62 protein-coding genes, 1 riboswitch and 1 other annotated feature (2 of these 64 only partly in view) are annotated in these 57,671 nt (G+C 31.4%); of the genes, 53 read left to right on the plus strand and 9 right to left on the minus strand.

What is annotated here, in order from left to right:
* Nucleotides 1–2,466, minus strand: partial view of an EAL domain-containing protein gene (locus tag ABDZ69_RS04900; protein WP_343767238.1) — the 5' portion only. Its footprint begins 438 nt before the window's first position; the window shows 2,466 of its 2,904 coding nt (coding positions 1–2,466); it begins with the start codon at nt 2,464–2,466; its stop codon lies off the left edge, out of view.
* A 224-nt stretch (nt 2,467–2,690) separates the two neighbouring features.
* A riboswitch (cobalamin riboswitch) is annotated at nt 2,691–2,878 on the plus strand.
* Nucleotides 2,879–3,084: 206 nt separating this feature from the next.
* Between ABDZ69_RS04900 and ABDZ69_RS04905 the strand changes: the two genes are divergently transcribed.
* From ABDZ69_RS04905 to ABDZ69_RS04965, 13 genes are all read left to right on the plus strand, one after another.
* On the plus strand, nt 3,085–4,131 hold the full coding sequence (locus tag ABDZ69_RS04905; protein ID WP_343767240.1) for an ABC transporter substrate-binding protein: 1,047 nt from the start codon (nt 3,085–3,087) through the stop codon (nt 4,129–4,131).
* Nucleotides 4,121–5,116 carry a FecCD family ABC transporter permease gene (locus ABDZ69_RS04910; protein ID WP_343767241.1) on the plus strand — a complete coding sequence of 332 codons (996 nt, stop codon included), beginning with the start codon at nt 4,121–4,123 and terminating at the stop codon, nt 5,114–5,116. Before ABDZ69_RS04905 ends, ABDZ69_RS04910 begins: the two co-directional genes overlap by 11 nt.
* A 9-nt stretch (nt 5,117–5,125) precedes the next feature.
* Nucleotides 5,126–5,917, plus strand: coding sequence for an ABC transporter ATP-binding protein (locus ABDZ69_RS04915; RefSeq protein ID WP_343767244.1), 792 nt, complete (start codon nt 5,126–5,128; stop codon nt 5,915–5,917).
* Between the two features lie 21 nt (nt 5,918–5,938).
* A complete protein-coding gene (locus ABDZ69_RS04920; RefSeq protein WP_343767246.1) occupies nt 5,939–9,586 on the plus strand; it encodes a cobaltochelatase subunit CobN in 3,648 nt (1,215 codons plus the stop codon).
* Nucleotides 9,587–9,608: 22 nt separating this feature from the next.
* Nucleotides 9,609–10,157, plus strand: coding sequence for a hypothetical protein (locus ABDZ69_RS04925; RefSeq protein WP_343767249.1), 549 nt, complete (start codon nt 9,609–9,611; stop codon nt 10,155–10,157).
* Nucleotides 10,158–10,170: 13 nt separating this feature from the next.
* Nucleotides 10,171–11,337, plus strand: a complete 1,167-nt coding sequence (locus tag ABDZ69_RS04930) for an ABC transporter substrate-binding protein (RefSeq protein WP_343767251.1) — start codon at nt 10,171–10,173, stop codon at nt 11,335–11,337.
* 54 nt (nt 11,338–11,391) lie between these two features.
* Entirely contained in the window at nt 11,392–12,420 is a 1,029-nt protein-coding gene (locus tag ABDZ69_RS04935; protein WP_343767253.1) for a FecCD family ABC transporter permease, read from the plus strand.
* Nucleotides 12,417–13,661: an ABC transporter ATP-binding protein gene (locus ABDZ69_RS04940; protein WP_343767254.1), complete on the plus strand. Its 1,245-nt coding sequence runs from the start codon at nt 12,417–12,419 to the stop codon at nt 13,659–13,661. Before ABDZ69_RS04935 ends, ABDZ69_RS04940 begins: the two co-directional genes overlap by 4 nt.
* Nucleotides 13,655–14,494, plus strand: a complete 840-nt coding sequence (locus tag ABDZ69_RS04945; RefSeq protein WP_343767255.1) for an ABC transporter ATP-binding protein — start codon at nt 13,655–13,657, stop codon at nt 14,492–14,494. The genes ABDZ69_RS04940 and ABDZ69_RS04945 overlap by 7 nt, the downstream gene beginning before the upstream one ends.
* Nucleotides 14,494–15,228, plus strand: coding sequence for an ABC transporter permease (locus ABDZ69_RS04950; RefSeq protein WP_343767257.1), 735 nt, complete (start codon nt 14,494–14,496; stop codon nt 15,226–15,228). Before ABDZ69_RS04945 ends, ABDZ69_RS04950 begins: the two co-directional genes overlap by 1 nt.
* Nucleotides 15,229–15,273: 45 nt before the next feature.
* The gene (locus ABDZ69_RS04955; protein ID WP_343767259.1) at nt 15,274–16,320 is read left to right on the plus strand and encodes a magnesium chelatase ATPase subunit I; all 1,047 of its coding nucleotides are present in this window, start codon (nt 15,274–15,276) and stop codon (nt 16,318–16,320) included.
* Nucleotides 16,321–16,338: 18 nt separating this feature from the next.
* Nucleotides 16,339–18,228 (plus strand): magnesium chelatase subunit D family protein, encoded by a 1,890-nt coding sequence (locus ABDZ69_RS04960; RefSeq protein WP_343767261.1) that lies wholly within the window; start codon nt 16,339–16,341, stop codon nt 18,226–18,228.
* Between the two features lie 80 nt (nt 18,229–18,308).
* Nucleotides 18,309–18,686 carry a YbaN family protein gene (locus ABDZ69_RS04965; protein WP_343767263.1) on the plus strand — a complete coding sequence of 126 codons (378 nt, stop codon included), beginning with the start codon at nt 18,309–18,311 and terminating at the stop codon, nt 18,684–18,686.
* Between the two features lie 155 nt (nt 18,687–18,841).
* Here the strand turns inward: ABDZ69_RS04965 and ABDZ69_RS04970 are convergent, their stop codons facing one another.
* Nucleotides 18,842–19,129: a DUF4491 family protein gene (locus ABDZ69_RS04970; RefSeq protein ID WP_343767265.1), complete on the minus strand. Its 288-nt coding sequence runs from the start codon at nt 19,127–19,129 to the stop codon at nt 18,842–18,844.
* Nucleotides 19,130–19,321: 192 nt separating this feature from the next.
* Between ABDZ69_RS04970 and ABDZ69_RS04975 the strand changes: the two genes are divergently transcribed.
* From ABDZ69_RS04975 to ABDZ69_RS04995, 5 genes are all read left to right on the plus strand, one after another.
* On the plus strand, nt 19,322–20,158 hold the full coding sequence (locus ABDZ69_RS04975; protein ID WP_343767267.1) for a glycosyltransferase family 8 protein: 837 nt from the start codon (nt 19,322–19,324) through the stop codon (nt 20,156–20,158).
* A gap of 114 nt (nt 20,159–20,272) precedes the next feature.
* Complete coding sequence (locus tag ABDZ69_RS04980; protein WP_343767269.1) at nt 20,273–20,554, plus strand: GNAT family N-acetyltransferase; 282 nt, start codon at nt 20,273–20,275, stop codon at nt 20,552–20,554.
* A 13-nt stretch (nt 20,555–20,567) separates the two neighbouring features.
* Entirely contained in the window at nt 20,568–21,764 is a 1,197-nt protein-coding gene (locus ABDZ69_RS04985) for a phosphoenolpyruvate hydrolase family protein (protein WP_343767272.1), read from the plus strand.
* Between the two features lie 106 nt (nt 21,765–21,870).
* Nucleotides 21,871–23,082 (plus strand): Tm-1-like ATP-binding domain-containing protein, encoded by a 1,212-nt coding sequence (locus tag ABDZ69_RS04990; RefSeq protein ID WP_343767275.1) that lies wholly within the window; start codon nt 21,871–21,873, stop codon nt 23,080–23,082.
* Between the two features lie 16 nt (nt 23,083–23,098).
* On the plus strand, nt 23,099–23,926 hold the full coding sequence (locus ABDZ69_RS04995; RefSeq protein WP_343767277.1) for a phosphoenolpyruvate hydrolase family protein: 828 nt from the start codon (nt 23,099–23,101) through the stop codon (nt 23,924–23,926).
* A 59-nt stretch (nt 23,927–23,985) separates the two neighbouring features.
* Here ABDZ69_RS04995 and ABDZ69_RS05000 read toward each other — a convergent pair whose 3' ends face one another.
* From ABDZ69_RS05000 to ABDZ69_RS05010, 3 genes are read right to left on the minus strand one after another with little or no spacing between them, the layout of a single operon-like run.
* Complete coding sequence (locus ABDZ69_RS05000; RefSeq protein ID WP_343767278.1) at nt 23,986–25,116, minus strand: DHHW family protein; 1,131 nt, start codon at nt 25,114–25,116, stop codon at nt 23,986–23,988.
* A gap of 19 nt (nt 25,117–25,135) precedes the next feature.
* Nucleotides 25,136–26,539: an MBOAT family O-acyltransferase gene (locus ABDZ69_RS05005; RefSeq protein ID WP_343767281.1), complete on the minus strand. Its 1,404-nt coding sequence runs from the start codon at nt 26,537–26,539 to the stop codon at nt 25,136–25,138.
* Nucleotides 26,540–26,562: 23 nt separating this feature from the next.
* Nucleotides 26,563–27,309, minus strand: a complete 747-nt coding sequence (locus tag ABDZ69_RS05010) for a DUF4358 domain-containing protein (RefSeq protein WP_343767283.1) — start codon at nt 27,307–27,309, stop codon at nt 26,563–26,565.
* Between the two features lie 226 nt (nt 27,310–27,535).
* Between ABDZ69_RS05010 and ABDZ69_RS05015 the strand changes: the two genes are divergently transcribed.
* The 4 genes from ABDZ69_RS05015 to ABDZ69_RS05030 are packed head-to-tail and all read left to right on the plus strand — an operon-like array spanning nt 27,536 to nt 30,826.
* Nucleotides 27,536–28,477 (plus strand): CobW family GTP-binding protein, encoded by a 942-nt coding sequence (locus ABDZ69_RS05015; RefSeq protein ID WP_343767286.1) that lies wholly within the window; start codon nt 27,536–27,538, stop codon nt 28,475–28,477.
* A 12-nt stretch (nt 28,478–28,489) separates the two neighbouring features.
* Entirely contained in the window at nt 28,490–29,125 is a 636-nt protein-coding gene (locus ABDZ69_RS05020) for a GTP-binding protein (RefSeq protein ID WP_343767288.1), read from the plus strand.
* Nucleotides 29,126–29,146: 21 nt separating this feature from the next.
* Nucleotides 29,147–30,088 carry a permease gene (locus ABDZ69_RS05025; RefSeq protein WP_343767290.1) on the plus strand — a complete coding sequence of 314 codons (942 nt, stop codon included), beginning with the start codon at nt 29,147–29,149 and terminating at the stop codon, nt 30,086–30,088.
* Nucleotides 30,089–30,826 carry a TIGR03943 family putative permease subunit gene (locus tag ABDZ69_RS05030; protein WP_343767292.1) on the plus strand — a complete coding sequence of 246 codons (738 nt, stop codon included), beginning with the start codon at nt 30,089–30,091 and terminating at the stop codon, nt 30,824–30,826. It abuts the gene before it with no gap.
* A gap of 39 nt (nt 30,827–30,865) precedes the next feature.
* Here ABDZ69_RS05030 and tyrS read toward each other — a convergent pair whose 3' ends face one another.
* Nucleotides 30,866–32,101, minus strand: a complete 1,236-nt coding sequence (tyrS, locus tag ABDZ69_RS05035) for a tyrosine--tRNA ligase (RefSeq protein WP_343767294.1) — start codon at nt 32,099–32,101, stop codon at nt 30,866–30,868.
* A 61-nt stretch (nt 32,102–32,162) separates the two neighbouring features.
* Nucleotides 32,163–32,424: a binding site (T-box leader), on the minus strand.
* 152 nt (nt 32,425–32,576) lie between these two features.
* Here tyrS and ABDZ69_RS05040 point away from each other — a divergent pair.
* The 12 genes from ABDZ69_RS05040 (at nt 32,577) to ABDZ69_RS05095 (ending at nt 42,593) form a co-directional block, all read left to right on the plus strand.
* The gene (locus ABDZ69_RS05040) at nt 32,577–33,044 is read left to right on the plus strand and encodes a cytochrome b5 domain-containing protein (RefSeq protein WP_343767296.1); all 468 of its coding nucleotides are present in this window, start codon (nt 32,577–32,579) and stop codon (nt 33,042–33,044) included.
* Nucleotides 33,034–33,918 carry a hydrogenase small subunit gene (locus ABDZ69_RS05045; RefSeq protein ID WP_343767298.1) on the plus strand — a complete coding sequence of 295 codons (885 nt, stop codon included), beginning with the start codon at nt 33,034–33,036 and terminating at the stop codon, nt 33,916–33,918. Before ABDZ69_RS05040 ends, ABDZ69_RS05045 begins: the two co-directional genes overlap by 11 nt.
* Before the next feature lie 15 nt (nt 33,919–33,933).
* Nucleotides 33,934–35,340 (plus strand): nickel-dependent hydrogenase large subunit, encoded by a 1,407-nt coding sequence (locus ABDZ69_RS05050; protein WP_343767300.1) that lies wholly within the window; start codon nt 33,934–33,936, stop codon nt 35,338–35,340.
* Nucleotides 35,341–35,342: 2 nt separating this feature from the next.
* The gene (locus tag ABDZ69_RS05055) at nt 35,343–35,807 is read left to right on the plus strand and encodes a hydrogenase maturation protease (RefSeq protein WP_343767302.1); all 465 of its coding nucleotides are present in this window, start codon (nt 35,343–35,345) and stop codon (nt 35,805–35,807) included.
* A gap of 3 nt (nt 35,808–35,810) precedes the next feature.
* Nucleotides 35,811–36,065, plus strand: coding sequence for a hypothetical protein (locus tag ABDZ69_RS05060; RefSeq protein WP_343767304.1), 255 nt, complete (start codon nt 35,811–35,813; stop codon nt 36,063–36,065).
* A gap of 11 nt (nt 36,066–36,076) precedes the next feature.
* On the plus strand, nt 36,077–38,365 hold the full coding sequence (gene hypF / locus ABDZ69_RS05065; protein WP_343767307.1) for a carbamoyltransferase HypF: 2,289 nt from the start codon (nt 36,077–36,079) through the stop codon (nt 38,363–38,365).
* Nucleotides 38,349–38,594: a HypC/HybG/HupF family hydrogenase formation chaperone gene (locus ABDZ69_RS05070; protein ID WP_343767309.1), complete on the plus strand. Its 246-nt coding sequence runs from the start codon at nt 38,349–38,351 to the stop codon at nt 38,592–38,594. The genes hypF and ABDZ69_RS05070 overlap by 17 nt, the downstream gene beginning before the upstream one ends.
* Nucleotides 38,581–39,714, plus strand: a complete 1,134-nt coding sequence (gene hypD / locus ABDZ69_RS05075; RefSeq protein ID WP_343767310.1) for a hydrogenase formation protein HypD — start codon at nt 38,581–38,583, stop codon at nt 39,712–39,714. Before ABDZ69_RS05070 ends, hypD begins: the two co-directional genes overlap by 14 nt.
* Complete coding sequence (hypE, locus tag ABDZ69_RS05080; protein ID WP_343767312.1) at nt 39,711–40,706, plus strand: hydrogenase expression/formation protein HypE; 996 nt, start codon at nt 39,711–39,713, stop codon at nt 40,704–40,706. Before hypD ends, hypE begins: the two co-directional genes overlap by 4 nt.
* A 99-nt stretch (nt 40,707–40,805) precedes the next feature.
* Nucleotides 40,806–41,036 (plus strand): hypothetical protein, encoded by a 231-nt coding sequence (locus ABDZ69_RS05085; RefSeq protein ID WP_343767313.1) that lies wholly within the window; start codon nt 40,806–40,808, stop codon nt 41,034–41,036.
* A gap of 129 nt (nt 41,037–41,165) precedes the next feature.
* Nucleotides 41,166–41,450 (plus strand): hypothetical protein, encoded by a 285-nt coding sequence (locus ABDZ69_RS05090; RefSeq protein ID WP_343767315.1) that lies wholly within the window; start codon nt 41,166–41,168, stop codon nt 41,448–41,450.
* A gap of 36 nt (nt 41,451–41,486) precedes the next feature.
* Complete coding sequence (locus ABDZ69_RS05095) at nt 41,487–42,593, plus strand: DEAD/DEAH box helicase (RefSeq protein WP_343767316.1); 1,107 nt, start codon at nt 41,487–41,489, stop codon at nt 42,591–42,593.
* A 68-nt stretch (nt 42,594–42,661) separates the two neighbouring features.
* Here the strand turns inward: ABDZ69_RS05095 and ABDZ69_RS05100 are convergent, their stop codons facing one another.
* Entirely contained in the window at nt 42,662–43,384 is a 723-nt protein-coding gene (locus tag ABDZ69_RS05100) for an MBL fold metallo-hydrolase (RefSeq protein WP_343767317.1), read from the minus strand.
* Between the two features lie 176 nt (nt 43,385–43,560).
* On the opposite strand from ABDZ69_RS05100, the gene ABDZ69_RS05105 reads away from it, so the two are divergent.
* The 13 genes from ABDZ69_RS05105 (at nt 43,561) to ABDZ69_RS05165 (ending at nt 51,316) form a co-directional block, all read left to right on the plus strand.
* On the plus strand, nt 43,561–44,178 hold the full coding sequence (locus ABDZ69_RS05105; RefSeq protein ID WP_343767319.1) for a hypothetical protein: 618 nt from the start codon (nt 43,561–43,563) through the stop codon (nt 44,176–44,178).
* Between the two features lie 67 nt (nt 44,179–44,245).
* Nucleotides 44,246–44,602: an arsenate reductase family protein gene (locus tag ABDZ69_RS05110; RefSeq protein WP_343767322.1), complete on the plus strand. Its 357-nt coding sequence runs from the start codon at nt 44,246–44,248 to the stop codon at nt 44,600–44,602.
* 169 nt (nt 44,603–44,771) lie between these two features.
* Entirely contained in the window at nt 44,772–45,266 is a 495-nt protein-coding gene (locus ABDZ69_RS05115; RefSeq protein ID WP_343767324.1) for an RNA polymerase sigma factor, read from the plus strand.
* On the plus strand, nt 45,256–46,449 hold the full coding sequence (locus ABDZ69_RS05120) for an anti sigma factor C-terminal domain-containing protein (protein ID WP_343767326.1): 1,194 nt from the start codon (nt 45,256–45,258) through the stop codon (nt 46,447–46,449). Before ABDZ69_RS05115 ends, ABDZ69_RS05120 begins: the two co-directional genes overlap by 11 nt.
* Before the next feature lie 164 nt (nt 46,450–46,613).
* Nucleotides 46,614–46,949: a CPCC family cysteine-rich protein gene (locus ABDZ69_RS05125; RefSeq protein WP_343767328.1), complete on the plus strand. Its 336-nt coding sequence runs from the start codon at nt 46,614–46,616 to the stop codon at nt 46,947–46,949.
* A gap of 157 nt (nt 46,950–47,106) precedes the next feature.
* Nucleotides 47,107–47,595 carry an RNA polymerase sigma factor gene (locus tag ABDZ69_RS05130; protein WP_343767329.1) on the plus strand — a complete coding sequence of 163 codons (489 nt, stop codon included), beginning with the start codon at nt 47,107–47,109 and terminating at the stop codon, nt 47,593–47,595.
* Entirely contained in the window at nt 47,592–48,122 is a 531-nt protein-coding gene (locus ABDZ69_RS05135) for a zf-HC2 domain-containing protein (protein ID WP_343767330.1), read from the plus strand. Before ABDZ69_RS05130 ends, ABDZ69_RS05135 begins: the two co-directional genes overlap by 4 nt.
* Nucleotides 48,123–48,128: 6 nt before the next feature.
* Nucleotides 48,129–48,896 carry a YfjL-like protein gene (locus tag ABDZ69_RS05140; RefSeq protein WP_343767332.1) on the plus strand — a complete coding sequence of 256 codons (768 nt, stop codon included), beginning with the start codon at nt 48,129–48,131 and terminating at the stop codon, nt 48,894–48,896.
* A gap of 175 nt (nt 48,897–49,071) precedes the next feature.
* Nucleotides 49,072–49,872 (plus strand): EFR1 family ferrodoxin, encoded by an 801-nt coding sequence (locus ABDZ69_RS05145; protein WP_343767333.1) that lies wholly within the window; start codon nt 49,072–49,074, stop codon nt 49,870–49,872.
* A 285-nt stretch (nt 49,873–50,157) separates the two neighbouring features.
* The gene (locus ABDZ69_RS05150) at nt 50,158–50,361 is read left to right on the plus strand and encodes a hypothetical protein (protein ID WP_343767336.1); all 204 of its coding nucleotides are present in this window, start codon (nt 50,158–50,160) and stop codon (nt 50,359–50,361) included.
* An 87-nt stretch (nt 50,362–50,448) separates the two neighbouring features.
* Nucleotides 50,449–50,730 (plus strand): hypothetical protein, encoded by a 282-nt coding sequence (locus ABDZ69_RS05155; protein WP_343767338.1) that lies wholly within the window; start codon nt 50,449–50,451, stop codon nt 50,728–50,730.
* A 122-nt stretch (nt 50,731–50,852) separates the two neighbouring features.
* Nucleotides 50,853–50,981 carry a hypothetical protein gene (locus ABDZ69_RS05160; protein ID WP_343767340.1) on the plus strand — a complete coding sequence of 43 codons (129 nt, stop codon included), beginning with the start codon at nt 50,853–50,855 and terminating at the stop codon, nt 50,979–50,981.
* The gene (locus ABDZ69_RS05165; protein ID WP_343767342.1) at nt 50,978–51,316 is read left to right on the plus strand and encodes a hypothetical protein; all 339 of its coding nucleotides are present in this window, start codon (nt 50,978–50,980) and stop codon (nt 51,314–51,316) included. The genes ABDZ69_RS05160 and ABDZ69_RS05165 overlap by 4 nt, the downstream gene beginning before the upstream one ends.
* Nucleotides 51,317–51,423: 107 nt before the next feature.
* Here the strand turns inward: ABDZ69_RS05165 and ABDZ69_RS05170 are convergent, their stop codons facing one another.
* Both ABDZ69_RS05170 and ABDZ69_RS05175 read right to left on the minus strand, forming a co-directional pair.
* Nucleotides 51,424–51,975 carry a sugar O-acetyltransferase gene (locus ABDZ69_RS05170; RefSeq protein WP_343767345.1) on the minus strand — a complete coding sequence of 184 codons (552 nt, stop codon included), beginning with the start codon at nt 51,973–51,975 and terminating at the stop codon, nt 51,424–51,426.
* Nucleotides 51,976–51,994: 19 nt separating this feature from the next.
* Nucleotides 51,995–52,726 (minus strand): DNA polymerase beta superfamily protein, encoded by a 732-nt coding sequence (locus tag ABDZ69_RS05175; RefSeq protein WP_343767347.1) that lies wholly within the window; start codon nt 52,724–52,726, stop codon nt 51,995–51,997.
* Nucleotides 52,727–52,903: 177 nt separating this feature from the next.
* On the opposite strand from ABDZ69_RS05175, the gene ABDZ69_RS05180 reads away from it, so the two are divergent.
* The 6 genes from ABDZ69_RS05180 to ABDZ69_RS05205 all read left to right on the plus strand — a co-directional run.
* Nucleotides 52,904–53,680, plus strand: coding sequence for a CPBP family intramembrane glutamic endopeptidase (locus ABDZ69_RS05180; protein WP_343767348.1), 777 nt, complete (start codon nt 52,904–52,906; stop codon nt 53,678–53,680).
* 303 nt (nt 53,681–53,983) lie between these two features.
* Entirely contained in the window at nt 53,984–54,289 is a 306-nt protein-coding gene (locus ABDZ69_RS05185) for a hypothetical protein (RefSeq protein ID WP_343767350.1), read from the plus strand.
* Nucleotides 54,290–54,390: 101 nt separating this feature from the next.
* A complete protein-coding gene (locus ABDZ69_RS05190; protein WP_343767352.1) occupies nt 54,391–54,756 on the plus strand; it encodes a Na-translocating system protein MpsC family protein in 366 nt (121 codons plus the stop codon).
* Between the two features lie 175 nt (nt 54,757–54,931).
* The gene (locus ABDZ69_RS05195; protein ID WP_343767354.1) at nt 54,932–56,311 is read left to right on the plus strand and encodes a DUF3360 family protein; all 1,380 of its coding nucleotides are present in this window, start codon (nt 54,932–54,934) and stop codon (nt 56,309–56,311) included.
* Between the two features lie 157 nt (nt 56,312–56,468).
* Nucleotides 56,469–57,218 (plus strand): RNA polymerase sigma-I factor, encoded by a 750-nt coding sequence (gene sigI, locus ABDZ69_RS05200; RefSeq protein WP_343767356.1) that lies wholly within the window; start codon nt 56,469–56,471, stop codon nt 57,216–57,218.
* Nucleotides 57,178–57,671, plus strand: the beginning of a protein-coding gene (locus tag ABDZ69_RS05205; protein ID WP_343767358.1) for an anti-sigma factor domain-containing protein. The gene runs 496 nt beyond the window's last position; the window shows 494 of its 990 coding nt (coding positions 1–494); its start codon is at nt 57,178–57,180; its stop codon lies beyond the right edge, outside the window. Before sigI ends, ABDZ69_RS05205 begins: the two co-directional genes overlap by 41 nt.

Genomic DNA, 57,671 nt, shown 5'->3' on the forward strand with positions numbered 1-57,671 from the left:
AGTTTTTCTGATAAAGGAGATGTAGCTTTTGTCATTTACTTGTTTTGCAGAAAGATTTATTGCTATTGGTTTTAATTGAAAACCTTTGTTCTTCAATTCTGCTAATTGATGTATCACCTCTCTTGCTACCCATCGTCCTATTTCTAGTACAAGTCCTGATTCTTCAGCGATAGGTATAAAAAGTGAAGGAGATATATTGTAATTTTTTAATCTAAGAAGAGCTTCAAAACTTGCTATTAAACCTGTTTCTAAAGAAATTTGTGGTTGATACACTAGTACAAATTCTTCTTTTATTAAGGCATCTCTTAACATTTTTTCGATTTTAATTTTTTCGTTTAGTTCCTCCACCATTTCTTTATTAAAGTAGGCATAATTGTTTTTGCCAGTAGTTTTTATTTTGTACATGGCGGTATCGGCATTCATAAGCAATTGATTTGTATCTTCTCCGTCACGTGGATATAGTGTAATACCCATACTAAAACTTAAATGGAATTCACTATCTTTAATTAAAAATATATTTTTAAACAAATCCATTATTTTATTAGCATATTTTTCTATGGTGCTTGTGCATTGTATATTAGGTAAAAGAATTAAAAATTCATCTCCACCAAATCTAAATACAAATATTTCTTCACCTGAAATCTTAATAAGAGATTCACCCACCTGTTTTAAGGTTATGTCTCCATATATATGTCCTAAGGAATCATTTATTGCTTTAAAATTATCAATATCTAAAAGCATTATAGCACCTTGTGTTTTTGCATTTAACTGTTCCTCTAATTTTTTTATAAAACTTCTTCTATTAGGTAGACCAGTTAAAACATCGTGGTTGGCTAGATATTCTATATGCTCTTCTTGTTTTTTTAGATTTGTTATATCAAGAGCAATTCCAGTAAGCTGCTTTATATTTCCTAGTGAATCAAATATACCTTTTCCGTTGATTAATATCCATCTAAAATTTTCATCAGTAGACTTTGTGCGTATTTTATAATAAATTTCTTGTGTCTTGTTACGTTTATATTTTAAATACTCTTCTATTAATAATTGTTTATCTTCTGAATAAAAAATTTTATCAAAGACTTTATGCAAATCTTCTTTTCCATGGAAAGAAACATCAGTAATATTTTTGAATTCATTAAAAAGACATATAGTATTAGACTCTAAGTCGATTTCCCATACTGCGCTATTTGTACCTTTAATGGCAATGTTATATTTTTCGGTTAGATTTTCTAATTTTTCTGTATAACTTTGTATTTCCTTATACTGAGCCCTTAATTCTTCCTCCGACGCAGACAATTGTTGATAGGTTGCAGATAACTCCTCGTTTGATACGTTTAATTCTACTTGATGTTCCATAAGCTTATGAAAATACATATAGGTTTCATTAAGTATTTTGTTTATGGAATAAGAAATTCCAAAGAAGGTGTCATTTTTAAATAAAGGTAATCTATAATCTAAATTGTTTTCTAAATCTATTTCCATAATATTTTCATTTAATTTATTTACTGGTTCAATAATGTTTTTGCGCATTATTATAAAAAGAATGGCACCCATAGAAATTGTAATAATTAAAGATATGAAAAAGTTTTTATATATTAACAAGTAAACCTGGTTCATAGAAAGTCCTATATTAATAGCTCCTGTGATTTTGCCTTCAAGGAAAACAGGAATTGCTATATCAAGAACCTTGGACTGAGTTTTATCATAATACCATTCTTTAGCAAAGGTATTTCCTTTAAGAGCCTCCTTTAAAGTTTCATCGTCTTTATAAATAATTCCTATATTTTCTTTATTACTGTCTGCTATAGCCTTTAAGTTATTGTCCACTAAAAGTGCATAGATAATATTCTCTTTTTTCATCAAACCTTCTATAAGATTTTGATAAGAAAACTTTTTAGTTAACGTTTCAATATTATTTGCTAAAATACCTACTTGTACGAAATTTCCATCTATATTCTTTACAGAACCATATTTCATAAAATTGCCAAACTTTGCATCCGGCCTTATAGCTTCCATTAGCTCTAGGTTATCACTTAATACAAAATCATATAGGGGATGACCTTTATATGGTATCCAATCTATGTATCCTTCCACTGTTGAATAAAGTATTTTTCCTTCTTTGTTCATCCAATGTAATTCATCCACCTTTAGTTTCTTTAATTGGTCTTTTAAAAATTCATTACTTAAATTATTTTGGTTTTTTATAAGTACATTTGAAGCTACTCTTATTTTATCTTCCAACATTTCATTAATTGTTTCTAAGGAATTGTGATTATCTGATAATTGATTTGCCACTTGTTTTACAAGGTTTATTCCATCTTCATTCATTTGTTTTAACAATGAGGTTTTGCTTATATAAAAAGTAGCGCTACTCACACTTAAAATAGAAATTAAGGCAACAATTAAAGGAATAAAAATTAATTTAGTTTTATTTACTATATTGTGTTTGGAATTTTTATTCTTCATAAGCACCATCCTATACCTTGCAAATTTTTATATTAATTTATCTGGACTACTGAGCATAATATTTTATGAAATAATTATTATACTCTAAATTATAACATATAAGGAACTATTTTGAGTAAATTAGACAGACAAAATTTTCGTATAATCTACATTTAAGATAATAATATAGAATATTAAAAATAGCTTGATTATTATTTCATAGTGTGTTAGAGTATACATGAAAATTAAATATTTGGAAAATAGGTTTAACAGAGTTTTTTATCTGTTAATTAAAAGGGAAGTGGGTTTGAATCCCACGCGGTCCCGCCGCTGTAATAGAGGAGTTTTTTGCAATATTCCACTGGGAAACTGGGAAGGATGCAAAAGGCTATGATACTTAAGCCAGAAGACCTGCCTGTTTATTACACTGAGAATTCTACGAGCGATAGATAGTGTTTGGAAATTTATTTCTATATCATTTTGTATTTACTATCCTCCTGATGCTTTGTCAGGAGGATTTTTATTTTAATTATTTAACTTACTTAATAACAAAATGTATGTATAAAAAAGATTCAGGATTTCAATAATCGTAGGGTTCGATATTGAAATCTTTTTTATTTTAAAGAGAGGATGAGGGATATGAAAAAAGTCTTAAGTTTAGTGTTAGTAGTTTTATTATTAACAAGCTTTACAGCTTGTGCTAAAACCTCTAATGTAGGTGGATTAAGTAATTCAAAAAGTGTGGACAAGGCAACAGATAAGGAGCTGTCAATAGATGTAAAAGGTGAAACTTACCCTTTAGCTATAAGGGATTATTTAAAAAATCACATTGTTTTAGATAAAAAACCTGAAAAAGTGGCTGTGTTATCAGGAACTCCTCTTAATATTTGGTACGATTTGGGTGGGAAATCTGTGTGTACTTCCGATGTTTCAGAAAATATAAAGCTTATACCTGAATACAAGGAAGAAATCATGAAGCTTCCTAAAGTAGGTGCCGTTTATTCTGTAGATATGGAAGCCATTATAGCTGAAAAACCAGATTTAATTATTGCCCAAGTAGGAACTCAATCAACCCAGGCAAAAAAACTTAAAGACATGGGGTTTAAAGTAATTACCACTCACATAAGAGGTTTTGATGATGTAATTTCAACCTATAAAGCCTTTGGAAAAATACTTGATAATACAAAAGAGGCTGAAAGAAAAATAGAGGAGCTTAAGAATGAAAAGGAAGCTTTTGTATCAAAGCTACCCTCTGAAAGTAAGTCAGTGGTGATTTTATATGTAACATCTAAATCCTTAGCAGTGAAGCTTGATAACAGCATAGCAGGAGATGTGGCTAAGATTTTAAAGCTTAAAAATATTGCATCAGATCTTCCAGCAGACACTATAGGCTCAGAAACAACACCTTTAGATATAGAGTACATAGTTGGAAAAAATCCAGATTATGTTCTAGTTACTAGCATGATTTCCAGCAATGAAGAAGCTAAAAAATCTATGGAAAATCACTTTAAATCCAACCCAGTATGGAAGGGAGTAAAGGGGATTTCGGAGGGAAGAGTAGTTTATTTGCCACAAGAGTATTTTCTCTATAATGCAGGGCCTTACTACAATGAAGCTATAGAATATATGGCAAGGAGTGTATACCCTGAAGTATACGGAGAGTTGACAGAGTGGTATGGAAAATAATATTTCAATTAAAGACAGTAAGAAATACAAAATAACAGTAATATTCATATTAGCGGTACTTCTCCTAGCAGGCTTCATATTAGGTAATTCAAAAGGCACTCTTCAGGTGGGAGCAAGGCGTATATTTGAAGTGATAATGAATGACGATGGAAGTGCTGAAAGGATGGTAATTTGGAATATAAGGCTACCTAGAATGATACTTGCAGCATTGGTAGGGGTAAATCTTGCATTGGCAGGTGCTATTTTACAGGGTGTAATGAATAATCCTTTAGCAGATCCAAGCATAATTGGCATAAGCAGCGGAGCAGGGCTTTTTGGAATCGTAATATTAGTTGTTTTACCACAGTATCAAGGATTGGTACCTATTGCGGCCTTTATAGGGGCCATGCTAGCAGCAAGTATTATATATATTCTGGCATGGAAGGGTGGAATACAGCCCACAAGAATAATACTAGCAGGGGTTGCAGTGTCTTCTTTATTCGGAGCGGGAATTTCGGGAACCTTAGTATTTTATAGTGATAGAGTCCATGGAGCTCTTACCTTTATGAATGGGAGTTTATCAGCTAGAAGCTGGCCAGAGGTAGGAACTATTTTGCCTTATACAATAATAGGAATAGCTTTAGCTATAATATTTTCTGAAAAGCTTAACATTTTGATTTTAGGAGATGATGTAGCAAGGGGACTTGGTCTAAATGTAGAGAGGACAAGACTTGGTTTTACAGCACTAGCTGCATTCCTTGCAGCTTCATCTGTAAGTGTGGTGGGACTTTTAGGCTTCGTAGGGCTTATTGTTCCTCATAGTATTAGGCTTATACTAGGCAATGATTATAAATACATGTTTCCTGCTTCAGCTCTTTTAGGGGCAGTGTTATTGATGTTTAGCGATGTTTTCGCAAGAACGGTATTAAGTCCAACGGAAATTCCAGTAGGCATTGTAATGGCAGTGCTGGGAGCACCATTCTTTTTATATTTGTTAAGAAGGTAGGGATTTCATATGAGGGATAATAGTGTATTAAAGATTGAAAATTTAACGGTAAGTTATAAAAACTACAAAGTTTTAGATGATATAAATCTTAATATAGAGAGAGGAAAAATCTACTCTATAATTGGTCCAAATGGCTCGGGAAAGACTACCTTAATTCGTGCTATAACAAGAAGTATAAAGGCTGATAAGGGGCAAGTACTTCTAGATGAATGCAATATATTTAAAATGAAAACAAAGAATATAGCTAAAAAAATGGCACTACTTTGCCAAAGCAATGAAACCATCAGCGATGTAACAGTAAGAGAGTTGGTTCAGTATGGAAGATTCACTCATAAAGAGTGGTGGAAGGGTATAGCTAATGAGGATAACAAAATAGTGGAATGGGCCATAGAAAAAACAGGTCTTAGTAATTTTAAAAACAGAAAGATAAATGCCCTTTCTGGTGGGGAAAGACAAAGGGCTTGGATAGCTATGGCCATAGCACAAAAACCAGAAATACTAATACTAGACGAGCCTACTACCTATCTTGATATATGCCATCAGCTTGAAATACTAGAGCTTATATCAAGGCTTAATAAGGAGGAAAACATAACTATAGTAATGGTTATTCATGATATAAATCATGCAGCTAGGTATTCTGATGAACTTATAGTTATAAAAGATAAAAAAATATTTAAAAAGGGAGACCCATGGACAGTGCTAGAAAGCAATGTATTGAAGGATGTGTTTAAGGTAGAGGCAGAAATAACACAAGATAAAGAAACTAATAAGCCAATTTTTTATGCCAAAAGAGTAGTTTAAATGGTAGAAAGGGGGATGTAAATGAAGATAACTTTTATAACTGTATCAGCACCTGCTATAAAAAATTTAATAAAAGCGGGGAAGGAAATAGAGTTAAACTATGAAAATGTTCTTGAACTTAAACTTTACTATGGAACTTCAGAGATGGACCATGTGAAAAGTGAAAATATGATTACGGACATAAAAACTAGTGATTTAGTATTTGTAGACCTTATGGGAAGTCCACCAACTGTTATAAATTCTGTATATGAGGGTCTTCAGAAGTGTTTGGGGGATATAATTCCCTATGGAAACTCTGGAAGGGAGTATTTAAGGCTTGGGAAATTTACTGCTGAGACCATGAAGTCAAGGGGCGAAAATACAAAAATGGATATGAGAAACTATTCTCATATAATGAAATATTTTAAGGTAGCGGATCAGCAAAATATTCAAAATATGCTGTATTTAATCCTTAGAGAATATGGTGGCTTTAAAAATATACCCAAACCTAAAGAGCCAAGGGAAGTTGAAGATGCAAGCATATGCCATCCATCAACTATGAAGTCTTATGAAAGCTTTGAAGTATACGAAAAAGACTATCCTTTTAAAGAAGATAAACCTATAGTAGCTATTTTGTTTTATAGTCACATATACCCTGTGGATACTTCAAGATGTATTGGTGAAATTAAGAATAAAATAGAGGAGTTTGCCAATGTATTACCTATTGCTGTTTCAGGCGCTTTCTCGAAAAATAAAGAAAAGCTTTCAAAATTTATTCTAAAATCCACCTCAAAACCCGTGGATTTAATACTAAACTTTATGTCCTTTAGACTTGGTGCAGGGCCCATGGGAGGAGATTTTCAAGGAGGAATAGATCTTCTTAAGGAGGCAAAAGTGCCCTATCTCCATCCTTATTTTATGTCACGAAGAACAAAAGAGGAATGGGAGAATTCTATTCAAGGCTGTAGCACATCAGAAGTGATGATATCTGTTATGCTGCCAGAATTAGATGGAGCCATTGAAACCTATCCTGTAGGGGCTATGGCACAGCCTAAATATAATGTAGAATTTGATGTTTTCACAGATGAACTAGAACTTATTTCTGAGAGAGTAGATAGGTTAATGTGTAGGATTAAAAGGCATATAGCCCTTAGAAAGAAAGATAATAAGGATAAAAGAGTAGCTATAATTTGTTATAACTATCCACCGGGAGAAAGTAACTTATTTGGAGGAGCTTTTTTAGATACCTTTGCATCCGTTGAAAATATATTAAAAAATTTAAAGACCAATAATTATAGTGTAAATAACCTTAAAAAAGAAGAGCTCATGGAGATATTTACCGCAGGTAAAGCTGTAAACTCAGGGAAATACGGTGATGATTGGGAAGATATGATAAGGTATCAGAATGGAAAATACAAAGAAGAATTAAAAAACAGTAATGATTATGAGGAAATGATAGAGCAGTGGGGGGACGTTCCAGGAAGGATTATGACCAATGAAAGTCATGAGTTTTTTATTCCTGGAACAATACAGGGTAACGTTTTTATAGGACTTCAACCAAGTCGAGGGGTTCATGAAGAAAGCGATAAAGTCTATCACGATAAAACTCTACTTCCCCATCATCAATATCAAGCTTTTTACAAATGGATAAGGGAAGAATTTAAAGCAGATGCAATAATTCATGTGGGAACCCATGGCACCTTAGAATTTTTAAAGGGTAAGGAGTGCGGCATGAGTGGGCAGTGTTATCCAGATATGCTCTTAGATGATATTCCTCACATGTATTTATACTATTGTGGAAATCCATCAGAAGGTATTATTGCTAAGAGAAGATCCCATGGAAATCTTATTAGTTATCAACCTCCTGTGTTTATTCAAGGAGAGCTATATGGAGAGTACTCAAAGCTTATGTCTTTAATTGATAATTATCACCAAGCAAGGGCCATATCCCCTCAAAATAGTAAAGACATACTTTTACATATATTAGACATGGCAAAATCCCTTAATCTTCCTGAGGAACTAGAAGAGATAGAAAGTGAACTTTATAGGATGAAGATGAGCCTTATACCTCATGGACTTCATGTATTTGGGAAGGGATTTAATGAGGAAGAAAGCAGGGAATACGTTAAAGGACTACTACGCTATAGTAGAAATGGAATTACCTCTCTTAGAAAACTTGTAGGAAAAGCAAAAGGCTATGATATAGAAGAGCTTATAGATAAGGGAGAATACAAACTTATAAAAAGTATAGATAAAGAAGCAGAGGAAGTTTTTTCTGAGTATATGGATAAGAACCAGTTAAAAGGCTGTGAATACTTAGAAGAAAAAAATAGAGCTGAAATTATAACTACTCTAGAATATGGAAAGAAGGTATGGAAGCTAGTGGAAGAAAACTATGAAATACAAGGGCTATTACATACTTTATCTGGAATATATAATCCTGCAAAATTAGCTGGGGATATATATAGAAATCCTGAAGTTTTGCCTACGGGGTATAATTTATACCAATTTGACCCAAGACTTATACCAACGAGGACGGCCTATGAAAGAGGAAATAAAATATGTGAGAATACTCTAGAAGCTTATAAAAAGGAAAATGGCTCATATCCATTGTCTACAGCTATTATTTTATGGGGACTTGAGACGTCAAGAACTCAGGGAGAAAGTTTTTCTCAAATACTATCTTACTTAGGGGTTAAAATGCTAGATAGTAGAAGTGAGTGGGAATCTAAATATGAGATTATACCTATAAAAGAGCTGGGGAGACCAAGAATAGACGTAACTATTAATATATGTGGGTTCTTTAGAGATATGTTTCCAAACCTCATTGAAACTTTAGACAATATATTTTCAGATATATATGATTTAGAGGAAAGCGATGAAGAAAACTATTTTAAGGCAAATTCTAAGAAAATGTATGAAAAGTTAATTAGTGAAGGATATAGTGAAAAGGAAGCAAAGGAGCTATGTATTTCAAGAATTTTTGGACCTAAAGAAGGAGAATATGGAACTGGTATAACAAAAATAATTGAAACGAAAAACTGGGAAAAAGAAGAGCAGCTAGGAAGTGTATTTATAAGTAGTCTTCAGCATGTTTATAATAGAAAATCACGAGGGAAAAGAGTAGAGGGACTTTATGAGGAAAATCTAAAAGCTGTGGAAATTGTATCTCAGATAAGAAGTAACCATGAATATGAGATTACAGACCTAGATCATTATTACGAGTATTTTGGAGGACTTGCAAAATCTGTAGAGATGGTCAAAGGTAAAAAGGTAAAAATGTATATAACAGATACCACGGGAGAAAGAGTTATTACTGAAAATGTTGAAAAATCCATAGAAAGAGGAGTAAGGACTAGACTTTTAAATCCAAAATGGATTGAGGGAATGCTAGAGCATAAATATCATGGAGTGCAAAAAATTGCACAAATATTTGAAAATATAATGGGCCTTGCAGCAACTACAAATAGAGTGGAAGAATGGATTTATAATGACATGTATAGCCGCTATTTGGAGGATGAAAAACTTAAAGAAAAAATCATAGAAAACAATCCTTATGCTTATGTAGATATCCTTGAACAAATGATGGAATATAACAATAGAGGATATTGGAAGGCAACAGAGGAGCAAATTCAAAAGATAAAAGATATATACCTTCAGGTTGAAGGAGATATAGAAGAAAAGGTATAAAATTATAAGGGAGAGATTTTAGATGAAAAAAGCGATAAAAAAATTATTGGTATTATCAATGGCATTAGGAATACTTGTAGGTTGCGGGGGTAAAACTGGAGAAACTGGTGATAAATCAGGTAAAAATGATACTGCTGTAACATCACAACAAGTAAAATTGGTAGAAAAAGATGGGCTATTAACTTATACAGATACAAAAAACAGCCCCTTCGAAGAAAGTGGATTAAAGATATCCATAAAGAAAGGTAATGAAGGATACGCTAAGTTTATTAAAACTGACCTAAATGGTGGGGAAACCGTTGAATATTATAACTTTGACTATGGTAAAAATATAGCTGGAAAATATTACTATGTGTCAGCTATGGGGACAGGCTTTTACTACTATTATGACCTAGAAAAAGGAGAGCTAGTAAAGGTAGAAGATAAGGAACATAATGATACTACTCAAAAGACAAAAGACTCAAAAAGATGGGATAAAGCAGCTGAGAGTATGGATGAAGAAGTAAAGGCCTTAGAGAAATATTTTAAAGAGCAGTTTAGTATGACAATAAAAGAAGCTGTAGGTAAATAAGGAGGAAATTTTAATGAATATGTTAAAGATAAGAAAAATTATATCAACAGTTGTGTTAGGAGTGGTTATGTTTACATTTGTGGGGTGTTCTGCAAAAACCAATACTGCACCAAAGTCTGATTCTAAAGGAGTTAAAGAAGAAAGTACTGTAAAAAATAAAGATAACAAAATCAAATATGCAACTAAATTTAATGTGGAGTATTTAGATAATGATGTTAAGGTGGTGACAGATGGTGCTGATAAAAAGTTATTATTAGTACCAAAGGGAGGAAAAAAACCAGAAGGGTATGACAATATTCCAGTTATCAATACTCCAATAAATAATGTTTTATTATGTTCGAGTATGCAAACTTCCTTAATAAGACCACTAGATGTATTTAATTCAGTAGGAGCCGTTACAACATACGATGTAGACAAAGGTCATATTGATGAAATAAATGATAGAATGAAAAGTGGTTCAATTACGTATGTAGGGAAAAATACTGCCTTAGACTATGAATTAATTAAATCTAAAAAGCCAGAAGTAGCATTTATTATATCTACAGATGTAGCGAAATTAGGAGCTAAGTTTGAAGAATTAGGAATCCCTTATGTGGTTGAATCTTCATCCTTAGAAAACCATCCTTTAGGAAGAATGGAATGGATAAAATTCATGTCTCTTTTCTATAATAAAGAAGGGGAAGCTGATAAACATTTAGAAAAGGCAGAAGATACTGTTAAGAGAGTAAGTGAAAAAGTTAAGGGAAAAGATAAGCCTATGGTAACAGCTGGAGTTATACACGATGGAAAGTTCTCTGTAAGAGTTGGGGGATCATATCAATCAAAGATGTATGATATAGCTGGTGGAGATTATACTTTTAAAGATTTTGAAATTAATAAAACTGGAGCTGCTTCAATAACTAATGAAGAGTTTTATGCAAAAAGTACTAATGCAGACATATATGTTTTTGAAGGCATGGGAAAAACAAGACCTGAAACTATAAGTGAATTTGTTAAACAAGCACCTATAATAGAAAATATGAAGTCTATTAAAAGTGGAGAATTATGGTCATCACAACCATGGTGGTCTCAGTCAGTGGACAAGCTCGATGAAATTATTGAAGATTTAGCAGCGATTTTTTATCCAGAAGAATTTAAGGGACATGAAGTAAGACATTACTTTAAGGTAGCAAATAGATAAGTATAAAAATGGGAGGGTAAAAAATTACCCTCCTTATAAAATGGAGGAAAGAAAATGGAAGCTATAGATAAAGCAAGGTTTAGACAGGTATTTCTTTTGGTATTTCTGTTGGTTTGTACTTTCTTTGTATTTGCCTTCTGTATTGGATTTGGTTCTGTAAAAATAGAATTAAAGGAAGTTATAAGTATTATTTTTAAAAAGGAAGCTTTTAACCCTACCCATAAAGATATTGTTATGGGTATAAGATTTCCAAGGGCTTTAGGAACATTAATTGGTGGAGCCGCTCTAGCACTTTCAGGACTATTACTTCAAATATTTTTCAAAAACCCTATAGTAGAGCCTTATGTACTGGGAATTTCATCAGGAGCTACCTTATTTGTAGCTTTAATAATGCTTGGAGGAATCACTTTAGGGTTTAAAACTCCATCCCCATATGTATTGGTCTTAGGCGCTTTTTTAGGGGCCTCATTAGTAATGATGTTAGTAGTAGCTTTCGCGGTAAAGGTAAGAGATGTAGTGACTCTTTTAGTTATTGGTATAATGGTTGGATATATTTGCAGTGCGGTGACAAATCTTTTAGTAGCCTTTGCAGATAGTGAGAGATTATATGGTTTTATTATGTGGACTAAAGGAAGTTTTTCAGGCTTTACATGGAAAAATATAAATGTGCTTTTGATTTTTGGTGTTCCCATAATATTTGCTTCATTCTTTGTAGTAAAACCTCTCAACGCATTTTTAATGGGCGAAGAGTATGCTAGGAGTATGGGAGTGGATATTAAGAAATTTAGATTAATAATTATATTAATTGCTAGCATATTAACTGCTGGTGTAACTGCCTTTACAGGCCCTATAGCTTTTGTTGGACTTGCTGTTCCGCATATTTCAAGGTTGATTTTTAGAACCTCAGATAACAGGATACTAATTCCGGGAACAGTTATTATGGGTGCTATAGTTACTTCACTATGCGATTTGATATGTAGAACAATTTTTGCGCCTACAGAACTACCAATTAGCTCTATAACATCCTTTATTGGGGCACCTATTGTAATATATCTCATACTTAAAAGGAGGGCATCTTTATGATAACTCTAAATACAGAAAATCTTTGTGTAGGATATGAAAATAAGGCTATTGTTGATGATATAAACATAAAACTTATAAAGGGAGAAAATCTATGCCTTCTAGGTCCCAATGGTGCAGGTAAAACCACTATTTTAAGAACCCTATCCAAACTTCTAAATCCTATAAAAGGAGCAGTTTATATAGAAGGGCAAAATATTAAGGATATACAAAATAAAGAGCTTTCAAAGAAGATGTCTGTAGTTTTAACTAATAAGTTTAATGGAGGATTAATGACGGTTTTCGATGTGGTATCCATGGGTAGATACCCTTATACAGGTTTTTTTGGATACCTAGGTAAAAAGGATAGGGAAAAAATTTCTGAAGCTTTAAAAACTGTAAATGCAGAAGATATAGCAAAATCTTATTTTGATGAACTAAGTGATGGTCAAAAACAAAAGGTTTTAGTGGCAAGGGCTCTGGTACAGGAACCAGATGTGATTGTTTTAGATGAACCTACAACACATTTAGATATAAAACATAGATTGGAACTTATTGAAATACTGAGAACACTTACAAAGGAAAAAGGAATTACGGTAATACTATCCCTTCATGAAATAGATATGGCGTTAAAAAGTTGTGACAAGGTAGCCCTTGTAAATAAGGGTAAAATAATTGCTTACGGCACACCAGAAGATGTAGTAGATGAAAAAACTATAGAGGAACTATATGAAATAAAAGAGGCTAATTTTAATAATTTACTGGGCTCTATAGAATTATCAAACAGCAATAAACCTAGGGCTTTCGTCATAGGTGGCAGCGGTTATGGAGCTTCTATATACAGGGTACTTACAAAATATAATATAGGCTTTTATACAGGTGTTTTACATGAAAATGATATAGATTATGAAATAGCTAGAACCATAGGATTACCTATATTAAAAGAAAATGCCTTTGAAGGAATAAAAGATGAAAATATAAAAAAGGCGCAAGAAATGATAGATGATGTGCCTTTTGTCATAGACTCAGCTTGCCCCATAGGAGATATTAATAAAAATAATTTACAATTAATTTCCTACGCTTTAAGTAAAGATAAAAAAGTTTTTAGCTTTAGAAAAAAAGAAGAGTGCATAAAACTATACGGTGAAGCGAGTAAAAACATTGAATGTATAGAGGGTATGTATACCTTAGCAGAAAAATTTCTTAGCTATATAGATGAAGAAAGTATAAGAAAAAGCGTAGAGGGGGAGTGTAAAAATTGCTAATTATTAAGAACCTTATAAAGAAATATGATAGTTTAACAGCAGTAAATGATTTAAATTTAGAAATAAAAAAAGGGGAGTTTTTTGGACTTTTAGGGCCAAATGGAGCGGGTAAAAGTACTACTATTAGAATGATAAGTACGCTGACTCCAAAGACGTCTGGAGATATTATTATAAATAATAAAAGCATGGATAGAAATCTTAGAGAAGTTAAGATGAAAATAGGAGTAGTTCCTCAAGGTAATAATTTAGAAATGGAAATGACAGCCTTTGAGAATCTAGAGCTTCATGGAAGGCTTTACAACATGCCTAAAGATATAAGAAGAAAAAAAATAGAGGAGATTTTAGAGTTTATAGAGCTTAAGGAAAGAGCTAATAATCTGGTTAAAGAATATTCAGGAGGTATGAAAAGAAAGCTTATGATTGGGATGGCTCTTATGCATAATCCTGATTTGCTTCTTTTAGATGAACCAACAGTAGGACTAGATGCCACTGCAAGAAGAAGAATGTGGGATTTACTTAAAAGATTAAAAGATGAAGGGCTTACAGTGCTATTAACCACTCATTATATTGAAGAAGCAGAAGTTTTATGTGATAGGGTTGGACTTATAGATGGGGGATGCTTAATTGAATTAGATTCTCCTAAAAACTTAATAGAGAAGGTAGGGAAATACACCGTAGAGTATTACCAAGATGGAGAAACAAAAGAAAGGTTTTTTGAGAAGAAGGAAGAGGCAGCCACCTTTGCCTCTAGCTTACAAGGAAGCGTAAATATTAGACCCTCTAATTTAGAGGATGTATTTATTAAACTAACCAATAAAAGGGTGGTGATATAATGTCAACTTTTCTAAGTGTTTTATGGCAGGAATATGTACTATTTAAAAGAAAGTTTTGGACCATAACTTTAGCCTCCATGATATCCCCTATTTTGTATTTAATAGCCTTTGGGTGGGGCATGGGATCACAAGTAACCATGGATGGAAAACCGTATATTGCTTTTATAATCCCTGGAATTGTTGCTTTAGCTACCATGACTACCAGCTATAACAATACGGCAACTTCTATAAATATATCAAGAATATTTTATAAAAGCTTCGAGGCTTTTATGATAGCACCTATTAGTACATATACCTATGTCCTTGGCAAAATAGTAGCAGGAGCATTAATGGGAATGTATTCTGCATTTTTGATAATAGTTTTATCTCTAGCTGGTGGTACAGGAATCACCATAAGTTTATATTCAGTTTTAATAATTATTCTTAATTGTTTAGTTTTTTCATCCGTAGGCTTTGTAGCAGGAGTATTTATAAATTCTCATAAGGAATTGTCCAAGATTTCCAGCTTTATTATTACTCCAATGTCATTTTTATGCGGTACATTTTTCTCTTTAGATAAAATGCCAAAACTAATAAAAAATATTATATGGATGCTACCGCTGACCCACACCAGTTTAGGACTTAGAAGCAGTGGGGAAGATTTAATAAATATGATTATTCACCCTATTATTTTAATTATCTATTTCATAGTTATATTTTTTATAGGAATTAAAGGGTGTAAAAGTGCAGAATAAGAGGGGACGGTTCGCGAATTTACTTAATGAAGGGAGCTCTATTAAATGAAAAATATAAAAAAGATTTATCCATTTACAGCAATTGTTGGACAAGAAAATATGAAAAAGGCATTGATACTTAATGCTATCAATCCATCTCTTGGAGGAGTTTTAATTAGAGGAGAAAAAGGAACAGCTAAATCCACTGCAGTTCGTGCCTTGGCGGAGCTTTTACCAGAAAGATTACAGGTTGAAGGGTGTGTGTTTGGATGTGATCCTATAGATAAAACCAGCATGTGTTTAAAATGCCGTGAAAAAGTAGAAAAAAGTGAAAAGATAAGTACAGTAAAGGAAAAAATGAAGGTAGTAGATTTACCTGTTAGTGCTACAGAAGACAGAGTAGTAGGTACTTTAGATATTGAGTATGCAATTAAAAAGGGAGAAAAGAAATTTGAACCAGGGATTTTAGCTCTAGCCAATAGAAATATACTTTATGTGGATGAAGTAAATCTTCTTGATGACCATGTGGTGGATGTTTTATTGGACTCTGCGGCTATGGGTGTAAATACAATAGAAAGAGAAGGGGTGTCCTTTTGCCATCCAGCTAAATTCATTCTTGTGGGCACTATGAATCCAGAGGAAGGTGATTTAAGACCTCAGCTTTTAGATAGATTTGGCATGGTAGTTGACGTAATAGGAGAAAGGGATACTGAAAAAAGAGTAGAAGTAATAAAAAGAAGGCTTCAATATGAAAATGATAATGATAATGAAGCATTTATATTAAGTTATGAGGAAGAACAGCAAAAGCTAAGGGATAAAATTTTAAAGGGGAAGGAAATTTTAAAAGAAGTAAATTTTGATGATAAAATACTTGAAATGGCAGCATCAATAAGTATAGAAATGGATGTAGATGGCCATAGAGCGGATATAAGCATAATTAAAACTGCCATGACTATAGCTGCCTTTAATGGTAGGGATAAGGTTGAAAGAGGGGATATGCTAGAAGCAGCACAGCTTGCTCTTCCACATAGAATGAGAAGAAAACCCTTTGAAGAAGGAGAAATGAATTTTTCTAAGGTTGAAGAAATAATTAATGAAATAGCAATGGCATAGTAAAGGAGTGTTTTCTAAGTGAAAAGGGATTATGTATATCCTTTTGCTGCGGTTATTGGACAGGAAAAAGTTAAAAAAGCTCTTATGTTAAATGTAATAAACCCATCTATTGGAGGATTATTAATAAGTGGGGAAAAAGGTACAGCAAAATCAACCTTGGTAAGAGGACTAGCTCAGCTTATAGAGGATATGAAGGTTATTGATGTACCTTTAAATGTAACTGAAGATAGACTAATTGGAACAATTGATATTGAAAAGGCAATTGCTTTAGGTGAGAGAAGTTTTGAAGCAGGATTATTAAAGGAAGCTCATGGCAATATTTTATATATAGATGAAGTTAATCTTTTAAGTAGTCATATTGTTAATTCTATTCTTGAAGCATCCTCCTCTGGGGTAAATCTTGTGGAAAGAGAGGGAATATCCTTTACTCATCCGTCAAAATTTATTTTGGTTGGCACTATGAATCCAGAGGAAGGAAATTTAAGATCCCAATTTTTAGATAGGTTTGGATTATATTTAGAGGTTAAGGGAAGCTCAGATTTAGGGGAAAGAAAAGAAATAATAAAAAGAATATTAAAATATGAAGAAAACCCAGAGGAATATATAAGTAACTGGAAAAAAGAAATGGATAAACTTTTAAGTAAAATTCTAATGGCTAAGAATTATTTATATAAAGTTGAAGTGTCAGAGAACGTAATGAACCTTGCAGTAGAAATTTCTAAGGAAGCAAATTGCTCAGGACACAGGGCAGAACTTGTAATAATTGAAACTGCAAAAGCAATAGCAGCTTTTGAAAATAGAAAAAATATTAAAGTTAGTGATATTAAGGAAGCAGCTGAAATGGCGCTTCCCCATAGAATGAGGGAGGTTCCTACTGAAATAAATGAACCACAGGAAAATGATGAGAAGGCTCAAGAGGAAAATAAAGATAAGTCAAAAGAAGATAATATGGAAGATAACACTGAAGAAAATGATAACCCAATGGAAGAGGATAAATCTAGGGAAAAACCTGATGAAGAATCTGTTGATGATAGTTTAAAGGATGAAAATAAAAATGAAAACTGTGAGGATTCTATAGATGACATAGGCAAAATCTTTACAGTAAAATCTTTAAATATCCAGCCTATGGATAGGAAAAAACGTAAGGGTAGTGGAAAGAGAAGCAAAACAAAAACAGATTTAATTCAAGGAAGGTATGTGAGATACACCTTTCCTAGAGAAAGGATAAGAGATATTGCCTTTGATGCAACCCTTAGAGCTGCTGCGCCATATCAGAAATTAAGAGAGAAAAATGGATTAGCTATTGCTATAAATAAAGGGGATTTTAGAGAAAAGATAAGAGAAAAGAGAACAGGAAGCACCATTTTATTTATAGTAGACGCTAGTGGTTCTATGGGAGCTAAAAAAAGAATGAAAGCAGTTAAGGGAGCAATAGTTTCTCTTCTTGCAGATGCATACCAAAAACGAGATAAGATAGGTATGATAGCTTTTAGAAAGAATAAAGCAGAGGTTTTGTTAAACATTACTCGAAGTGTAGACCTTGCACAAAAGAGTCTTAAAACCCTTCCCACAGGTGGAAAAACTCCACTATCAGCAGGACTCTCTAAAGGATATGAAGTTTTAAAAGGGGCCAAAAGAAAAGATCCAGAAATGGTACCAGTTATAGTTCTTATATCCGATGGAAGAGCAAATTTATCATTTAATGGAGGAGATGCTTTTTCTGAGGCTATTTCTATGGCAAAGAAAATTTTATATGAAGATATTCAATCTATAGTTATAGATACGGAAAATGATTTTATAAAGCTTGGCCTTGCTAAAGAGTTAGCAGAGGCTATGAATGCTAAATACTATAAGCTAGAAGAACTTGAAGCAGGGGAAATTGCCAATACCGTAAGAAGATATCTTTAATTTTATATAAAATTGGAATATAAATGTATTTTTTAGGCATACTTAAGATTAGATTATCTTTAATTAGGAAGGAAAAGATTATGAGAGGTGCAAAGAAAATACTTTATATTACTCTAGGAATATTTTTTCTTGTTTTAGGTTCCATAGGAGCCCTTATTCCAGTACTTCCAACTACTCCCCTGCTTTTATTAGCCTCCCTTTGCTTTGTAAAGGGGTCTGAAAGAGTAGATAGGTGGTTTAAAGATACTAAGCTTTACAAAAGGCACTTGGAAAGATACATAGAGGCAAGAGGTATAACTATGAAGAAAAAAATAATAATACTATTAGTTTCAGATACTATAATAGTTATTTCTCTTATAAGCTCCAAGAGTATACATGTAAAGATTTTTCTAGTTTTATTAATGATGATAAAATGCTACTATTTTATATTTAGAATAAATACCATAAAGGAAGAATAGGAGTGATATTAAATGGGAGATAAAAATCCAAATAAGCCTAAGAAAAAGAAAAAAGTAGTTGAAAATACTACTGTAGATTCAGTAATTGGAACTGAAAAAGAATCAGGAAAGAAAAATAAAAAGTAAGAAAAGAAATGGGTAAATATATGATATATTTACCCATTTCTTTTCTTAGGAAACCATCCTCTATTAACCCTTTCCTTTTGTTCTATAATTTCATGAATACCCCATAAAAAGGTTATGCCAATAATTCCAAGAGAGCCTGATAGCAACATACTTTCAATAATAAAGGATAGGGAGATAGAAAGTATACCTACAATAAGAAATAGTGGCCATAGCTTAGTCCCAAAATGATATTCACCCTTAATTACAATAATGTGACCTATCCCCGTTGAGATTAGCATAACTATACCGATAATCAAACCATAAAAATTTAAAGACATTATTAGTTCACTCCAATTCAATTAATGAATAATATATTTATTACAATATATATTAATTATGACATTTCTAGAATAAATTATTCAAAGATCAATAAGATTTAGCTGTTAATACGTTGGTAACATTTTTCATATATAATGTTTAAAAGAATATTTTCCATAAAGAAATGTTAGAATGAAAGGAAAGAGTTATTTATGAATATTCTTGTTACGTTAAATTCAAATTATATTAAACAGTTGATTGTTATGATCAACTCCATATTAAAATCTAATTCTAATGATAATATTAACCTTTATATTGCCCATAAAGAATTAACAAAAGAGGATTTTAGTAAGATAGAAGCATATGTGGATAAAGAAAGATGTAGGGTTATTTCTGTAAAAGTTACTGATGAGATGTTAAAAAATGCGCCTGTTACTAAACGTTATCCAAGAGAAATGTATTTTAGAATATTTGCAGCACAGTTTCTTCCAAAGAGTTTAGATAGAATTTTATATTTGGATCCAGACTTAGTTGTTATAAATTCCCTTGATGAACTTTATAACATGGATTTTGAAGGCAATTACTACATTGCATCCTCTCATGTTAATAAGGGAATGCAGAAATTAAATGAGTTTCGCCTAGAGATGGACAAGGACTCTCCGTATATAAATTCAGGGGTAATGTTGATGAATTTAACACTTCTTAGAGAGGATCAAAACATAGAATGTGTTTTTGAATATATTGAAAAAAATAAAAATCGTCTATTACTTCCTGACCAAGATGTATTAAGTGGTTTATACGGAGGAAAAACTAAAACGGTAAATTCTCTTATTTATAATCTTAGTGATAGATATTTAAAACTACATAATATGAAGCCTAAAAATTTTAATAACAGAGTAGATTTAGAATGGGTAAAAGAAAATACCGTCATTATTCATTACTGTGGAAGAAACAAGCCTTGGAAGGATAATTACATTGGAGAGCTAGATATATTTTATAAAGAAGTTGAAGATGAAGTGTTTTTTCGTAGAAAAAGATATTTAATATAGATTATTAAGTCCAACGCTTTCTGTAAAAGAAGATTTTATAAAAATCTTGGAACAATGCTAAAGGATTGCTTTAGAAGATTTTAAAATAAGCTATAGGAAGGTTAGGTAGCTAAAATGATTAATTTTACTTCATTTCCTAATATTGAAACAAGAAATCTTCTATACTATCAGGGTAAAGGCTTAATGAAGGAAGCATTATTAAGTGTGATTGAGTATGGTCTTAAGGTGATGAATTTAAAGGCATTAGAGGCCTATACAGAAGAAAACAATATTAAATCAATAAAACTTCTAGAAAAATGCAATTTTACTCTGGCAAATAGAGTTGATGATGAAGGATATTTTAATAATAGAGTTTATCATATGCTGGTGTATAGATTAGAAAATAGTACACAATAGAGGGGTTAATTCTATGTTTAAAAAAGAATACATAATTAATAATTTGAAAAATCAAATACTTATTAATAAACATATAATTGGAGTTGCTGTTGGCTCTGGGCTATCCGCTAAGTACGCAGAGAAAGGTGGAGCAGATATTATATTGGCGCTAAGCTCTGGAAGGTTTAGGCAAATGGGCATAGGTTCTCTTGCTGGCTGGATGCCTTTCTCCAATTCAAATGAACTTGTTATGGAATTTGGTTCTCGAGAAATTATACCAATAGTTAAAAATATACCTGTGATTTTTGGTGTTAATGCAACGGATCCAACTATAAATTTAGAAGAGTATATTGATTTAATAAAAGATAATGGTTTTTCTGGAATTAACAATTTTCCAACAATAGGAATGCTTGAAGGAAAATTTCGTGAAGCATTAGAAGATGAGGGAATTAGTTTTGATAAAGAGGTTCAAGGGATAAAAATTGCCCATGAAAAAAATTTATTTACTATAGCTTTTGTTTTTAATGAAAAACAAGCAGTAGAAATGCTAGGGGCAGGTGCTGATATTATATGTGTACATCTAGGATTAACAGGTGGAGGGGAAGTAGGAGCTAAGAAAATGATTTCATTGGAATCGGCAAAAAATCTTACATCAAAAATATTTAAGACCTGTGATGATATTAGACCTGGAGTGCTAAAAATGATTTATGGAGGTCCTGTTAAAACACCAATAGATATTGATTATATGTACAAAAATACTGAAGCAATAGGGTATATTGGAGGGTCAGCCTTTGAAAGAACTCCCTTCGAGTCTACAATAACAAATACTACAAAATCCTTTAAATTTGCTGGAATTCATGAAAAAGATGAGCTGTTAATAAAAATGATCCAAGGCATAAAAAAGCATTATAGCTATGTTGATTTTGTTAAAGAATATATTTCAAATAACTATATGTATAAAATATTTTTAAGTGATTTAGCATCGGTGTTACATGTATCAAGGCCATATTTAAGTAGTCTTTTTAAAAATGAAGTGGGTTGTACTTTCCCAGAATACTTATCTCAGTTTAGATTAAATAAGGCCAAGGAAATTTTAGAAAAAGAAAATATTCAAATAAGCGAAATCGCCCATATTGTAGGATATAGTGATTATGCTCATTTTAGTAAATCCTTTAAGAAACAAACAGGTTTATCTCCAAAAGAGTATAGAGAAAAAACAAAACCTTTATAAATATTACAAAAACACATGAACATATTACAAAGTAACATGTATATTTTGGTTTTTTAGCTGTATTATTAGATTAGAGTGAAAATTCTACTTATTAAGGAGGTAAACTATGAAGACGATTGCAATTGCAGGAACCTTTGATTCTAAAGGTGAAGAATTTAGCTATGTTAAAGGCATAATTGAAGGCTTGGGGTTAAAAACTTTTATGATTCACACAGGGGTTTTTGAACCTAAGTTTACACCAGATGTATCTAATGATGAAGTTGTACAGGCTGTAGGTGGTGACATCAAAGAAATTGCAGCTAAAAAAGATAGAGCATTAGCCACCGATACTTTAGCACGAGGAATGGAAAAGCTATTGCCAAAGCTTTATTCAGAAGGAAAATTTGATGGAATTCTTTCCTTTGGAGGAAGTGGAGGTACTTCAATTGTTACTCCTGGAATGAGAGCCCTTCCAATAGGGGTGCCTAAGGTTATGGTATCTACTGTTGCAGCTGGAGATGTATCTATGTATGTAGGAACTAGTGATATATTTATGTATCCATCCATTGTGGACGTGGCAGGGTTAAATTCTATTTCCACAAAAATTTTTACTAATGCTGCCTTTGCAATAGCTGGTATGGTTAAGTTTGAAAATAAAACTACTTTAAACAAAAAGCCTCTAATTGCAGCAACTATGTTTGGTGTTACAACTCCATGTATAAATAAATCTAGAGAATATTTAGAAAAGCTTGGGTACGAGGTTTTAATATTCCACGCCACAGGAACTGGTGGAAGAGCTATGGAAAGCCTAATAAGGGACGGCTATATAGAAGGGGTTTTAGATATTACAACAACGGAATGGTGTGATCAATTATTTGGTGGAAATATGGCAGCAGGGGAAGATAGACTTGAAGCGGCTGTACTTAATAAAATACCTCAAGTTGTTTCCGTTGGGGCATTAGATATGGTTAACTTTGGCCCTATATCCTCTGTTCCAAGCAAATATACAGGACGTAATTTATATAAACATAATCCAACGGTGACATTAATGAGAACTACAGTAGAAGAAAATAGACAGTTAGGTTTAGTAATTGCTGAGAAGTTGAACATGGCTCAAAGAAAAACAGCCTTACTTTTACCACTGAAAGGGGTTTCTCTTTTAGATTCAGAAGGGCAGCAATTTTATGGAGCTAACGAAGACGCTATGTTATTTAAGACATTGAAAGAAAATATAACTAATCCATTAGTAGAGATTATAGAGATAAATACAAATATTAATGACGAAGAATTCTCGATTACTGCTGCGGAAAAATTAGTTCAATTATTAAATGAAAAATAGTTAGGAGGGATTTTAAATGGCAAAATCACGTAGTGAAGTTTTAAATAGATTGAAAGAGGAAATTAAATCAGGGAAAATAATTTTAGGAGCAGGTGCTGGGGCAGGTATTTCTGCTAAAAGTGCTGAAGCTGGTGGAGTAGATTTAATTATAATATATAACTCAGGAAAATATAGAATGGCAGGAAGAGGGTCCCTTGCAGGTTTATTATCCTACGGGGATGCTAACCAAATTGTAGTTGAAATGGGTAGAGAAGTGTTGCCTGTTGTTAAAGATACTCCTGTATTAGCAGGGGTTTGTGGAACAGATCCATTTAGAGTAATGGAAGTGTTTTTAAAAGAGCTTAAAGAACAGGGATTTGCAGGAGTGCAAAACTTCCCAACGGTTGGACTTATTGATGGAGTTTTTAGACAAAACCTTGAAGAAACGGGAATGGGATATGGTTTAGAAGTTGAAATGATAAGAAAAGCCCATGAATTAGATCTAGTAACTTCACCATATGTATTTGATAAAGAACAAGCTATTGCCATGGCAAAGGCCGGAGCAGATATATTAGTAGCACATATGGGGCTAACAACTAAAGGAACCATCGGTGCTAAAACAGCACTTACATTGGATGATTGTGTTGTAAAAGTACAGGAGATATGCGATGCTAGTAAGTCGGTAAATCCAGATATTATAGTTTTATGTCACGGTGGACCAATAGCAGAGCCTGAGGATGCTCAATATATAATGTCAAAAACTCATGGTGTTGAAGGCTTCTTTGGAGCATCTAGTATAGAAAGGTTTGCCACTGAGGTTGGTATAAAAAATCAAACTGAAGCATTTAAAAATATTAAGAAATAAATAGAGAAAAAGCGAAAGGTTTTAGAGACCTATCGCTTTTTCTATTTAAGGTTAAGATACTACTTAAACTTTAAATTCATTATGGAACTATCTTCTACAAAGGATAAAATATTATAAACTAGCAAAACTTCCTCTATATTATTTTCTTTCATGTAATTTCCTACACTCATATTAAAATACCTAAGATCCATGACGTGAATTTCACCATAGTTGTTAGTTAGGAAAGGTATAAGGCTGTGAGCATAGGAATCCTTAATAACAAGAAGCTTCTTATCTTTATTAATATCAGTTTTTATAACGGTAAGAGCGTGATTGCCATCAAGAAACAGGGAATACTTGTCCTTGCTATTTAGGTGTTTGAATTCATATAGACTATGGCTGGAGGTATTTGTATCTAGATATTCCACAGTATATGAAGGCTCTTTTTTCGGTTTAAATATATGAATGGAATCTGAACTGGCAGTCCTATAATTTCCTTTAGAATATAGTGTTCCATAAAACTCATCTGTTACCTTTTCCACGTTAAAATCCTCTATTGCCAAAGGGGTATATCCCATTTTACTACCTAAATAATTATAAGCATAGTAAGCGCCAAAAGAAGTCCAATGATGATCTGTTTTATAATATATATATTCATTTTTATGCTCTGAAAGAGCTTTATAGCCATCAATGAAACTAATAGAAGAATCTAGTTTATTCTGTACAGAATTTATTATATATAATTGATTCTCAGAACTTGCAAAGGGAGGGAGTTTATTCTTTAATATCTCTACTGAATTTGGAGCCAAAAGAAAATATATTTTATTCCCTGTATTGTTCTTCCCAAACATATTTATTGCCTGGAGGTTTTTATTTAAAATTTCTTCATCTACTTTATCTACCTTTTGAAGCAAATATCCGTCTTTCCCTAAATACACTCCATTATTATCTCTCTTTTGCAGCAATCTTTCTGAAGAGGCTTTAACTTCTACCCAAAAATCCCTAAAGGGAAATTGATCCGTAATATATGCTTCATATTCTTTGGTAAATTTACCGTTCTTTAAGGTTTCCCATGAAAAGGTTGGCTTTCCCTTAAGCATTCTATTTTCTTCCTCAGAAAACTCCCTATCAGGAAAGGTAAAGTTTATTATAGCCATAGTTCCTAAGAACAGCATAATTATGAAGCTTAAAATTATCCTATATACTTTCATTTAGCATACCTCCTTTTGCCTAGAATCTAAAGTATAAGAAAGGATTATAAGTGGCATCAACTAAATATGCTGTTGAAAGAAACATAATCATAGTAATAAAAGATATAGAAGCAAAATGGTAAAATCCTTCCCATTTAATTTTCAACCTATATATAAACTTATGTATAATAGGAGTTGATGCTAGGGCTGCAATAAATAAAATAATTGCATAATTATATAAAAGGTATATGCACCTTGAATTTATAAAGTCTATAGGTGATAGGCCAAACATAGCTTTTAAATAATTAATGCCCTTAGGTAAGCTTTCAAAATAAAATAATACCCAGCCCACTAAAATGAGTAGAAGGGAATAAATATGACATAGAGCTTTTGGCACTCTTTTTAAAACTTTAAGCAATAGGGTTTTTTCTAGAAGGATTATAATACCGAAATAAAGTCCCCATAATATAAAGTTCCAGCTTGCACCATGCCATAACCCTGTAAGAAACCATACTATAAATAAATTTCTATAAAACCTTGGCTTAGTGCAGCGGCTTCCACCTAAGGGGATGTATACATAATCCTTAAACCAAGTACCTAAAGATATATGCCATCTTCTCCAAAAATCAGTTATGCTTTTTGAGGTATAGGGGTACTTGAAGTTTTCAGGAAAATCAAAACCAAAGATCTTACCAAGGCCAATAGCCATATCTGAATATCCGCTAAAATCAAAATATATTTGGAAAGCAAAGGAGAGGATTCCTATCCATGCTGTCACAATAGTCAGTTCTTCTGGCATACTTTGAATCTCATTCCACAGAACTCCTATATTATTTGCTATTAAAACCTTTTTCCCAAGACCAATTATGAACCTTTCTAAGCCTTGTCCGAAGTCAGCTAGACTTTCCTTTCGGTTTTTCAACTGATATGCTATAGTATCATATAAAACAATTGGCCCTGCAACTAGCTGGGAGAATAGACTAACATAGGTTCCGTAGTCTATAATATTCTTTTGCGCAGGGAATTTTCCTCTATAAACGTCAATGGTATAGGACATGGTTTGAAAGGTATAAAAGGAAATACCTATAGGCATTGTAACATTGAAATTTCTTAAGGAAACACCAAATAAGTCATTAATGCTTCCTATAAGAAACCTATAGTACTTAAAAAAACCTAGAAGCCCTAAATTAATGAATATAGATAAAAGTAGCATGGTTTTAGCTATAGCCTTTTCCTCTCGACGACTATCTATGACAATTCCACAAGTATAATCTACCAGAGAGGAAAAAATCATAATTACTATATATACGGGTTCTCCCCAGGCGTAAAAAATAAGACTAGCTAGAAATAATATTAAATTTCGAAATCTTTTGGGTGCAACATAGTAAACTAAAATTACACTTGGTAAAAATAAAAATAGAAATAATAGGCTGCTAAATACCATAGTAAATCTCCTTGAGCAATAGCTTATTTACTAAAGAAACTATTAAAAATTTCCTCTGCTTTTTCTTGATTATCGGAAATACAGTACATTATATAGTTATCCTTCTCTAAGATAATATAATTTTGTACCTTTTCATACTGGTCAGGGAGATATTGTTTCCACACATTTGTTAATTGCTCCTGTCTTTTTAATATACCTTCTTTTACTTTTTCAATATTCTTTTTATCTTTTACCTTAAATACTGATACTTCGTCACTTTTTACATTCATCATAGCTTGATAAATTGCAAATTCAGAAACTAAGGTGGTGTCTAAAGCATAAAATTCTTTAGCACGTTCTTCATCCATTTCTAAAGTAGCTGGAAATTCCAAATCCTTTACTATCTTATCTGCAATGTCTTTCGTTGCTACGGACTTTTCTTCAGGCTTTGGAGTTGGTTTTTCTTCAGGTTTTGGAGCGGTTGGCTTTACCGTTTCCTGTTTTGGTGGTTGTGGTTTAGGGGTCTCAGGTTTAGCTACTTCAGGTTTAGAAGTTTCCGGCTTAGTAGTTTCAGGTTTAGTCACAGACTCTACGGGTTTTTCAGGTTTAGTAGTTTCATCTGCAGTAGAGTTATCTTCAGGTTTTGTATCCTCATCCTCTTTTTCAATGTTTTCTTCCACAACACTTTGATTATCGTTTACGTTACCTGCATCTTTTGATTTATTACCACAACCAACAGATGTAATAATTAAAATAGTTGAAAGAATTATTAGTATTTTTTTTCTTAGCATTTATATGCCCTCCTTATGATGTTTTATTTTTCCTATAAATTATTACGGAAATAAAATTCCATAGTTCAATTATTAAAAGATTAAATGGATTAAATAAGTAATATTTAAACTGCTAATTCAATATATATTAGTATAATATAAGGAGTAAATGCAAATCAATTGCATTTACTTTGTTTTTTAAATATAATAATTATGTGGAAAATTTTATATAAAGTGAGGTAAGAAAATGAAGACGAAGGTTGATATTATTTCTGGGTTCTTAGGCGCAGGAAAAACAATGCTTATTAAAAAGCTTATTAAAGAAAATTTTATTAAAGAAAACATTGTAATAATAGAAAATGAATTTGGTGAAGTAGGTATCGATGGAAGCATTTTAGCTAAGAGTAAAATAAATATAAAGGAAATAAATTCAGGGTGCATTTGTTGCAGTGTTTCAGGAAATTTTGTACAAGCAATAAAGGAGATGTGCATTAAATATAATCCAGAAAGAATTATAATAGAACCTTCTGGAGTTGGAAAGCTTTCAGAAATATTATCTGTTATAAACCAACCTGAAGTAAAAAATATTGTAACACTTAATATGGTTATTACCGTTGTAGACGTTAGTAGATTTCATATGTACATTAAAAATTTCAGTGAGTTTTACAAAAATCAAATAACTAATGGTAAAACTATTGTTTTAAGTAGAAGCCAAAACCTATCTAAAGAAGAATTAGCAGATATTATGGAAAAAATCAATAAGTTAAATAGGGAGGCTATTATAATATCAACACCTTGGGATGAAATAAAAGGGGATAAGATAATAAATGCTGCAGAAAAAGAAAAGATAGATTTAGAACTTGAAAAGGTTAATTTAAATAAAGGAAGATTTAAATTAGGAAATAATCACTCTGCCAGTGAAGTATTTCAAACCTTTGGCATGGAAACCCCAAAAATATATAACAAAGAAAAGTTGGCTAGTATTTTAAGAGAATTAAAGGATGAGGAGAAGTATGGAAAGGTATTGAGGGCAAAAGGAATATTACAGGAAAATAAGGTGGAATGGGTGCAGTTTGACTATGTTCCCAATGAAATACAAATACAAAAGATAGAAGCTGATTATACTGGGAGACTATGTGTGATTGGTAGTAATTTAAATAAAGAAAATCTAAAAAAATTATTCTTATAGTAGGTAGAGATTATGAATACAGATATTGAAATAGTAACAGGCTTTTTAGGTTCTGGTAAAACTTCATTTATAAATGCATTAGTAGAAAGTACTTTAGTAGATAATGAGAAGGTACTTATAATTCAATGTGAAAGAGGACTTAGGGAAATACAAAAGACCATAATAGAAGATAAAAGGGTGAAGATAAAATTATATGATGCAGAAAAACCTTTAACAGAAGAGTACCTTAAATATGCTCTAACTCTTTATAGACCACATAGAGTAATAATTGAACACAATGGAACAAGAAATCTTATTGAAACTTTAAATATATTTAACAGTAAAGCTTTAAAGAAACACTGCAAGATAACTACTATTTTCTATATTTCAGAAGCTTCGGTGTTTAATTTTTATTTAGATAATATGGGAGGCTTTTTACTTCCAGCAGTAGAGTATAGCAACTTAATTTTAATAAATAACATAAATGAGGTAGGAAAAGAAGAAATAGATAAAATCCATAAGAAGATTGATTCCATAAACCCATATGCCATTATTATAGGAGTTAAAAAAGGCGAATCAATAAAGGCTATGGTCCAAAAAGAAAAAATATTAGAGGAAGGCTTTTTAAAAAAACTGAGGATATTCTTTAAAAATATAGTTTATAGATAAATATTATGATAGGAGAAAAATATGGAAGGTATTAACTTAGGTTTTGAGTATTTTAAAAATTTTTCTGTTATATTTATAAGCATAATAATTGAAGCAATTCCATTTATATTATTAGGCTCCCTTGTATCTGCATTAATTCAAATCTTTGTATCACAAGAGTTTATAGAGAAAATTATTCCTAGAAATAAGATTTTAGGATATATTGGAGCTGGATTAATGGGAATGGTATTTCCAGTGTGTGAATGTGCTATTGTCCCTATTGCTAGAAGACTTATGAAAAAGGGAGTTCCTGCAGGTGCTACCACAACTTTTATGTTAGCGGTGCCAATAGTAAATCCAGTAGTTTTGATGTCCACTTATTATGCCTTCTATGATAAGCCTATTATAGTGTTATTAAGGGCTATGTTTGGGTTTTTAGTGGCAATTACCATAGGTTTTTTAATTGATTACGGAAGCTATAATAAAGAGAATCCAGCAAAAACAGAGAGCTTTGATAATGAAAGAGGATGTCTTTGTGGATGTGGTTTTGATAGAGTATATGGCAATTCTAAGTTCAAAAGTATACTAGAACACACAATAATAGAGTTTCAAGATATAAGTAAATATTTAATATTTGGAGCTTTTATATCCTCCATGTTTCAAATTACGGTACCACGAAACTCAATAAAATCCATAGGATTAAACAATGTGTATTCAGTGATAATTATGATAGCTTTGGCATTTTTACTATCTATTTGTTCAGAAGCAGATGCTTTTATAGCTAAAACTTTTTCAGCACAGTTTACAACGGGTTCCATTATAGCATTTCTAGTTTTAGGACCTATGCTTGATATAAAGAATACATTAATGCTTATGGGCAATTTTAAAAGGGGATATGTGGCTAAAATAATAATCTATACATTAGGTTTATCTTTTATTATTGGATGTATAGTAAATTTTATGAGTAGATTTGGAGTGATATAGATGAAGAGATTTAATTTTCATGAGTTAGTATGGTTCATTATACTGTCAGGTTTTACATTTTATTTTTACTATTTATTTTACACAGGGAAGATAGCTATGTATATTGCTCCAAGAATGATGCTTTATGTGAAATTTTCCGTGGGAGTATTTCTAATACTATCCCTATATCAGTTTACTAAAATCTTTACGGTGCAAACAAGAAATAAGATTAATAAAAGTTATATTTTACTTTGGACTACCCTTGTTATTGGAATGACTTCATCTCAAATGGAATTAACCTCAAGCATTGCAGATAAAAGAGGGGTAAATATAAATATCAATAGAAGTGTATCAATGGGTACATCTAATGAAGATATTTATGACGAAGTCTTAATTGAATTTAATGATGATAATTATTTAGAAAGATTATATTCCATAGAAGAGAATATAGAAAAGTATAAGGGTAAAAGGGTATGTATTTCTGGATTCGTATTTAAGGACAAGGGGTTAAACCAGGGAGAATTTGTTGTAGGAAGAATGGTTATGACATGTTGTGCGGCAGATTCTCAAATTATAGGTTTAGTAAGCAAGTGGGAGGAGAGTGAAAATTTAAAAACAGATGAATGGGTGAGAATAGAGGGGGTTATTGAATCAATTTTATATAAAGAGCCATCAGGCAAAGAAATTGAGTTGCCTGCAATTAAAGTTGAAAAGTTAGAAAAAATAGATAGGCCTGATAATGTATATATATACTTTTAATATTTATTAATAAAAGGGGTCAGAAGGGGGAAGTGGTAGTTAAACACTTCCTTCTTCTGCCTTTACTTTGATAAATTTTGACTTACCCACCTGAATAACAAAACTACTATTTGTATCTGATATTGTAAATGAATTAAACTTTTCTCCATCTATTTTTACAGCATTTTGTGTAATAAGTCTTCTGGCTTCCCCGTTACTTTTAGTAATTCCACTCTTAGAGATGATCTTTACAAGGTCAATTTTTCCATCCTGTGCAAAGCAATCAAGGGATAAGGTAAATTCATCTATATCCTCAGGAATAAGATTTTTTTGGAATACAGTCTTAAAATGTTCTTCAGCTATTTCTGCTTCCTTAGCACCACAATATAAAGTTGTTATCTCTTTTGCAAGGCGCATTTTAACATCACGAGGGTTAGTTTCTGGGTTTTCAAGTTCTAGCTTAATTAATTCAACTTCATCTGGGTGAATATCTGTTGCCAGTTCAAAGTATTTAATAATAAGGTTGTCTGGAATAGTCATAGTTTTTTCATAAATTGTAACTGCATTTTCATATATACCGATGTAATTTCCAAGGCTTTTGCTCATTTTTTCAATGCCATCGGTACCTTCAAGCAATGGCATAAATAGGGCTACTTGACTCTCTTGACCAAAATCCTTTTGTAGCGTACGTCCCATAAGAATATTAAAAGTTTGGTCTGTGCCTCCCATTTCAATATCAGCTTTTAGTTCCACAGAATCATAGGCTTGCATTAATGGATAGAAAAATTCGTGTAGTCCAATAGGTTCGCTATTTTTATATCTTTTTTCAAAATCATCTCTTTCAAGTATCCTAGCAACAGTAACTTTCCCTGCAAGTTTTATTACGTCTTCAAAATTCAGTTTTGACAACCACTGACTATTAAATTTAAGATCAGTCTTATTTCTATCAAGTATTTTAAAAATCTGTTCTTCATAGGTTTTTGCATTTTCCAGCACCTGCTCTGTAGTTAATGGTTTACGGGTTTTGCTTTTACCTGATGGGTCCCCAATTTTGCCTGTGAAATCTCCAATTATGATTACTGCACGATGCCCTAAGTCCTGCATTTGCTTGATTTTACGCAGTACAACAGCATGGCCTAGATGTATATCTGGTGCAGAAGGATCAAGTCCAAGCTTAACTACAAGAGGACTATTCGCTTCAATGCTTTTTTGGAGCTTTCCCATTAAATTTTCGTCACTAACAACTTGGTTTACCCCTTTCATAATAATCTTAAACTGTTCTTGTGCACTTTTCATTACTATCATCCTTTCTAAAAATTAATTTGAATATAAAAAAGACCCCTGTTCTCTGCTCTATGCAGAGGACGGGAGTCTTGTGCTCACGTGTTACCACCTCAAATTTATTTACACATCACTGTATAAACCTCATCAGGTACGGCACAAAAGTGCTTATACCCTAGCCATATAACGGTGGCACCCGGCAACAGCCTACTAAGATATAAATCCTTTCAGTGCGCCACTCAGAGATGTATTCAAAATCTGTTTTCTGCCCCTCTCATCAACCGGTAGCTTTCTGTTGAAAACGTATGATTTCTACTTCTTCTCATCGCAGTTTTGTTGTATGGTTGGTAGTTTAGCATTAACATGATGAAATGTCAATAGTAAATTTAAAGTATAAGCTTTTATTTTAAACTACTAATTTGAAAATAGGTCTACTAAAATAAATTTTTTCATATTATTTAAAGATAAGATTTTATAGGAGAATGAATACATGAATTTCAAGAGTTATAAAGAGTTGATAAATAGAATGGAGCAAAACATATATCAACTTAAAAAGATTAGCTTTATGAGCTTTAATATTTATGAAAAAATGTTTTATGACAGCTTGATTAAAGAGGAGCGGTATAGAATTAAGGTTCTAAAAAATTTTATGTATAACATTAATGAAATGGACAACATATATAGAAAAAATGAAAATATGAGGCAACAAAGCTTTACTTTAGAAGAGCTTTTAAAATATGACGGCAAGAATGGTAATAAAGCTTATGTGGCTATTGATGGTGTAGTTTACGATGTAACTTATAATGCGGCTTGGGCAGCTGGAACTCATTTTGGGCTTAAAGCTGGAAGGGATTTAACTAAAGAAATAAACGCTTGCCATAATAAAGAACAAATTCTAAAAGGGCTAGAGCAGGTTGGAATATTAAAAACTGAAGGGAGCAGTGAAAATGCTCAATAATATGTGTCCCGCAGTAAAGAATAAATACGCTACTGCTAAAGAATTAGTTAAGAGAGCAGTTTCTCAAATAGAGATGAAAAATAAGAAAAAGATGAATTTAGTATGGATTGAGGCTGCTGGATGCTCTGGAAATATAATTTCTTTACTAGATGGCTCTGGTCCAAATATGCAGTATTTTTTAACTGATATGGTGAACTTTAAATATAACAATAGCATTATGAAGGCTCAGGGAGAAGAGGCTCAGGAAGAGTTGCTAGCTACCCTTGATACGGAGTTTATTCTTATAGTGGATGGAGCTATATCAACTAAGGATAATGGAGTTTATAATATTGTAGCTAATTATAAAGGGGAAGGGATAACAGGAATGGAAGAAGTAAAAAGAGTTGCACTTAAAGCAAAGTATATACTTGCTGTAGGAACTTGTGCCTCCTATGGTGGAATTTCAGCAGCAAAGCCAAATCCTACTGGTTGCATAAGTGTTTTTGATTATTTAAAAAAAGAAATAAATCGTGAAGCTATAAGAGTGCCAGGCTGTCCAGCTCACCCAGACTGGATTATGGGAACTATAGCTCAATTAATATTATTTGGGGATATAGAACTTGATGAAGATAGAAGGCCTGTTGATTTTTATAGAACGACCATACACGATATTTGCCCTAGAAGATCTTACTTTGAAAAAAGAATATTTGCAAAGTCAGTGGGAGAAAGAACCTGCATGTTTAAATTAGGATGTAGGGGACCTGTTACAAAAACGGATTGCCCTACTAGACAGTGGAATGATTATGTTAATTGGCCTATTGGAGACAATACTCCATGCATAGGATGTGCGTCTAAAGGTTTTCCAGATGGTATGGAGCCATTTGTGAGTATTTAATTTGGAGGGGATGAGGTGGCAGATAAGGTAGTTATTAATCCAGTTACTAGAATAAGTGGATATTTGCAGATAACAGCTTATATAGAAAACAATAAGATTGTAGATGTAGAAAGCCAGGGTATGCTTTTTAGGGGATTTGAAAAGATGCTAAAAGGGAGATCTCCTCTTGATGCTATTTATTTTACAGAAAGAATTTGTGGTATATGTTCTACAGCTCATTCTATGGCTTCTGCTAAGGCTCTTGAAAATGCTTATAATATTGTCCCAGACAGAAATGAAGAAATGATTAGAGATGTACTCCATGGAAGTGAATTTTTGCAAAACCACTTAAGACATTTTTATCAATATGTTCTTCCTGATTATGTTAAGGGATTTAATATAAATCCGCTATATTCAATTACTCATGATGATTTTAGAATACCCAAAAAACAAAGTGAGAGGCTTATAGAAAACTATTTTTCCTCTTTAAATTATAGTAGAAAAGCTCACGAGGCATTAGCTGTTTTAGGGGGAAAGGCTCCTCATAATCACGGGGTTTTTCCTGGAGGGGTTACCGTTAATATAACGGCTCAAAAAATTGTTCAGGTAAAGGCTTTGGTTACAGAAATTAGAGATTTTATTGAAAATAATATGATGGAGGACGTTTTTATATTATCAACTTATTATAATGATTATTTTAATATAGGGAGAGGACCTGAAAATTTAATGACCTATGGACTATTTGACAATTATGGTGAAGATATTTATTATGTATCTCCCGGAGTTATCATAAATGGTAAGAGAGAGGTTTTGGATATTAAAAATATAAATGAAAATATATATAAAGCTTGGTATAAGGCAAAGGAGAATACATTAAATATACAGGATAATAATTGGGAGGTAGATCCTTTTAAAGAGGGGGCATATAGCTTTATAAAAGCTCCAAGGTATAAAGGATATGCAATGCAAGTGGGACCCTTGGCCAGAATGTATATAAGTGGAGAGTATAGAGAAGGAATTTCAACTATGAATAGAATTGTATCAAGAGTATTAGAAGCTAAAAAAATTGCAAACAGTATGTTACAGCTTTTAGATAAAATAATACCTAAAGATAGTACTAATAAGGCCTATACATTGACTAAAAATGCCGTAGGATATGCCTTTATAGATACCACAAGGGGTTCTCTTGGACATTATGTAAATATTGAAGAAAATCAGATTAAAAATTATACAATAATAACGCCTAGTACTTGGAATTTATCCCCTAGGGATTCTAATGGAATTTTTGGTGCTTTAGAGGAAGCACTTATTGGTACCCATGTGGATAATCCTAAGAATACTACTGAAATAGGAAGAATTGTTAGATCCTTTGATCCCTGTGTTTCCTGTGCAACTCATGTTTTAACCAAGGATTCTTCTACAATGAATATAAGGTTGGTGTAGGTATGGGCAAGAAGATTTTAGCTATAGGAAATAGGATAATGAAAGATGATGCTATTGGAGTGTTAATTGGCCAAGAACTAAGAAGTGATTTGGAGAGATTAGGATTTGAGGTTATATTAGGGGAAACTGATACGGACTACTCTTTAAGTTTTATAGAGAATGGAGATTTTATATTTATTTTAGATTGTACGTTGTATGGCATTGAACCAGGCAAAATTTCTATTTTAGATATTAATAATAAGGAAATTTTTTTTGAAAAGGGTTATTCTCAACATCAATTAAGCTTAATAAAACTTTTAAATAGCTATAATTTTCAAAATGTAACTGGCTATATTATTGGCATAGAGGGTGTTGATGTTGATTATGGAGAGGAGTTAAGCAAGGAGCTTTTAGAGAAATTTAATCATATAAAAAGTCAGGTATATCAGAATATAGTTTTAAAGGATTCTATACATAAGGGGGAGTAAAGAGTGCATGACTCATTTTTAATGCAAAATATTTCTTGTGAAATCAAAAAAATTTGTGACGAAAATAATTTAACTAGAGTGGATATAATAGAAATTTCATTTGGACATCAAAGTCACATCACTGAAAAACATCTTTTAGAACATCTTTTAGATTTAAATAAGGATGTTTTACATGAAAATACTCAGGTGAAAGTAAGTTACGAAGATATGGATGAACTTACTGCTGTTATTAAAAAAATTCAGGGAGAAAAAGTATAGATATGAATATTATGAACAATGAAGTGGGTTATACAGTAAAAATACATGGAATTGTTCAGGGAATAGGCTTTAGGCCTTATATTTATAAAAAGGCAAGGGAATTAGATATTAAAGGTTGGGTTAGCAATTGTGATTCTTCTGTAATTATTAATGCTGAAGGCATGAGAAAGAAAATAGAACAATTCCTCATAGAGATTGTAAAGAATCCTCCTAAGCTTGCCAAAATTCAAAAGGTAGAATTAACTGAAAAAGATATAGAGAAATATAAAGACTTTGTCATAAGAAAAAGTATAACTTCAAATATAAAAGCAAAGTTTATTCTTCCTGATATTGCAACATGTGATCAGTGCATAGAAGATATATTTAATAAAAATTCCAAAAGATATAGATATGCTTTTACCAACTGTACTTTGTGTGGCCCAAGATATTCCATAATAAAGCTTCTTCCTTATGATAGGTGTAATACAACTATGAATAATTTTCAAATGTGTTTAGTATGTAATGATGAATACAAAAATCCTGACACAAGAAGATTTCATACTCAACCTACATGTTGTATAGAATGTGGTCCCCAGCTTATTTTAACTGATAGTAAAGGAGAAAACATAAAGTGTTTAGATGAAATAAAAGAATGTGCAAGGCTTTTAAATGATGGAAAAATTTTAGGAATTAAAGGCATAGGGGGATTTCATATAATATGTAATGCCTTCGATAAAGAAGCTGTTTTAGAAATTAGGAATAGAAAGAAAAGAGAACACAAGCCTTTAGCCCTAATGATGAGGGATATTGACCAAGTTAAAGAATATTGTGAAGTTAGCAAAAGAGAAGAAGAAATTCTCCTTAGCAATAAAAGACCTATAGTGCTTTTAACAAAAAAGAAGGGTAATGATATATGCCAAGAGGTTGCACCAGGGATGAATAAATATGGTGTAATGCTTCCCTACACTCCGTTGCATCATTTGCTCTTTAAAGAAGAACTACCACCTCTTGTTATGACCAGTGGTAATATTAGTGGATGTCCAACAGAATACACCAATGAAGGAGCTTTAAAAAATATCTCTAATGCAGTAGACTTTTTTTTATTTAATAATAGAGATATAAACACACCAATTGATGATTCTGTAGTTAAAATAGTAGAAGAAAAAGTCATGATAAGTAGAATGGGAAGGGGATATTCTCCTTACTATGTTGATAGAAAAATAAAAAACAATATATTAGCCTGTGGCGCAGAAGGGAAAAGCAACTTTTCCTTTGCGTTAGATGGAATTGTTTATATGAGTCAATATCTTGGAGATTTAAAAGAGTTAAATGCCTATAAGGAATATATAAAATCTATAACTAATATGAAAAATATTTTCGGGTTTCAGCCAAAGGTTATAGCTTTTGACATGCATCCTAGTTATATGTCTACCTTGTATGGGAAAAGTTTGAATGATGTTGAAGCAAAACTACCTGTTCAGCATCATCATGCTCACATGGCAAGTTGTATGCTAGAGCATCGTATAGTAGATAATGCTATAGGGATAATATACGATGGTACTGGATTAGGACTTGACGGAAATATTTGGGGAGGAGAATTTTTTATTGGAAGTATAAGGGAGTTTAAAAGAGTAGCTCATTTTAAATATACAAAAATTCAAGGAGCAGATTCTGCGAATAGAGATATATGGAAAATAGGGGTAAGTTATTTAAAAAATCTTAAAGATGAAGATGTGCTACGTTTTGGATTAAAGAGAATTGAAAGAGCTTCTGGAAATGATATAAGCAATGTGCTTTCTGCACTAGACCATAATTTAAACTGCTATAAAACCTCCAGTGTAGGTAGATTATTTGATGCTGTATCCTCTATTTTAGGAGTAAGAGAGAGTACAAGTTATGATGGGCAAGGTGCTATTGAACTTGAATGCATTACAGAAGAAAATGTTGAGGAAAGCTATACTTATTTAATAGAGAAAAAAGACAAAACTCATATATTAGATTACTCTTTCATGCTTAAGGATATATTAAATGACATCCAAAAGGAAGTAAATATTTCAAAGATAAGCGCTAGATTTCATAATACCATTGTAAATATGACAGTTGAAATGGCTTGCACAATAAGGGAAGAATTTAAAATAGATAAAGTTATTTTAAGCGGAGGAGTTTTTGAAAATGTATATCTTTTAAAAAATATTTATAAATGTTTGGTTAACAAAGGATTTCAAGTATTTTTTAATGAAAATATACCTATTAATGACAGCGGAATTTCTTTTGGACAAGTTGCTGTGGCGGATGAGATATTAAATGAAAAGGGGATATAATATGTGTCTTGGTATTTGTGGAAGAATAAATAGTGTGAATTTACCTTTTGCATCTATTGATATTAAAGGAATAGAGACCATTGTTAATGTAGAACTTGTAAACAATCCAGCAAAAGGGGATTATATATTAGTTCATGCTGGATTTGCTATTGAAAAAATAGATGAAGAGTATTTTCATTATTTAGATGGGGTTCTAGAAGAAATGTTAAAGGAAGATGATGGACATTAAAGATAATAATAAATTACAAAGAGTAATAAAGAATATAAATAAATATGCAGAGGAAATAGAAATAGATAATATAAACATCATGGAGGTGTGCGGCACCCATACAAATTCAGTAGCTAAGTATGGAATAAGAAGTGTTATTTCCAGCAAAATAAATTTATTATCAGGGCCAGGTTGTCCTGTGTGTGTTACTAGTGAGGACTATATAGATGCTGCTGTATATTTGGCTTCAAAAGACATAACTATACTTACTTTTGGAGATTTGATGAAGGTAAAAGGGAATAACTCTAGTCTTTCTATTGAAAAATCGAAGGGACGAGATATAAGAATACTTTATTCTGTTAATGAAGTTACTAAAATAGCAGAAGAATTATATCCTAAAAATGTTGTGTTTTTAGGAGTAGGTTTTGAAACCACTGCTCCTTTAGTTGCATCTCTAATAAAACAAACTTACTTAAGAAAAATTGAAAACTTATTCTTTTTAACTTCTATAAAAATAATGCCCCCTATACTAGAAAAAATTCTTAGCATTAAAAATAAAAATATTCATGGAATGATTTTGCCAGGAAATGTAGCTATAATAACTGGGGAGAAAAATTTTAAATTTATCCAAGAAAAATATGAAATACCTTCAGTAATATGTGGGTTTAAAGGGGAGGACATATTAGGTGGAATATATTTTTTAGTTAGAGATATTTATAGAAAAAATAAAGGTGAAGGTTACAATGGATTTGAAAATCTATATAGGAAATGGGTAAGTCAACAAGGAAACATGGTGGCTAAGGAGTTAATTAAAGATGTCTTTAAAGTAGAAGATGTAGTATGGAGGGGCATTGGAAAGGTTGAAAATTCAGCATTAGCCATAAATGACAAATACTCATGTACTGATGCGGTGAAAAAGTTTAATTTACAAGATTATTTTCATAAAAACAGTTATATTAAAGACAATTCTAGCTGTAGATGTACAGATGTTCTGCTTGGAAATATAGCTCCTTTTCAATGTAGTCTTTTTACAAAGATATGTAAGCCTGAAAATCCTTATGGGCCATGCATGATATCATCAGAAGGCGCTTGTGCTTCATATTTTAAATACAATTTCATAGGGGAGAGGTTAGGAAAATGAATATAAATACCATTGAGCTTATCCATGGAGAAGGAGGAAAGCATACACAAAAATTAATAGAAGATATATTTTATAAAAATTTTAAAAATGATGTTTTAATACAAAATACAGATTCTGCATTAGTAAACCTTCCTGAAGGGAAGATTGCATTTACAACGGATTCCTTTGTTGTAAATCCTATATTTTTTAAAGGTGGAGATATAGGTAAACTGGCTATCTCTGGAACTATAAATGATTTAACTGCTTGTGGAGCGGAACCAGTATGTTTAAGTGTGGCTTTTATTATAGAAGAAGGTTTTCCTATGGAAGATTTAATTAAAATTGTAACTTCTATGAAGGAAACATGTGAAAAGGCTAATGTAAACATAGTTACAGGAGATACCAAGGTGGTTCCTAAAGGTAAGGTTGATAAGATTTTCATAAATACAACAGGAATGGGAGTTGTTAATGAGTATGAACCTAAACGTATAATATGTGGGGATAAAGTAATAGTAACTGGAACAATTGGAGAGCACGGCACAGCAATAGCTGTAGATAGATATAATTTGAAGGTTAAAGGAAATATAGAAAGCGATTGCGAACCACTGAATTATCTTTTAAACTATTTAAAAAATTATTATAAACATATAAAATTTATGAGAGATCCAACTAGAGGAGGGGTGGCACAAGTACTAAATGAAATATCTAAGCAATGTGATTTAGGGATACATATTTTTGAAAAAAACATTCCTATAAGAGAAGAAGTAAAAGCTATAAATGAAATGTTGGGAATTAATCCACTTTATTTAGCCTGCGAAGGAAGAATGATAATTGTAGTGGATAAAGAGGTTTATATAGATATACTAGATGGATTAGTAAGAGAATGTAACTGTAAGGCTAGGGTTATAGGAGAATTTACAAGTGAATATGAATTTGTATATATTGAGAATGACTTTGGTGGAAAAAGAGTATTGGGAGAACTAGATACTCAAATATTGCCTAGGATATGTTGAAAAATAATATTATACATATAAATTTCTTACACAGAGTTCCATAGCGAGCATATTATGCAATATACATTAAATTATAGAAAGGTTGTTTGCAGTATGGATATGAATGATTTGTTAAAAAATTTGGGCAGTAGTGGCATTCTTGATAATCCAGGAACAAGTGAATTCCTTGGTAGTATGTTAAAATCAGGTGGAGCTGGAGGACTTGGAAGTATAGCATTAATTGCACTGGCAGCAATATTTTTATTAGGCTCAGGTGGGAATGATCAATGCTCATGTTCTTGCAAAAGATGCAGAAGACATAAACATCATCACAAAAGAAGATGTTGTTAAATATAATATAGAATGTATTGGGGTGGCTTGCACCCCAATTTTTATTTTATAATATATGACACATTTACAAATTACATTATACATATTATACTTTGAAATAAATAAAGCTAATTTAAAAGGAGATAATTTATGTTTAAAATAGAGGATTTACTCTCGGAAAACTTTTCGGAATATCCAGAAGAGGTTAGAGAATACTTACAAAGATTCTCAGAAGATTTAAGAGAAGCTTTAAAAGAAGAACTGGTTAAGCACATGGCTGAGGAAATGTTAACAAATATAGATAAGCTTAGTAGTATATTAAATAACGGGCATAAAGGGTATAATAATATGACTACTAGAACATTATTAGATTTATATTTAGAGATTAAAAAAGAAGAGGATTTTATAATGTTACTAGAAAGTTTAAGCAAATAACAAAAAGCACACTTTAAAATAGAAAGGTAAATTACAATGATGAAATTTAAAGAACTGGGACTTAGCGATGATTTAATAAAAATACTAAAAAATCAAGGAATAAGTAATCCAACTCCAATTCAAGAGGAAAGTATAATGTTTATAAAGGATGGCCATGATGTTATAGCAGAGGCACAAACAGGCACAGGGAAAACCTTGGCATTTCTACTTCCTATGTTTCAAAATATGTCTCCTAGTATTGATAAAATTCAAGGGTTAATATTAACTCCTACAAGGGAACTTGCAATTCAAATAACTGAGGAAGCTATGAAGCTTACGGAAGCTAAAGATTTAAATATATTAGCTGCATACGGTGGTAAGGATATAGGATCTCAGCTAAAAAAGCTAAAAAGTAATATTCATTTAATTATTGCAACTCCAGGCAGGCTTTTGGATCACCTTCAGAGAAAAACCATAAATCTTGAAAATTTAAAAACACTAGTATTAGATGAGGCAGATCAAATGCTTCTTATGGGATTTAAAAATGAAGTTGAAACTATTATAAAATATACAGGTAAAAAACGTCAAACCCTTTGTTTTTCAGCAACCATGAATTCAGATGTTAAAAAACTAGCTTATAAATATATGAAAGACCCTAAGGTAGTAGCAATACAAAAGAAAGAAGTAACTCTTGAAAACATAGAACAATTCTTAGTAGAAACCACGGATAGAAGAAAACTAGATGATTTGTGTAAGGTTTTAGATAAGGATAATGCTTTCATGGCTATAATATTTTGTAGAACCAAAAGAAGAGTTGATGAGCTTGAAGTGAAGCTTTATCAAAGAGGGTATAATTGCAAAAAGATACATAGTGATTTAACTCAATCAAAGCGTGAAAGAGTAATGAAAGATTTTAAAAATACAGATATTCAATATTTAATAGCCACGGATGTAGCAGCTAGAGGGCTAGACATAACTGGAGTTAGCCATATATATAATTATGATATTCCAGAAAGTGCTGAAGCTTACATACATCGCATAGGAAGAACTGGGAGAGCAAATGAAAAAGGATATACTTATTTATTTGTAGATCCAAAGGATAAAAGAGGTTTAGATATGATAGAAAAAGGAATTAAGTTTAAAATTCCTATCCAAAGGGATTAAATAGTGTAAACCCCATAGAAGTTAATAGGCTTATATGGGGTTTAACTTTCGCTATGTTTGATAAAATGTTAAATTATTTTTTGCAAAGAAGCTTTGATATTTTCAGTATATACACCACCGTGATAGCAAATTATTTTCTCTATATCATAATCAAGTAGTTTTTTAATGGACATTTTTGCTTTTGCCATATCTAAAGTATAATTTGGGTTTGCAATACAAAGCTTCCCATTTTCTACTACCAGAGCATCTCCAGCAATCAAGGTTTTTGATTCTTTCAAATAAAGGGAAATGTGTCCTGGCATATGTCCAGGAGTAGAAATAATTTCAGTTCCTCCGCACCAAGGAAATACATCCCCATCTTTTACACAAAAACCAACACTTACAGGGATTATTGATTTTAGCAAATTATGAAAGTTTTCAGCATCTGCCTTTTGTTCCTCAGGTAAAGAATCATATAAGGCTTCTGCTTGTTGCAATCTCAAGGATTTTTCTTTTCCACTAATGTATTTTTCATCATCATAAGATGAGATAATTGATACATTTGGATATGTACTCTTAAATTCCGCTAATGCTCCCATGTGGTCAAAATCATGGTGAGTTATAATTATTTTTGTTAATTTATCAAGGTTAAGGCCCCTTGCTTCTGCTGCCATTTTTATCAGGGGGAGAAATTGTGGATACCCGCAATCAATTAAAATCATATCATCTTCATCTTTTAATATGACAGGATAAATCTTATTTATAGCATTGCCAAAATTAAAAGCAACCTCTAAGGTTAAAACTTCATTCATTAAATCACCTCGTTCATTAAATCATGTATTAATTATTATAATACAATAATTACATTGTAGCATTATCAATTATACTTGTAAATTTATTATACATATCTTAAATAAACCATAAAAATGCATAAATATTATTTTATGATTTTTTAAATGATGTATACTAACAATGGAGGGATGATTTAATGAAGTTAATTACACATATTTTAAAACTAATTGTAGTAATTATTTTAGCATTAGGAACTATCGTAGGTTTTTCTTATACAAATTTGCTTCTATCAGGATATAAGGATTATATATTTTATATAATTCCAAGTAGCAGTATGTTTGTAGTCATTGGGATTATAGCTATAGTCATAGCTACCTTTATTAATAGAAAAACATTTTTAAAGTGGGTAAAGATCTTAGCTTCTACACTATGTTTGTTAGGTTTATTTTATAGCTACACAACCTACAAAGTTATAACAGAGGAGAATATAATAGTTCACGATGTTTTAAATTTTAAAGGAAAATTCTACTCATATTCGAATATAGAAGAGATAAATACAGGTATTTTTAGTAAAAGAAAAGATGCAAATTTATATTATCAGTTAAAACTAAAAGATGGTACAAAAGTGGATGTTTTAGATGCAAGTATGTACAGCAAAAGTGAAAATGCAGAAGAAGATCTATATAACTTAGATAGAAAGTTAGTTAAAAGTGGAGTAAATAAAAATATAGAATTAAAAAATCTACAAAAATTCTTGGATCAAAACTATAGTGAAAATTATGTAAAAGATGTTATGAAAATATTAGAACAATAGACTTTTATTTCTATATGTAGTATTGTGGTATAATAATTTCAAAGAATAATATTTTACGGAGGTAGCTATGAAAGTACTATTTATACAATACCCAAAGTGTACCACTTGCATTAAGGCTAAAAAGTGGCTTCAAGAAAATAATGTAGATTTTGAGGATAGACATATAGTTGAAAACAATCCTAAAAAAGAAGAGTTAAAGGCGTGGTTTGAGAAAAGTGGATTGCCTATAAATAAGTTTTTTAATACCAGTGGAAAGCTATATAAAGAAATGAATCTTAAGGATAAAGTTAAAACTTCCAGTGAAGAGGAGCTTTTAGAGATTTTATCTTCTAATGGAATGATTGTTAAAAGACCTATAGTTGTTGGAGAGGATTTTGTTTTAGTAGGATTTAAAGAGGAACAGTGGGAAGAAAAGCTTAAATAATTAAATATTACTGTGTTTTTTATTCCCTTGGACGTAAGTTCGAGGGATTTTTTTGTGCAGGGTGGTGTACAATTAGTTTAATATTTTATTTCATATTCTTAACAATTAAAATAAAAATAGTGTAACCTAAATCTTGGTATATCGTTTATTAAGTGAAGGGGGTGTCTCTATGATAAACAACCAACTGGAGAAGCTATACATTAAATACCATAGGGAACTTTATCTTTATGCATTTTCATTATGTAGAGACCATCACCTGGCACAGGATTTGACTAGTGAAACTTTCTTTAAAGCCATTTTATATATTGATGATAGTGTACAATACATTAAATATTGGCTTTTTAGAGTTTGTAAAAATCTATTCTTGGATTATGCTAGAAAAGATAAAGAGTTCAGCAATGCTGATGGATTAGAAGATATATTGACCATAGAAGAAACACCCTTAGACAAGATAATCAAAAACGATGAAAAAAGGCATCTCTACAACCTGGTTATTAGTCTTCGTCCAGCCTATAAAGAAATTTTAATACTTTATTATTATTGTGACTTTACCCTTAAAGAAATAAGTGAAACAACAGGAATGACAGAGGGGGCTGCTAAGACATTGCTTTTCAGAGCCAGGAAAAAATTAAAAACTGAATTGGAGGGTAAAAATGAAATATAGAGAATTATTGGAAAGGTATAAAAAGGGGTTAGTATCCGAAGAAGAAAGGCAAATGATAGAAGAAGATATAGAAAAATATGAAGCAATAGAAGAACATCTATCGGAAATCATGGATATGGATTTAATTAACCTTACTATATCGAAAGAAAGTGAACAGCATAATGAGGAGACTATAAAAATCAAAAAAAGTGTAAATAGTCGCTTAAGAAAAGTGATATTGACCTCCGTAGCCATAATGATAACTTTGTTAATAGGAATATTTTTTGTAATATCTCCTTTAGTAGATAGCTATTTTTATGACCCAGCAAAGGTTAGTGTAGGTGAAATTAACAGTGATATTAATTTTGATCTATATGCATTAACGGAATTAAATATGCCAGGATATTCCTTAACAAGCGATGTGTATGTTGAAAGACAAGGTTTTGGTGATTATGATATTGGTTTTTTCCTAACAAACCTTTTCACTCAGGAGAAGAATTATATTACTACTAAAATAAAACGTGGTGAAAAAATTAAAAACTATACAGAAATTATTGAAGATACTGGCGTTAATTTTATGTATGTCAAATATCCTATTGGAAATTCAAATCAAATTAATGAGAAAAAACAGCGGGTAATGAACCATGTTATGCAGTTAAATCCTGTTTCCTACGTTTCAGCAAATCTCACCTTTGAAAAAGATTTAACTATGGACGAATTGCGCCAATTGGAAATAAAGTATCCTAACATAGATTTTATTTGGGCAGGTATCAGAACAGCTCCTCATAATGATATGCCTAAAGATTTAATTGGTATTAATCTTATTAGAAGCAATAAGATAATAATAAGGGAAGAAATTGTTGAAGAAAAGTATCCTGCTTTTCATATTTTTGAATGGCTTGTTAATCCAACAGGCTACGAAAGTAGCGAAATGTCTCTTGAAGCAAAAGCCTATGAGCTTCATTATAAAAGTCTACTGCAATATAAGATTGATAGAAAGGAAGCTACAAAGGTACTCGATCTCAATCCTAGGAGGCTGGAGCATTATAAATCAGCCTTAGATTATACCAAAGATAATGGGATAAAAACATTTGGGGTGCTTGTTTATGCTAATGCTAAGGACTTAATTGAATTAGTAGAAAATGAATCTATAAAATCATTGGAGCTGAATCAGGTTTTGGCTTCTAAAGGATATATTAACTAAAAAGATAATTGAAAAACTCTAGAGGAAATTGTTTGCGGGGATAAATATAAATAATAACTCTCAATATAGCAATATGACTCTTGGACAGGTAGATTTGATGTGTAACTATGTGGAAAATGATGGTACAATGTATATATGAGTTCTTTTAATAGGTGGTGGATATAATGAACAGCAAGCAATATAAATATTTACCAGTAGTAAATTATGGAGAAGAAGCAAAGAACAGGACGGATATTGAGATTGATATAATTGGTAACTCATCATGTCCTTGTTGTAGATTTATCACAATTCCCAATAATGGTGATGCACTTGCCTACATCTGTCCAATATGTTTTTGGGAGATAGATTTGTTTATTAAAAGTGATGACGAGACAAGTGATCAAAATCATGGATTAACACTAATTAAAGCAAGAAAAAACTATCAGCAGTTTGGGGCAGTATTGCCTAATTTGAAGAAATATTGCAGACAACCAAAAGAATATGAGTATCCAACAAAATGAGGGAATCTGCATATATAATAAGACGCAGGATTCATTAATAAGCACAGTGAGAGTAACTAAGTAATTTTAGCGTGTCAAAATGACACGCTAAAATTTTATTCTAAAGGGTGTAACATTTCCGGGGAAATTGTGACTAATTAATTGAAGGGGGGATTTTGTGAAGCAAATAGAAAATTTGTATATCTTATATAAAGAAGATGTCTATAAATATTTGATATCTCTTACGCACAATGAAACCCTTTCAGAGGATTTACTTTCAGAAACCTTTGTAAATGCAATACGAAGCATTGGAAATTTTAAAGGAGAGTCTTCCATAAAAACTTGGCTATTTTCTATTGCTCGTCATTTATGGCTTCAAAGTCTTCGAAAGGAAAAGCCTACAGTGGAATATAATGATTTATTAGGGCTCTATGTATGGGAAAGCTTGGAGGATAAATTTATTACAACTGAAATCATGAGTAGGATTTCAGAACTTTTAGAAGAAAAGGACGAGCGTACACAAACTATAGTGAATATGAGAATAAAAGGATATAGCTATGGTGAAATAGGAAAGGAAGTTGGAATTTCAGAAAGTTCTGCAAGAGTTATTGATTTTCGCACGAAAAAGTGGATAAAAACTTCTTTAGAAAAGGAGGAATTAGTTTGAAAATATCCTGTGAAGTAGTACTTGATTTAATACCCCTTGTAAAGGATGGGGTTGGGAGTAGTGATAGTAGTAGCCTTGTAAATGATCATATAAAAACTTGTGAAAGTTGTAGGAGTGAATTTGAAGCTTTTGAAGGAGTTAAAAATGAACAGCCTGATATTAAAGATGAAAAAATTATTTTTGATATAAAACGCAGTATTTTTATAACACAGCTTATTATTTTACTTGCTGGGGCTATTGTTGGAGTAGCTCTATCAAATTCTATGGGGATGTTTTATAACTTTTTAATTATGCCCATAATTGGGGGACTTGGATATGTCACTTTTAAGAAAAAGTGGTGGTTAGTTCCTGCTCTAGTGTTTGTATTATCCTACTTGTGGCAATTTATAAGCGGAATAGTTGAGGGGGGATTTGCCCTAGAGGCCTTATATTATCCCGTATTTATAAGTAGCATATATACTTTCCTTGTGTTTTTAGGAATTGTTATTAGTGAACTATTACACTTTACTTTTAAGAAAGAGAGGTAAATTATTATGAATAAAATAAAGCCACTAAAAATTGTGGCGGGTTTATCAGCACTGGTTCTTATTTTTGGAATACTTTTCGTCACTAATGCTTTTGTGGGAAATCCAATTTCTAAGGCCTTTGCCAATAAAAGTATTAAGAAATATGTGGAACAAAACTATTCTTTTTTAGATCTTGAAGTAGAAAAACCCGTTTATAACTTTAAATTTAGTTCATATATGGCAAGAGCGAAATCTAAAACCAGTATAGATACAAAGTTTTCAATTTATTATAAGAAGGGCAAGGTTCAAAGAGATGATTATGATAGCTATGTGTTAGGCATGTTTAATACAATACAAAGGCTTTCAGATGAATATTCTGCTCTTGCAAAATCTCTTATTGCCAAAGAGCTGGGTTTTGAAAAAAACACCACAATGGTTATGTATGATAAGGGTGAATATGAGAAGGGTAATAAAAAGTTAAAGCTTGACATGAAGTTTGATAGGAATCTTCCCATGGATGCAGAGGTTATACTGAGAGTAGATTTAAAGGATAATTCTATAGAAAGTATTGAGAAGGTTTTGAGGGATGCCCATAAGGTTTTTTTAGATAATGGGTGCAAATTTACTAAATACGGACTATATACTGAAGAAAATGATGGTATGCATGTAATGGTAAACGATGTTACTCCTGCTCATATAGAAAGCGGTGAATTTGAAAGTCTTCTTAAAAAGGCTAAAAATGGTGAGGATGCAGATGGAATAAGGGTTTTTATTAAAGGAGAAGAGAAGAAGTAGTTAGGCAACTTGACTTAATAACCGTACTGTACTTTTTTGTTTATGGGCGTTTTACGCCCTTTTTTATTTGGTGAAACTTCAAATTAAATGTTCTTAATATTATTCAAGAAGAAACTTTAACCTGCTATAATGGAATAAAAAGTAATAGATATTTAGAACTTTTAGGAGGTTGATTATGGACAAACAGTTAAATTTACTTTATTTTACTGCTACTGATAGCACAGCTAAAGTGGTTAAAGAAGTAGCCAGTGGTATTAATGAAAAATTTAAAGAATACAATATTACTTTACCTTTAAACAGAGAAAAAGAACTAGTTTTTAGTTCAGAGGATTTGGTCGTAATAGGGGTACCCGTATATGGTGGTAGGGTACCAGAATTTTTAGTGAATTACTTTGGGAAAATAAAAGGAAATAATACACCTGCAATATTCATTGTGGTTTACGGCAATCGTGATTATGAGGATGCACTTTTAGAGCTAAAAAATACCTTTGAAGAAAATGGTTTCATTGGTATTGCTGGAGCTTCATTTATTGGAGAACATTCATATACTACAGAATTGGGAACTCATAGACCAGATAAGGGAGACTTAGAAATTGCTAAAAGTTTTGGAGAAAAAATCTTAGAAAAATTGAACAATACTGAAGCTACCCTTAAAGAAACTCAACTAGTCGTTAAAGGAAATTTACATTATAAAGAGAGAAAAAGTGCTATGGGACCAATGGCACCTGAGACTAATGAGGATTGTATAAATTGTGGAGTTTGTGCAAACTATTGTCCAATGAGTGCTATCAACTTTAATGACTATAGTGATATAGACATTGCAAAATGTATAAAATGTTGCAGCTGTATTAAAAGATGTCCTGTAAATGCCAAATCTTTTAATGATGAAATGTTCAAAATTTTTACTCAGAGATTAATTGACAATTTTAGTTCAACTAGAAAAGAGCCTGAACTTTTTTTATGTAATTTGTTTTAGGGATAGTGCTATAAATGTAATTCATATTATTACCATACGTACCTCTTTTATAGTAATATGGAGTTGAAGAAATCAATTTGGTTTCTGTGGCTGTTTGACTTTGTATTTTCATAGTAATATTTAGTTATTTATATTTATCTAAATATTATATTCTTAAATAATTTGAGAATATGTAATAACAAATAATCCCCATCAGGAAAAGTAGTGGTTGGAAATGATGTCAGTTGGAAATAATACAGAAGATATTAGAAATAGTAAAAAATGTGAATATAAGGAGGAATTAATATGGCAATTGTTACTTTTCTCATTATTGGCTGGATTCTAAGTTGGTTTAAATTTGAACGATTAATTATCCAAGCATTCAAGGAGTTGTTTAATAAAGATATAACAAAGGCAACCTACTATTTTATGTTTTTTTGTTTGGGTGTTTTAGGTGAAATAGTTTTAATCTTTCAAGGTGCTTATTATGAATATTTCTTACATAGATAAGATTACAGCTTAAGGTAAAGTTATTTCATATTCTTCGTATTTAACGTCGCAGAGGTAAACTGTTCTAAATTAAGGAGGTGAATAATAATGTTAATGTGTCCTAACTGTAAAAGTAAAATACCTTTTTGGAAACCTTGGTTTCTAACAAATTTTAATGGGATTAATTGCTCGACATGTGGAAAGAAACTTTCCGGTAATAAGAAAATTAATTCATTGATAGGAGGAATTGGAGGTGGATTAGGGACATTAGTTTTGCTAAATTTATATAAATCAAATTTTAGTTTTGGGTCTGTTGGGATAACGGTATTATGGATTTTAAGTGTATGTTTTGCATCCTCATTGTTTACGAAATTGGAGATTAAAGAATAAAAAATTTAATTTTAGTATTAATTAAAATGCTATTGAATTAACAAATTTTATATTGGTGATTAATGCAATATTTCATAATAGTACTAAACTTCATATAAGTAGTATAATAGTATACAATAAGAATGAGGGGTCTAATATATGAAGAAATACATAGCTTTGCAAGGGAAAATCAAATTGAACTACTTAGTAGTGTAGCAAAAGATGACGGTTATATAGTAATTTATGAAAAAAAAACGAATATGGCATTATGAAGTTTTATCGTGATGAAGCTTCTGATGAAATTAGATATATTAAGGATAGTATTGATATTAGCAACAAGCCTAATGACATAATGTATATACAAATTAGTGATAGTAAAGAAAACTATATTGCTTTATTTATTTACAATGAAGAATTAAGGCAAAGATCAGAAGATATTGCAGTGGAATTTAAAGATAAAGATTCTACAAATAATCCATTTATGATATCGCAAACAACTAATCAAAGAAACCCAATAGTGATTTCATATGAAAATCAAGGAACAGTAAGAGAAATTAAAAGGATAATTGTTCGGGATAAGAATTATAATGATATTTATACTCAATAGAATTAATATATAAGTAACAATATTCTTAAAGGTCGTTCTAAACAATAAGTTTTTACCTTGTTATTAAAGTAATAAAAATATTTATTACTTTAATAACAAGGTTATAATTAAATCCCTTTAAGTATTTTACAAGGGTTTCCAGCAGCTATTACGTTGTCAGGTATATCTTTAGTAACTACACTTCCTGCACCAATAGTTACATTATTTCCTATGGTTACTCCAGGACATATTATGGTTCCTCCACCAACCCAAACATTATTCCCTATAACTATTGATTTGGCAAATTCTATACCAGTTGACCTTTCTATAGGGTCAATGGGGTGAGTAGCAGTATATATTTGAACGTTAGGAGCTAAAAGTACATTATTCCCAATTTGCACCGCATTAACGTCAAGTATAGTGCACCCATAATTTGCATAAAAATTTTCTCCAACTTGAATATTATATCCATAATCGCAATAAAAGGGCGTTTCAATATGAAAAGAACCCTTTGCCACAATCAATCTCTTTAAGAGTTCTTGTTTCTTCTCCTTGTCACTTGGCTTTGTATGATTAAGCTCAAAGATTAAATCTCTAGCATAATCCCTCTCTTTTACCAGTTCTTCATGGGAAGCATTGTAAAATTCCCCAGCTAACATTTTTTCTTTTTCACTTTTCACTAAACATTCACTCCTCTATTTAGTTTAATACTAATGTTGTTTTCACTATGGTTTTTACTAATTTTTTTAGCATATCATAAAGTTCTTCATTATATGATTGTTCCTTATAAAATTTTTCATAAGTTTTAGCAGAGTTTAGGATTTCTTCTGCTAATTTATAATATTCCTCTTCTGTATAACATCCATTCTTTATATCCATTAAAGTTTTTTTCATAGAATCATTATCATCATACCATAGAGCTTTTTTAAAATCATTAAAACTACTTTCTCCAAATCTTCTTAAAAAGTCTAAAACCCTTATACTATGCATGGCTTCTTTAGTATTATATCCATACTTATGAACTAGATGAATTGTACCTTCAGTTCCCCTATGTATCAATTTCTTCTTGTTTATGTGGCTGCCAATGCAGGCATCGTAAAGAGAAGATAAATTCATTTTTGCGATATCATCCTTCATGGAAATTATATGGTTTATTAATGAAGAGTCTATGTTTATTTCTATTGAAAATAGAATTTCTAAGAAATTTATATTACCTTTCCACCATAAGCCAGGTAGCTTTCTAATATCATGTATGTCAAAATCCTCTAATTTTCCTATTTGTGACATGGAAAATTGTCTATTATAATACAAATCTTCAAAGGTAGGTGATACAAAAATCTTATAGTCTCTGTCGCTGTCAATTGTATTTAGATTATAGTTGTGACTTCCCACTAATGCTTTTAATAGTTCTTTTCTTCCCTGAAATTCCATAGTTATCTCCTATTATTAAAGTTTCTTTGATTATAGCATAAATTATATTACGCAAAAGTAGAAGGTACTATTCATTATTATATGTAATATTGTGGTATAATTAGATTTAATAATATATTAATGGGAAATAGAGGAATTAAATAAAAAGTAAATTTAAAGTAAATTAGGAGTTGTATAATGGAGAAAAAATTTAAAAGCTTTATAAATAAAGATAAGATGTTTGAAATTAGATTTGATGAAAATATACAAACCTATACTAATAAAGATGGATATATTGCCATAGGACTATATTTATACAATATAATTTTAATAACAATAACAACGATATTTAGCCTTCAAAAGCAGTTGTTTTTCTACTTTTCACCATACTTTAAAAGCATAGAGTTAGTTAGACTTGTAGCGTATCTTCCCATTCCACTACTTCAATTAATACCATTATTTATACTGTTAAAATACAAAAAACAATCAGTAAGAAGTGTCGGGCTAAAGCCTGAGAAGATTTTTAAGCAAATAATAATAGGAGTGTTATTTTCTATTCCTTTTATGCTAATAATCATGTTTTTTAGTAGATTACATGGAAGAAGACTAGTTTATAATAATCATTTAATTTGGATTTTTATAAGACAATTTATAGCAGTAGCATTAGTAGAAGAGGTGATATTTCGCGGATATATTCAAACAAGAATTCAGGGGCTTATAAAGGGAAAGTGGAAAAGCATAATCATTGTAGCCTTGATGTTTTCCTTTGCACACATATCTTCTAGAATGATTAGAGATAATATAGGATTTTTTAAATATATATCTTCGAATATTGCCTATTTAAAAAACCTATGCATATTTCATGTATATTTCGTTTATCTATACACTAGGAATAACAATGTAATTTCATCTACAGTATTTCATGGATTGAATAATTTTATTATTTATAGCTATGCTTATGCTCCCTTAATCTAGTTTAGATTTTTAGACATAAAAAGGAGGGGAAAAAATGAAGGTTTTGAAAAAATATCGGTACTGTTATGTATTTTTGCAATAGGGTGTGCTGCATTAAAACCTGAAGTAACAGTTGAATTTTCTAAAGAATATAGAGATCAAACAGACTCAGTAAATTGTCTTTTAAACTTTCAAGAGGAATTTAACATTATAGGAAATGGAGCAGGGTTAAAGTTTAAAGGTGAAGATAAAGTTATAGATATTTCTTATGAATTATTCAAAGACGACAAATTATTTAAAGCTGAGAATATTATTGATTTAACTATGAAAAAAGATTTTGATGGCAGAGTAGCTGTACTAGTTTTGTATAATCCTAATAAAGAGCAAGAAGAAATTAAGTTGTTTGTTGACGTGACAGGTAGATATGCTGGGGGAGGAGCTAGGTATATAAATTTACCCAATTTTTTATATGGTGGACAAAAAGGTGGATATGATGAAAGTGAAAAAAAGGAGATATCCTTTAATGAAGAAATTACAATATATAATTTAGTTTCTCAAAAGAGGGATGGAGATGAAATAAAAGGACCTATGTGGAAACTTAATGTAAAGCTAAAAATAAGGGATAAATAATTGAAAAGGTCAATGAATCTTCCTTATTGCCAAGCTTATTTATATATGATATTATAAAATGACTTTAAAAACTTCCATGCGTAAAACAAGGAGGATTTAATATGACAAAAGGACAATTAGAATCAAAGATAAGTGAGGCTGTAAGCAAGTTTGAAATTGAATTTATGGGACGAGGTCCTAAGGAAATAAAGACAATAATATATGGAGATATGATAATAGTAAGACTTAAAGGATTTTTAAGTCAATCAGAAAAGAAGCTTGCAGAAAACACTCAAGGGGTAAAGCTTATAAAAGAAGTAAGAACGGCTTTATTTGAAAATGAAAGAGGATATTTTGATAACCTTGTAAAAGAAATTGCTAATGTGAATGTGGTAAGTGCCCATTCTGATGTAAGTACAAGAACTGGAGAAAAGATAATCATTCTTACGGTGGATGAGGACTTGGAATCCAGATTTAATAATAAGTAATAACTTGGAAGACTAAATAAAGGGTTAAAAAACCAGTTGTGAAGTAGGCCAATATTTATTAGCTTGTTGCTAGTAAGTATTGGCTTTTTTGTTGTATAGCAAATTATAAAGCTATAAATTGATGACTAAATTGGGAACTCTATATAATATTAGGTAAAATGAAGGGGGAAAATATTTGAATAAGAGAAAAAACAGAAATGATATATTAACAGAGGAATTAATCAGCTATAATCCTAAAAAAAATGGATGTAACATTCCAACAAAAGATTATACTGTAAGAATAGAAGATATTATTCCAGCCTTATCTGGAACTATAGGTAAAATTGCACTAGTAGCGGCTTTTGCTATAGCTTGGGCAAAAGGCTTTGGCATTTCTAACGAAGCCTTCGTTACGGAAAATGTAAGGTTGGAGCTAATAGTTGGAAGTATTATCACTATAATATTTTCCGCTATATTAAATCCATATGCTGCACCACCTGGAACCTTAGCACCACTAATTCCACTAATACCCCTTATGTCTTCTCTAGGTGTTCATCCACTTGTACTGGGAATTTTAATCGGAGTTTTAGGACTTTTCATAGCAAGGTTTAAGTTTTTTGATAAAATAATGGAGCTAAATGGAGTTGCGGCTAGAGGAGGAATTATATTGCTCTTTGGTATCATGGGCATAATGAGTTCTGTTGATAGTTTAAGTAAATGGACATCTGCAAAGAATAATTCAATATTCATTGTATTAATTATGCTAGGAGTTATTGCTTATCTAGCGTTAAATAAAATGAATTTGAAATGGCTTATGATTCCCGTAGCAGCAGCTATTGGTATACTTATTCCTGCATTTTATGGAATTTATCCAGAGGTAAAGGCAGTACCTGCTTTCCCTATACTTAATCCAAAGGTATGGTGGTTTGACATATGGGGATTGGGCTTTGGGTTTACAGTTATTAATTTTATAAAGGCATTTCCATTTGCATTACTTGCTGTAGTTATGTGGCCTACAGATGGCATAGCAATTAAAACTATTCAAGAGAGCAATTATGGGCCAAAAGCAGAAAAATCTATATTTCACATGAATTCTACCTTTGCTTTGGCCTCTATAAGAAATATAATAGGGTGCTTTTTAGGTGGTTCTCAAACTGCTGCAGTGTGGCGTAGTTTTATGATACCCCTTAGTATAGTAAGAAGGCCAATTGGAGGAAGTGCCTTTCTTCTTGGAATTTCTGGCATAATCTTTAGCCTATTAGGTTTTCCAATAGATATTGCAATATTTCCTCCTTTAATATGGCTTGTACTGCTATTTGGCGTATATATTCCATTAGTAGAAATAGGATTAAATACATTAAAGACATCAGCACAAAAACAAATAGCTGCCATAAGTCTTTTAACAGGGCTAGCAATAAATCCTGTTATAGGATGGGTAGCAGCTATAGTAATTGAAAATTTCAATATAATTAAAGAGGATGACATGAAAACAGAGTTATCCTCCAAAAATATTAAAATAACAGTAGTTGTAGCTATTATTGCAACATTGACCTATTTAATTTCAATTAACATATAGAAAAAAATTACCACATCGAAGTTCGGTGTGGTTTATTTGTCTTTGTAGCAATATGAAAAATATGGTAATATATAGTTGTGTTTAGTGTGAATAATTAACAAAATAAGATACTTAAAAAATCGTAAAATATCGTAATATATGAAGAGGAGGTGTAGGGGTGACCAAGCTTCTCAATATTTTTAAGAAAAAAAAGACCCTAGAGGAACGAGTTAAGGATATACAAAAAGGGGATGAAAGGGACAAAAATAATTTAATTGAAGAGTATATTCCTTTTATAAAAAAAGTAGTGAGCAATCAATTGGGACAATATATAGAAATAGAAAATAATGACGGTTTTAGCATAGGGTTAATGGCATTTAATGAGGCTATAGAAAAATACGATGAAAAAAGAGGTAACTTTTTAACCTTTGCTTCTGTGGTGATAAAAAGTAGATTAATTGATCAATTTAGAAGTGGAGCTAAAAGGCCAAGTGAGGTTTATATCAGCGAGTTAGAATGTGAAAATACTATGGCTACAGAAAGCTTTGAAAAAAGAGTTGAAACTAGGCTTGATATTGCTACCCTGGTTGAAAATATGAAAGAATACGGTGTTTCTTTAGAGGACTTGATAAAGGAAGCGCCAAAACATAAGGATACTAGAATTATAGCGATTAACATTGGGAAATACATATTTGAAAATAATTATCTAAAAGAAAAGTTTTTGAAAACTAAAAATTTACCAACAATTGATATAATGAAGGAATTGTGTGTATCTAAAAAAGTGATTCAAAGGAGTAGAAAGTTTATTATAGCTATAATATTGATATTAAACAGCGATTTAGACACATTAAAGGAGTATATTTCCTATAGTGAAAGGAGGGAGCTAAATGATTTACAGGGGCAGTATAATAGAGATTTGTCACGATAGTATAATTGTCATCACCGAAGATTGTACTTTTGAAAAGATAAAAAAGAGTGCGGGATTAAAAGAAGGTATGGAAGTATATTTTGAAGAAGGGGATATTATTAAAAAACCAAGTTTTGTTAATAAAAATATTCCAGCGGTAGCAGCTGCTATATTTGTATTTATAGTGGCCTCTTTATATACTGTAGGGTTTTGGAATAGAAATTATAGGGCAGTAGCGCTACTATCTATAGATATAAATCCAAGCGTAGAAATAGAAGTTAACAAAAGCTATCATGTTATTAAAGCAACACCACTTAATGAAGATGCTTCAAAACTTCCCCTTAAAAATTTGAAGAATTACTCGCTAGTGGAGGCTCTAGAGGAGCTTGTTGAAATGGCTGGTGCAGGAGGATATCTTAAGGAAAGGGAAACAAACTATGTATTGGTAACCTCAGTAGAATTAAAAGATCATAA

It is taken from the genome of Clostridium malenominatum, assembly GCF_039521365.1.
Classification (GTDB): domain Bacteria; phylum Bacillota; class Clostridia; order Clostridiales; family Clostridiaceae; genus Clostridium_AW; species Clostridium_AW malenominatum.

Coding starts and splice junctions, on each gene's coding strand:
- ABDZ69_RS04905 (WP_343767240.1), top strand. CDS start 3,085: ATGAAAAAAGTCTTAAGTTTAGTGTTAGTAGTTTTATTATTAACAAGC.
- ABDZ69_RS04910 (WP_343767241.1), top strand. CDS start 4,121: ATGGAAAATAATATTTCAATTAAAGACAGTAAGAAATACAAAATAACA.
- ABDZ69_RS04915 (WP_343767244.1), top strand. CDS start 5,126: ATGAGGGATAATAGTGTATTAAAGATTGAAAATTTAACGGTAAGTTAT.
- ABDZ69_RS04920 (WP_343767246.1), top strand. CDS start 5,939: ATGAAGATAACTTTTATAACTGTATCAGCACCTGCTATAAAAAATTTA.
- ABDZ69_RS04925 (WP_343767249.1), top strand. CDS start 9,609: ATGAAAAAAGCGATAAAAAAATTATTGGTATTATCAATGGCATTAGGA.
- ABDZ69_RS04930 (WP_343767251.1), top strand. CDS start 10,171: ATGAATATGTTAAAGATAAGAAAAATTATATCAACAGTTGTGTTAGGA.
- ABDZ69_RS04935 (WP_343767253.1), top strand. CDS start 11,392: ATGGAAGCTATAGATAAAGCAAGGTTTAGACAGGTATTTCTTTTGGTA.
- ABDZ69_RS04940 (WP_343767254.1), top strand. CDS start 12,417: ATGATAACTCTAAATACAGAAAATCTTTGTGTAGGATATGAAAATAAG.
- ABDZ69_RS04950 (WP_343767257.1), top strand. CDS start 14,494: ATGTCAACTTTTCTAAGTGTTTTATGGCAGGAATATGTACTATTTAAA.
- ABDZ69_RS04955 (WP_343767259.1), top strand. CDS start 15,274: ATGAAAAATATAAAAAAGATTTATCCATTTACAGCAATTGTTGGACAA.
- ABDZ69_RS04965 (WP_343767263.1), top strand. CDS start 18,309: ATGAGAGGTGCAAAGAAAATACTTTATATTACTCTAGGAATATTTTTT.
- ABDZ69_RS04970 (WP_343767265.1), bottom strand. CDS start 19,129: ATGTCTTTAAATTTTTATGGTTTGATTATCGGTATAGTTATGCTAATC.
- ABDZ69_RS04975 (WP_343767267.1), top strand. CDS start 19,322: ATGAATATTCTTGTTACGTTAAATTCAAATTATATTAAACAGTTGATT.
- ABDZ69_RS04980 (WP_343767269.1), top strand. CDS start 20,273: ATGATTAATTTTACTTCATTTCCTAATATTGAAACAAGAAATCTTCTA.
- ABDZ69_RS04985 (WP_343767272.1), top strand. CDS start 20,568: ATGTTTAAAAAAGAATACATAATTAATAATTTGAAAAATCAAATACTT.
- ABDZ69_RS04990 (WP_343767275.1), top strand. CDS start 21,871: ATGAAGACGATTGCAATTGCAGGAACCTTTGATTCTAAAGGTGAAGAA.
- ABDZ69_RS04995 (WP_343767277.1), top strand. CDS start 23,099: ATGGCAAAATCACGTAGTGAAGTTTTAAATAGATTGAAAGAGGAAATT.
- ABDZ69_RS05000 (WP_343767278.1), bottom strand. CDS start 25,116: ATGAAAGTATATAGGATAATTTTAAGCTTCATAATTATGCTGTTCTTA.
- ABDZ69_RS05005 (WP_343767281.1), bottom strand. CDS start 26,539: ATGGTATTTAGCAGCCTATTATTTCTATTTTTATTTTTACCAAGTGTA.
- ABDZ69_RS05010 (WP_343767283.1), bottom strand. CDS start 27,309: ATGCTAAGAAAAAAAATACTAATAATTCTTTCAACTATTTTAATTATT.
- ABDZ69_RS05015 (WP_343767286.1), top strand. CDS start 27,536: ATGAAGACGAAGGTTGATATTATTTCTGGGTTCTTAGGCGCAGGAAAA.
- ABDZ69_RS05020 (WP_343767288.1), top strand. CDS start 28,490: ATGAATACAGATATTGAAATAGTAACAGGCTTTTTAGGTTCTGGTAAA.
- ABDZ69_RS05025 (WP_343767290.1), top strand. CDS start 29,147: ATGGAAGGTATTAACTTAGGTTTTGAGTATTTTAAAAATTTTTCTGTT.
- ABDZ69_RS05030 (WP_343767292.1), top strand. CDS start 30,089: ATGAAGAGATTTAATTTTCATGAGTTAGTATGGTTCATTATACTGTCA.
- tyrS (WP_343767294.1), bottom strand. CDS start 32,101: ATGAAAAGTGCACAAGAACAGTTTAAGATTATTATGAAAGGGGTAAAC.
- ABDZ69_RS05040 (WP_343767296.1), top strand. CDS start 32,577: ATGAATTTCAAGAGTTATAAAGAGTTGATAAATAGAATGGAGCAAAAC.
- ABDZ69_RS05045 (WP_343767298.1), top strand. CDS start 33,034: ATGCTCAATAATATGTGTCCCGCAGTAAAGAATAAATACGCTACTGCT.
- ABDZ69_RS05055 (WP_343767302.1), top strand. CDS start 35,343: ATGGGCAAGAAGATTTTAGCTATAGGAAATAGGATAATGAAAGATGAT.
- hypF (WP_343767307.1), top strand. CDS start 36,077: ATGAACAATGAAGTGGGTTATACAGTAAAAATACATGGAATTGTTCAG.
- ABDZ69_RS05070 (WP_343767309.1), top strand. CDS start 38,349: ATGAAAAGGGGATATAATATGTGTCTTGGTATTTGTGGAAGAATAAAT.
- hypD (WP_343767310.1), top strand. CDS start 38,581: ATGATGGACATTAAAGATAATAATAAATTACAAAGAGTAATAAAGAAT.
- hypE (WP_343767312.1), top strand. CDS start 39,711: ATGAATATAAATACCATTGAGCTTATCCATGGAGAAGGAGGAAAGCAT.
- ABDZ69_RS05085 (WP_343767313.1), top strand. CDS start 40,806: ATGAATGATTTGTTAAAAAATTTGGGCAGTAGTGGCATTCTTGATAAT.
- ABDZ69_RS05090 (WP_343767315.1), top strand. CDS start 41,166: ATGTTTAAAATAGAGGATTTACTCTCGGAAAACTTTTCGGAATATCCA.
- ABDZ69_RS05095 (WP_343767316.1), top strand. CDS start 41,487: ATGATGAAATTTAAAGAACTGGGACTTAGCGATGATTTAATAAAAATA.
- ABDZ69_RS05100 (WP_343767317.1), bottom strand. CDS start 43,384: ATGAATGAAGTTTTAACCTTAGAGGTTGCTTTTAATTTTGGCAATGCT.
- ABDZ69_RS05105 (WP_343767319.1), top strand. CDS start 43,561: ATGAAGTTAATTACACATATTTTAAAACTAATTGTAGTAATTATTTTA.
- ABDZ69_RS05110 (WP_343767322.1), top strand. CDS start 44,246: ATGAAAGTACTATTTATACAATACCCAAAGTGTACCACTTGCATTAAG.
- ABDZ69_RS05115 (WP_343767324.1), top strand. CDS start 44,772: ATGATAAACAACCAACTGGAGAAGCTATACATTAAATACCATAGGGAA.
- ABDZ69_RS05120 (WP_343767326.1), top strand. CDS start 45,256: ATGAAATATAGAGAATTATTGGAAAGGTATAAAAAGGGGTTAGTATCC.
- ABDZ69_RS05125 (WP_343767328.1), top strand. CDS start 46,614: ATGAACAGCAAGCAATATAAATATTTACCAGTAGTAAATTATGGAGAA.
- ABDZ69_RS05140 (WP_343767332.1), top strand. CDS start 48,129: ATGAATAAAATAAAGCCACTAAAAATTGTGGCGGGTTTATCAGCACTG.
- ABDZ69_RS05145 (WP_343767333.1), top strand. CDS start 49,072: ATGGACAAACAGTTAAATTTACTTTATTTTACTGCTACTGATAGCACA.
- ABDZ69_RS05150 (WP_343767336.1), top strand. CDS start 50,158: ATGGCAATTGTTACTTTTCTCATTATTGGCTGGATTCTAAGTTGGTTT.
- ABDZ69_RS05155 (WP_343767338.1), top strand. CDS start 50,449: ATGTTAATGTGTCCTAACTGTAAAAGTAAAATACCTTTTTGGAAACCT.
- ABDZ69_RS05160 (WP_343767340.1), top strand. CDS start 50,853: ATGAGGGGTCTAATATATGAAGAAATACATAGCTTTGCAAGGGAAAAT.
- ABDZ69_RS05165 (WP_343767342.1), top strand. CDS start 50,978: ATGAAGTTTTATCGTGATGAAGCTTCTGATGAAATTAGATATATTAAG.
- ABDZ69_RS05175 (WP_343767347.1), bottom strand. CDS start 52,726: ATGGAATTTCAGGGAAGAAAAGAACTATTAAAAGCATTAGTGGGAAGT.
- ABDZ69_RS05180 (WP_343767348.1), top strand. CDS start 52,904: ATGGAGAAAAAATTTAAAAGCTTTATAAATAAAGATAAGATGTTTGAA.
- ABDZ69_RS05185 (WP_343767350.1), top strand. CDS start 53,984: ATGAAAAAAGATTTTGATGGCAGAGTAGCTGTACTAGTTTTGTATAAT.
- ABDZ69_RS05190 (WP_343767352.1), top strand. CDS start 54,391: ATGACAAAAGGACAATTAGAATCAAAGATAAGTGAGGCTGTAAGCAAG.